The 54627-nt window shown below is 70.4% G+C and carries 58 protein-coding genes, 1 tRNA gene, 1 other RNA gene and 1 pseudogene (1 of these 61 only partly in view); 28 read left to right on the forward strand and 33 right to left on the reverse strand.

From position 1 onward, the window contains the following. Nucleotides 1-32: 32 nt before the first annotated feature. Both LCY71_RS00005 and LCY71_RS00010 read left to right on the forward strand, forming a co-directional pair. On the forward strand, nt 33-2165 hold the full coding sequence (locus LCY71_RS00005) for a CDC48 family AAA ATPase (RefSeq protein WP_225334317.1): 2133 nt from the start codon (nt 33-35) through the stop codon (nt 2163-2165). 115 nt (nt 2166-2280) lie between these two features. Continuing rightward, nucleotides 2281-3816: an aldehyde dehydrogenase family protein gene (locus LCY71_RS00010; RefSeq protein WP_225334318.1), complete on the forward strand. Its 1536-nt coding sequence runs from the start codon at nt 2281-2283 to the stop codon at nt 3814-3816. Between the two features lie 579 nt (nt 3817-4395). On the opposite strand, the gene LCY71_RS00015 is transcribed toward LCY71_RS00010, so the two are convergent. The 4 genes from LCY71_RS00015 to LCY71_RS00030 form a co-directional block, all read right to left on the reverse strand. Continuing rightward, on the reverse strand, nt 4396-5286 hold the full coding sequence (locus LCY71_RS00015) for a carbon-nitrogen family hydrolase (RefSeq protein ID WP_225334319.1): 891 nt from the start codon (nt 5284-5286) through the stop codon (nt 4396-4398). Then, a complete protein-coding gene (locus LCY71_RS00020) occupies nt 5283-5714 on the reverse strand; it encodes an SRPBCC family protein (RefSeq protein ID WP_225334320.1) in 432 nt (143 codons plus the stop codon). Before LCY71_RS00020 ends, LCY71_RS00015 begins: the two co-directional genes overlap by 4 nt. 169 nt (nt 5715-5883) lie before the next feature. Then, nucleotides 5884-6114, reverse strand: a complete 231-nt coding sequence (locus tag LCY71_RS00025; RefSeq protein WP_225334321.1) for a DUF7123 family protein — start codon at nt 6112-6114, stop codon at nt 5884-5886. A gap of 46 nt (nt 6115-6160) precedes the next feature. After that, entirely contained in the window at nt 6161-6388 is a 228-nt protein-coding gene (locus tag LCY71_RS00030) for a DUF7525 family protein (RefSeq protein WP_225334322.1), read from the reverse strand. A gap of 124 nt (nt 6389-6512) precedes the next feature. Here LCY71_RS00030 and LCY71_RS00035 point away from each other — a divergent pair, with 124 nt between their 5' ends. Continuing rightward, the gene (locus tag LCY71_RS00035) at nt 6513-7661 is read left to right on the forward strand and encodes an LEA/WHy family protein (RefSeq protein WP_225334323.1); all 1149 of its coding nucleotides are present in this window, start codon (nt 6513-6515) and stop codon (nt 7659-7661) included. A 143-nt stretch (nt 7662-7804) separates the two neighbouring features. Then, the gene (locus tag LCY71_RS00040; RefSeq protein ID WP_225334324.1) at nt 7805-7993 is read left to right on the forward strand and encodes an FmdB family zinc ribbon protein; all 189 of its coding nucleotides are present in this window, start codon (nt 7805-7807) and stop codon (nt 7991-7993) included. Between the two features lie 122 nt (nt 7994-8115). On the opposite strand, the gene LCY71_RS00045 is transcribed toward LCY71_RS00040, so the two are convergent. The 9 genes from LCY71_RS00045 to LCY71_RS00085 all read right to left on the reverse strand — a co-directional run bounded on the left by LCY71_RS00045 (nt 8116) and on the right by LCY71_RS00085 (nt 15078). After that, on the reverse strand, nt 8116-9150 hold the full coding sequence (locus LCY71_RS00045; protein WP_225334325.1) for a phosphate signaling complex PhoU family protein: 1035 nt from the start codon (nt 9148-9150) through the stop codon (nt 8116-8118). A 96-nt stretch (nt 9151-9246) separates the two neighbouring features. After that, complete coding sequence (locus LCY71_RS00050) at nt 9247-10317, reverse strand: ATP-NAD kinase family protein (protein ID WP_225334326.1); 1071 nt, start codon at nt 10315-10317, stop codon at nt 9247-9249. Between the two features lie 219 nt (nt 10318-10536). Next, nucleotides 10537-11214: a competence/damage-inducible protein A gene (locus tag LCY71_RS00055; RefSeq protein WP_225334327.1), complete on the reverse strand. Its 678-nt coding sequence runs from the start codon at nt 11212-11214 to the stop codon at nt 10537-10539. Between the two features lie 68 nt (nt 11215-11282). Beyond that, on the reverse strand, nt 11283-12056 hold the full coding sequence (locus LCY71_RS00060) for a DUF5803 family protein (RefSeq protein ID WP_225334328.1): 774 nt from the start codon (nt 12054-12056) through the stop codon (nt 11283-11285). Then, complete coding sequence (locus LCY71_RS00065) at nt 12053-12733, reverse strand: DUF2110 family protein (RefSeq protein WP_225334329.1); 681 nt, start codon at nt 12731-12733, stop codon at nt 12053-12055. Before LCY71_RS00065 ends, LCY71_RS00060 begins: the two co-directional genes overlap by 4 nt. Further along, a complete protein-coding gene (gene tfe, locus LCY71_RS00070; RefSeq protein ID WP_225334330.1) occupies nt 12733-13266 on the reverse strand; it encodes a transcription factor E in 534 nt (177 codons plus the stop codon). The genes LCY71_RS00065 and tfe overlap by 1 nt, the downstream gene beginning before the upstream one ends. Before the next feature lie 33 nt (nt 13267-13299). Then, nucleotides 13300-13854 carry a tRNA (cytidine(56)-2'-O)-methyltransferase gene (locus tag LCY71_RS00075; protein WP_225334331.1) on the reverse strand — a complete coding sequence of 185 codons (555 nt, stop codon included), beginning with the start codon at nt 13852-13854 and terminating at the stop codon, nt 13300-13302. A 73-nt stretch (nt 13855-13927) separates the two neighbouring features. Then, nucleotides 13928-14299 (reverse strand): cyclophilin-like fold protein, encoded by a 372-nt coding sequence (locus LCY71_RS00080; RefSeq protein WP_225334332.1) that lies wholly within the window; start codon nt 14297-14299, stop codon nt 13928-13930. A gap of 71 nt (nt 14300-14370) precedes the next feature. Continuing rightward, nucleotides 14371-15078, reverse strand: coding sequence for a DsbA family protein (locus tag LCY71_RS00085; RefSeq protein WP_225334333.1), 708 nt, complete (start codon nt 15076-15078; stop codon nt 14371-14373). 94 nt (nt 15079-15172) lie between these two features. Between LCY71_RS00085 and LCY71_RS00090 the strand changes: the two genes are divergently transcribed. After that, nucleotides 15173-16099: an NAD-dependent epimerase/dehydratase family protein gene (locus tag LCY71_RS00090; protein ID WP_225334334.1), complete on the forward strand. Its 927-nt coding sequence runs from the start codon at nt 15173-15175 to the stop codon at nt 16097-16099. A 19-nt stretch (nt 16100-16118) separates the two neighbouring features. Here LCY71_RS00090 and LCY71_RS00095 read toward each other — a convergent pair whose 3' ends face one another. After that, entirely contained in the window at nt 16119-16613 is a 495-nt protein-coding gene (locus LCY71_RS00095; RefSeq protein ID WP_225334335.1) for a YbhB/YbcL family Raf kinase inhibitor-like protein, read from the reverse strand. Between the two features lie 123 nt (nt 16614-16736). Here LCY71_RS00095 and LCY71_RS00100 point away from each other — a divergent pair, with 123 nt between their 5' ends. From LCY71_RS00100 to LCY71_RS00115, 4 genes are all read left to right on the forward strand, one after another. After that, nucleotides 16737-17492 (forward strand): DUF2797 domain-containing protein, encoded by a 756-nt coding sequence (locus LCY71_RS00100; RefSeq protein ID WP_225334336.1) that lies wholly within the window; start codon nt 16737-16739, stop codon nt 17490-17492. Nucleotides 17493-17579: 87 nt separating this feature from the next. Continuing rightward, nucleotides 17580-18620, forward strand: coding sequence for a DUF7490 domain-containing protein (locus LCY71_RS00105; RefSeq protein ID WP_225334337.1), 1041 nt, complete (start codon nt 17580-17582; stop codon nt 18618-18620). Next, nucleotides 18613-18945: a DUF8060 family membrane protein gene (locus LCY71_RS00110; RefSeq protein WP_225334338.1), complete on the forward strand. Its 333-nt coding sequence runs from the start codon at nt 18613-18615 to the stop codon at nt 18943-18945. Before LCY71_RS00105 ends, LCY71_RS00110 begins: the two co-directional genes overlap by 8 nt. A 39-nt stretch (nt 18946-18984) precedes the next feature. Continuing rightward, nucleotides 18985-19416 carry a hypothetical protein gene (locus LCY71_RS00115; RefSeq protein WP_225334339.1) on the forward strand — a complete coding sequence of 144 codons (432 nt, stop codon included), beginning with the start codon at nt 18985-18987 and terminating at the stop codon, nt 19414-19416. An 18-nt stretch (nt 19417-19434) separates the two neighbouring features. Here the strand turns inward: LCY71_RS00115 and LCY71_RS00120 are convergent, their stop codons facing one another. The 7 genes from LCY71_RS00120 to LCY71_RS00150 form a co-directional block, all read right to left on the reverse strand. Beyond that, entirely contained in the window at nt 19435-19911 is a 477-nt protein-coding gene (locus LCY71_RS00120) for a protein-tyrosine phosphatase family protein (protein WP_225334340.1), read from the reverse strand. Nucleotides 19912-19953: 42 nt separating this feature from the next. Continuing rightward, entirely contained in the window at nt 19954-20304 is a 351-nt protein-coding gene (locus tag LCY71_RS00125) for a helix-turn-helix transcriptional regulator (protein ID WP_225334341.1), read from the reverse strand. A 27-nt stretch (nt 20305-20331) separates the two neighbouring features. Beyond that, entirely contained in the window at nt 20332-21069 is a 738-nt protein-coding gene (locus tag LCY71_RS00130; protein WP_225334342.1) for an NRDE family protein, read from the reverse strand. 50 nt (nt 21070-21119) lie between these two features. Beyond that, nucleotides 21120-22616: a class I adenylate-forming enzyme family protein gene (locus tag LCY71_RS00135; RefSeq protein WP_225334343.1), complete on the reverse strand. Its 1497-nt coding sequence runs from the start codon at nt 22614-22616 to the stop codon at nt 21120-21122. Continuing rightward, a complete protein-coding gene (locus LCY71_RS00140) occupies nt 22613-23650 on the reverse strand; it encodes a mandelate racemase/muconate lactonizing enzyme family protein (RefSeq protein WP_225334344.1) in 1038 nt (345 codons plus the stop codon). The genes LCY71_RS00135 and LCY71_RS00140 overlap by 4 nt, the downstream gene beginning before the upstream one ends. Continuing rightward, entirely contained in the window at nt 23647-24597 is a 951-nt protein-coding gene (locus LCY71_RS00145; protein WP_225334345.1) for a 1,4-dihydroxy-2-naphthoate polyprenyltransferase, read from the reverse strand. The genes LCY71_RS00140 and LCY71_RS00145 overlap by 4 nt, the downstream gene beginning before the upstream one ends. 71 nt (nt 24598-24668) lie before the next feature. Continuing rightward, nucleotides 24669-25196 carry a hypothetical protein gene (locus LCY71_RS00150; protein ID WP_225334346.1) on the reverse strand — a complete coding sequence of 176 codons (528 nt, stop codon included), beginning with the start codon at nt 25194-25196 and terminating at the stop codon, nt 24669-24671. Between the two features lie 177 nt (nt 25197-25373). On the opposite strand from LCY71_RS00150, the gene LCY71_RS00155 reads away from it, so the two are divergent. Next, a complete protein-coding gene (locus tag LCY71_RS00155) occupies nt 25374-26738 on the forward strand; it encodes a cation:proton antiporter (RefSeq protein WP_225334347.1) in 1365 nt (454 codons plus the stop codon). A gap of 250 nt (nt 26739-26988) precedes the next feature. Here the strand turns inward: LCY71_RS00155 and ffs are convergent. Continuing rightward, nucleotides 26989-27300: signal recognition particle sRNA (gene ffs / locus LCY71_RS00160), an RNA gene on the reverse strand. Nucleotides 27301-27369: 69 nt separating this feature from the next. Further along, nucleotides 27370-27783, reverse strand: coding sequence for a DUF7548 family protein (locus LCY71_RS00165; RefSeq protein ID WP_225334348.1), 414 nt, complete (start codon nt 27781-27783; stop codon nt 27370-27372). A 154-nt stretch (nt 27784-27937) separates the two neighbouring features. On the opposite strand from LCY71_RS00165, the gene LCY71_RS00170 reads away from it, so the two are divergent. Next, a complete protein-coding gene (locus tag LCY71_RS00170) occupies nt 27938-28315 on the forward strand; it encodes a DUF5798 family protein (protein WP_225334349.1) in 378 nt (125 codons plus the stop codon). A 34-nt stretch (nt 28316-28349) separates the two neighbouring features. On the opposite strand, the gene LCY71_RS00175 is transcribed toward LCY71_RS00170, so the two are convergent. Both LCY71_RS00175 and LCY71_RS00180 read right to left on the reverse strand, forming a co-directional pair. After that, on the reverse strand, nt 28350-28766 hold the full coding sequence (locus tag LCY71_RS00175) for a CoA-binding protein (RefSeq protein WP_225334350.1): 417 nt from the start codon (nt 28764-28766) through the stop codon (nt 28350-28352). A gap of 53 nt (nt 28767-28819) precedes the next feature. After that, a complete protein-coding gene (locus tag LCY71_RS00180) occupies nt 28820-29419 on the reverse strand; it encodes an RAD55 family ATPase (RefSeq protein WP_225334351.1) in 600 nt (199 codons plus the stop codon). Nucleotides 29420-29555: 136 nt separating this feature from the next. Between LCY71_RS00180 and LCY71_RS00185 the strand changes: the two genes are divergently transcribed. Then, a tRNA-Arg gene (locus LCY71_RS00185) sits at nt 29556-29630 on the forward strand. Nucleotides 29631-29708: 78 nt separating this feature from the next. Here LCY71_RS00185 and LCY71_RS00190 read toward each other — a convergent pair. Beyond that, the gene (locus LCY71_RS00190) at nt 29709-30008 is read right to left on the reverse strand and encodes a hypothetical protein (RefSeq protein ID WP_225334352.1); all 300 of its coding nucleotides are present in this window, start codon (nt 30006-30008) and stop codon (nt 29709-29711) included. 228 nt (nt 30009-30236) lie between these two features. Further along, nucleotides 30237-30398 (reverse strand): hypothetical protein, encoded by a 162-nt coding sequence (locus LCY71_RS00195; protein WP_225334353.1) that lies wholly within the window; start codon nt 30396-30398, stop codon nt 30237-30239. 522 nt (nt 30399-30920) lie between these two features. Between LCY71_RS00195 and LCY71_RS00200 the strand changes: the two genes are divergently transcribed. The 9 genes from LCY71_RS00200 (at nt 30921) to LCY71_RS00240 (ending at nt 41880) form a co-directional block, all read left to right on the forward strand. Beyond that, nucleotides 30921-31772 (forward strand): glycosyltransferase family 2 protein, encoded by an 852-nt coding sequence (locus LCY71_RS00200; RefSeq protein ID WP_225334354.1) that lies wholly within the window; start codon nt 30921-30923, stop codon nt 31770-31772. Then, on the forward strand, nt 31769-32755 hold the full coding sequence (locus LCY71_RS00205) for an alkaline phosphatase family protein (RefSeq protein WP_225334355.1): 987 nt from the start codon (nt 31769-31771) through the stop codon (nt 32753-32755). Before LCY71_RS00200 ends, LCY71_RS00205 begins: the two co-directional genes overlap by 4 nt. Nucleotides 32756-32960: 205 nt before the next feature. Then, nucleotides 32961-36140: a molybdopterin-containing oxidoreductase family protein gene (locus LCY71_RS00210; protein WP_225334356.1), complete on the forward strand. Its 3180-nt coding sequence runs from the start codon at nt 32961-32963 to the stop codon at nt 36138-36140. A gap of 34 nt (nt 36141-36174) precedes the next feature. Next, on the forward strand, nt 36175-37350 hold the full coding sequence (locus LCY71_RS00215) for a 4Fe-4S dicluster domain-containing protein (protein ID WP_225334357.1): 1176 nt from the start codon (nt 36175-36177) through the stop codon (nt 37348-37350). A gap of 9 nt (nt 37351-37359) precedes the next feature. Then, nucleotides 37360-38073: a molecular chaperone TorD family protein gene (locus LCY71_RS00220; protein WP_225334358.1), complete on the forward strand. Its 714-nt coding sequence runs from the start codon at nt 37360-37362 to the stop codon at nt 38071-38073. Continuing rightward, complete coding sequence (locus LCY71_RS00225; RefSeq protein ID WP_225334359.1) at nt 38066-39076, forward strand: ethylbenzene dehydrogenase-related protein; 1011 nt, start codon at nt 38066-38068, stop codon at nt 39074-39076. Before LCY71_RS00220 ends, LCY71_RS00225 begins: the two co-directional genes overlap by 8 nt. Then, on the forward strand, nt 39073-39981 hold the full coding sequence (locus LCY71_RS00230; protein WP_225334360.1) for a HEAT repeat domain-containing protein: 909 nt from the start codon (nt 39073-39075) through the stop codon (nt 39979-39981). Before LCY71_RS00225 ends, LCY71_RS00230 begins: the two co-directional genes overlap by 4 nt. Further along, nucleotides 39978-40616 carry an aldehyde dehydrogenase family protein gene (locus tag LCY71_RS00235; protein WP_225334361.1) on the forward strand — a complete coding sequence of 213 codons (639 nt, stop codon included), beginning with the start codon at nt 39978-39980 and terminating at the stop codon, nt 40614-40616. Before LCY71_RS00230 ends, LCY71_RS00235 begins: the two co-directional genes overlap by 4 nt. Before the next feature lie 4 nt (nt 40617-40620). Next, nucleotides 40621-41880 carry a P-loop NTPase gene (locus tag LCY71_RS00240; protein ID WP_225334362.1) on the forward strand — a complete coding sequence of 420 codons (1260 nt, stop codon included), beginning with the start codon at nt 40621-40623 and terminating at the stop codon, nt 41878-41880. A 23-nt stretch (nt 41881-41903) separates the two neighbouring features. Here LCY71_RS00240 and LCY71_RS00245 read toward each other — a convergent pair whose 3' ends face one another. Further along, complete coding sequence (locus LCY71_RS00245) at nt 41904-43826, reverse strand: beta-CASP ribonuclease aCPSF1 (protein ID WP_225334363.1); 1923 nt, start codon at nt 43824-43826, stop codon at nt 41904-41906. 187 nt (nt 43827-44013) lie between these two features. Between LCY71_RS00245 and LCY71_RS00250 the strand changes: the two genes are divergently transcribed. Beyond that, complete coding sequence (locus LCY71_RS00250) at nt 44014-45195, forward strand: pyridoxal-phosphate-dependent aminotransferase family protein (RefSeq protein WP_225334364.1); 1182 nt, start codon at nt 44014-44016, stop codon at nt 45193-45195. Here LCY71_RS00250 and LCY71_RS00255 read toward each other — a convergent pair. Both LCY71_RS00255 and LCY71_RS00260 read right to left on the reverse strand, forming a co-directional pair. Then, a complete protein-coding gene (locus LCY71_RS00255) occupies nt 45192-46454 on the reverse strand; it encodes an ATP-binding protein (RefSeq protein ID WP_225334365.1) in 1263 nt (420 codons plus the stop codon). The genes LCY71_RS00250 and LCY71_RS00255 overlap by 4 nt on opposite strands. A 139-nt stretch (nt 46455-46593) precedes the next feature. Beyond that, a complete protein-coding gene (locus LCY71_RS00260) occupies nt 46594-47622 on the reverse strand; it encodes a threonine aldolase family protein (protein WP_225334366.1) in 1029 nt (342 codons plus the stop codon). 114 nt (nt 47623-47736) lie between these two features. Here LCY71_RS00260 and LCY71_RS00265 point away from each other — a divergent pair, with 114 nt between their 5' ends. Further along, nucleotides 47737-48138 carry a CBS domain-containing protein gene (locus tag LCY71_RS00265; RefSeq protein WP_225334367.1) on the forward strand — a complete coding sequence of 134 codons (402 nt, stop codon included), beginning with the start codon at nt 47737-47739 and terminating at the stop codon, nt 48136-48138. Here the strand turns inward: LCY71_RS00265 and LCY71_RS00270 are convergent, their stop codons facing one another. Further along, complete coding sequence (locus tag LCY71_RS00270; protein WP_225334368.1) at nt 48139-48486, reverse strand: winged helix-turn-helix transcriptional regulator; 348 nt, start codon at nt 48484-48486, stop codon at nt 48139-48141. A 130-nt stretch (nt 48487-48616) separates the two neighbouring features. After that, nucleotides 48617-49559: pseudogene (locus tag LCY71_RS00275) on the reverse strand (dehydroquinate synthase/iron-containing alcohol dehydrogenase family protein). A 33-nt stretch (nt 49560-49592) separates the two neighbouring features. Between LCY71_RS00275 and LCY71_RS00280 the strand changes: the two are divergent. After that, on the forward strand, nt 49593-50438 hold the full coding sequence (locus LCY71_RS00280) for a VOC family protein (RefSeq protein WP_225334370.1): 846 nt from the start codon (nt 49593-49595) through the stop codon (nt 50436-50438). A 122-nt stretch (nt 50439-50560) separates the two neighbouring features. After that, nucleotides 50561-51760, forward strand: a complete 1200-nt coding sequence (locus LCY71_RS00285; protein ID WP_225334371.1) for a carboxylate--amine ligase — start codon at nt 50561-50563, stop codon at nt 51758-51760. A 221-nt stretch (nt 51761-51981) separates the two neighbouring features. On the opposite strand, the gene LCY71_RS00290 is transcribed toward LCY71_RS00285, so the two are convergent. Then, entirely contained in the window at nt 51982-52782 is an 801-nt protein-coding gene (locus LCY71_RS00290) for a DUF7839 domain-containing protein (RefSeq protein ID WP_225334372.1), read from the reverse strand. Between the two features lie 150 nt (nt 52783-52932). On the opposite strand from LCY71_RS00290, the gene cbiT reads away from it, so the two are divergent. The 3 genes in view from cbiT to LCY71_RS00305 are tightly spaced (each overlapping or abutting the next) and all read left to right on the forward strand, a layout consistent with a single transcriptional unit that may run on beyond the window. Then, the gene (cbiT, locus tag LCY71_RS00295) at nt 52933-53523 is read left to right on the forward strand and encodes a precorrin-6Y C5,15-methyltransferase (decarboxylating) subunit CbiT (RefSeq protein WP_225334373.1); all 591 of its coding nucleotides are present in this window, start codon (nt 52933-52935) and stop codon (nt 53521-53523) included. Continuing rightward, complete coding sequence (locus tag LCY71_RS00300; protein ID WP_225334374.1) at nt 53520-54368, forward strand: cobalt-factor II C(20)-methyltransferase; 849 nt, start codon at nt 53520-53522, stop codon at nt 54366-54368. Before cbiT ends, LCY71_RS00300 begins: the two co-directional genes overlap by 4 nt. Further along, a protein-coding gene (locus tag LCY71_RS00305) for a cobalt-precorrin-4/precorrin-4 C(11)-methyltransferase (RefSeq protein ID WP_225334375.1) crosses the window boundary here: on the forward strand, nt 54365-54627 show its 5' portion. Its footprint extends 637 nt past the window's final position; 263 of the gene's 900 nt are visible here — the first part of the coding sequence; the start codon lies at nt 54365-54367; the stop codon falls past the right edge of the window. The genes LCY71_RS00300 and LCY71_RS00305 overlap by 4 nt, the downstream gene beginning before the upstream one ends.

Consider the following 54627-nt stretch of genomic DNA (forward strand, 5'->3'; position numbering starts at 1 on the left):
CCCTGAAGGCGTCCGCGGGCCAACGCGGTGACATGAGCGGTGGATCGACGGCGGGCGTCGAACTCGAGGTGGCGGGCGCGAACAAGCGCGACGCCGGGCGCGGCATCGCCCGCCTGCCCGAGCACGCGCGCAGCAGACTGGGGGTGCTCAGCGGTGACCCCGTCATCGTCGAGGGGGAACGGCGGACCGTCGTGAAGGTCTGGCCGGCCGACGAGGACGGCGGGTTCGTCCGCATCGACGCGGACACGCGGGCCAACGCGGGCGTCAACGTCGGCGACGGGGTCACCGTCCGCCCCGCCTCCGTCGACGCGGCGTCCAGCGTCACGGTCCAGCCCGCCAAGCCCCAGCCCGGCAGCGAGTCATACGAGCACACCGTCCGCGAGCGGCTGGTCGACCGGCTGGTTCAGGAGGACGAGCGCGTCCACGTCGAGGGACTGGGCACCTTCCTCGTGCGGACGACCACGCCCGGCGGCTCGGTCCGGGTGACCGAGGACACGCGGCTGACGGTGCTGCCCTACAGCGGGGACGAGGGGAACACCGCGACCGCCTCTGCCGGCGGGGGCGCGAGCGACGGCGAGGAAGCGACCGCGCCCGAGGAGTCGGAGCCGTCGGCCACCTACGAGGACATCGGCGGCCTGGACGAGGAGCTGGACCGCATCCGCGAGATGATCGAGTTGCCACTCGCGGAGCCAGAGCAGTTCCGCCGGCTGGGGATCGACCCGCCCTCCGGCGTCCTCCTGCACGGCCCGCCGGGAACGGGGAAGACGCTGATCGCCCGCGCGGTGGCCAACGAGGTCGACGCCTACTTCGACACCATCTCCGGGCCGGAGATCGTCTCCAAGTACAAGGGCGAGAGCGAGGAGCGCCTGCGCGAGGCGTTCGACCGCGCCGAGGAGAACGCGCCGTCGATCCTGTTCGTCGACGAGATCGACTCCATCGCGGGCTCCCGCGGCGACGAGGCCGACATGGAGAACCGCGTCGTCGCCCAGCTCCTGACGCTGATGGACGGGCTGGAGGACCGGGGCCGAGTCGTGGTGATCGGCGCGACCAACCGCGTCGACGCCATCGACGACGCGCTCCGGCGGGGCGGCCGCTTCGACCGCGAGATCGAGGTCGGCGTCCCCGACGAGACCGGCCGCCGGGAGATCCTGGAGGTCCACACCCGCGAGATGCCGCTGGCCGACGACGTGGACCTCGATCGGATCGCCAGCCAGACCCACGGGTTCGTCGGCGCCGACCTCGCCACGCTGACCACGGAGGCGGCGATGACCGCGCTCCGCCGGGAGGTCGAGGCCCCCGACGTGACCCGATCGGACTTCGACGCGGCGCTGGCGGCCGTCGAGCCATCGGCGATGCGCGAGCACGTCGCCGAGTCGCCGACGGTCACCTTCGACGACGTGGGCGGGCTGGCGGCGGCCAAGGAGACGCTGACCGAGGCCGTCGAGTGGCCGCTGGCCTACGGCCCGCTGTTCGACGCGGCCGACACCGACCCGCCCAGCGGCGTGCTGCTGTACGGCCCGCCCGGCACCGGGAAGACGCTGCTCGCCCGGGCCGTCGCGGGCGAGAGCGGGGTCAACTTCATCCACGTCAACGGCCCCGAACTGCTGGATCGGTACGTCGGCGAGTCCGAGAAGGCGGTCCGGGAGGTGTTCGAGCGGGCGCGCCAGACCGCGCCGACGATCATCTTCCTCGACGAGATCGACGCCATCGCCGGCGCCCGCGGCGGCAGCCACGAGGTCACCGAGCGGGTCGTCTCCCAGCTCCTGACCGAACTCGACGGCGTGACCGAGAACCCGAACCTGGTGGTGATCGCGGCGACCAACCGGCGGGACGCGCTGGACGACGCCCTGCTGCGGCCCGGTCGGCTGGAGAAGCACGTCGAGGTGCCCGACCCCGACGAGGCGGCCCGCCGCGAGATCCTCCGGGTCCACACCGACGGCAAGCCCGTCGGCGGCGACGTCGACCTGGACGAGCTGGCGGCCGTGACCGCCGGCTACAGCGGCGCCGACCTGGAGGCGCTCGTCCGCGAGGCGTCGATGCGGGCCATCCGCGAGGTGGCCGCCGACGCGACACCCGAGGAGGCCGACGAGCGGACCGACGAGGTCCTGATCGAGGACCGCCACTTCCGGGCGGCACTCGACGCGCTCCCGGACGGCGGCGACTGACACCGCCGGGCGGGCGACCTCTCCGCTCGCCCTCTCACCGCCTCGCCCCTTCGCCGCCCGCGGCCGTGGTGTTTCGTGACTCACATTTTTGTCGGTCCGGGGGGTACTCGGTGGCATGGCTCAGTCACCGAGCGACCCCGGCGGCCACTACGTCGACGGCGAGTGGATCGACGGGGTCGGCGACGAGACGTTCGAGAGCGAGGACCCGGCGACCAGAGAGTCGCTGGCGACGTTCCGGCGGGGGACCGAGGCCGACGTCGAGCGGGCGGTCGCGGCGGCTGAAGAGGCGGCCGACGAGTGGCGTGCCCTCTCCTATATCGACCGCGCGGAGTACCTCTGGGACGTCTACCACGAACTGCGCGACCGGACGGACGAGCTGGGCGAGGTCGTCACGAAGGAGTGCGGCAAGGAGATCAGCGAGGGGCGGGCCGACGTGGTCGAGGCCGCGCACATGGTCGAGTGGGCGGCGGGCAACGCCCGCCACGGCCACGGCGAGGTGATCCCCAGCGAGATTGCCAGCAAGGACTCTTACACCCGCCGGAAGCCCAAGGGCGTCGTCGGCTGCATCACGCCGTGGAACTTCCCGGTCGCCATCCCCTTCTGGCACATGGCGGTGTCGCTGGTCGAGGGCAACACGGTCGTCTGGAAGCCCGCCGAGCAGACGCCCTGGTGCGGCCAGATCGTTGCGGAGATGATGGTCGACGCGGGGATCCCCGACGGGGTGTTCAACATGGTGCAGGGGTTCGGCGACGCCGGCGCGGCCGTCGTCGACGACGAGCGGGTCGACACGGTCCTCTTTACCGGCTCAGCCGAGGTCGGCCACGCAATCGCCGACCAGATCGGCGGCCAGCCCGGCCGCAACGCCTGCTGCGAGATGGGCGGGAAGAACGCCATCGTGATCACCGAGAACGCGGACCTGGACCTGGCCGTCCACTCGGCGGTGATGTCCTCGTTCAAGACCACCGGCCAGCGCTGCGTCTCCTCGGAGCGCCTGATCGTCCACGAAGAGGTGTACGACACGTTCAAAGAGCGGTTCGTCGACCTCGCGGCGTCCGTCTCCGTGGGCGACCCCCTCTCCGAGGACGCCTTCATGGGGCCCGTCGTCAGCGAGGCCCAGGTCGAGAAGTTCGGGCAGTACAACGACCTCGCCCGGCAGGAGGGCGCGGAGGTGCTGGTCGACCGCGAGGAACTCGACGCCGAGGAGGTCCCCGAGGGCTTCGGGGACGGCTTCTGGGTCGGCCCGTTCGTCTACGAGATGGACTACGACCCCGACGTCCGGGTCCTGAAGGAGGAGGTGTTCTCGCCCCACGTCGCCCTGATCGAGTACGACGGTACGATCGAGGACGCCGTCGAGATACACAACGACGTGCCCTACGGGCTGGCCGGCGCGATCGTCTCGGAGGACTACCGGCAGATCAACTACTACCGCGACCACGCCGAGGTCGGGCTGGCGTACGCCAACCTGCCCTGCATCGGTGCCGAGGTCCAGCTGCCCTTCGGCGGCGTCAAGAAGTCCGGCATCGGCCCCGCTCACGCCGCCGGAGTCATCGACGCCGTCACCGAGCGGACGGCCTGGACGCTCAACAACGGCGAGGACATCGCACTGGCCCAGGGTCTGTCGGCGGACATCAAAACGGAGGACGACGAGTAACGAACGCCGTCCGTCGAAGGCGGTGGCGCAAGGCGAGTGGCGACCGATAGGCGGAGGACGCAAGGCGAGAGAGGCGCCGAGGATGGGCTGTCCGGACAGCCGTTGGCGCGCGTCGCCGTGGCCGAGCAGCGAGACGGGCGTTCGCCGACAGCGACGTGAAAAGCGCCGTGCCGGCAGACTTCTTTTGGGGGGTACTCGACCATAAAGGCACGGGTAGCGTCAGGCACGTGCAGCGTGGGCACGTACGACACGCCTGGAGCGGCTCCACCGGACTGGACGCGAACGGAAAGACGAACCCGGAAACGGGGTGGGGGGATGGCAGTTTCCGGGTCAATGGGGGGAAGGGGAGTCACCGGGGGATTCGATCTACCCGGCAGAACAACGTTATGTACCCGGTTGAAAATACATCGTGCCTAACTATGTAGGCAGCGCCTGGGTCAGGTCTGGAAGGAGGCAGTGCGCGTTGTGCCGTCCGTATCCAGGACGCCGGTTGCATCCCGCATCGTCTGACCACGGACCGGGCCACACGGGCGAAGCGAGCGCGAGCTCGAGAGATTCACCCCGTTCCGCTCCCGTTGATCAGTAGCGGCGGTCGTCGAGTGCGGGGAACTCCTCGCGGACCGCCGCGACCCGTTCTGGATCGGCCGCGGCGGTCACCAGCGCCGGCTCGTCGCCCCCCGCCGCGATCCGCGTCCCCCAGGGATCGTAGACGGCCGAGCGACCCAGCAACTCGGCGTTCTCGAAGGTACCGACGCCGTTGACCGCGGCGACGTACACGAGGTTCTCCACGGCCCGCGCCCGCGGGAACAGCTTCCAGTGCTCGATCCGCGGGTACGGCCAGGCGCTGGGCACCAGGACGAGCGTCACTCCGCGGTCGACGAGCCGGCGGTACAGCTCGGGGAACCGCAGGTCGTAGCAGGTCGTGACGGCGACGGTGAACCCGCCGACGTCGGCCGTCGTCAGGCGCTCGCCCGGCGTCAACCGGTCGGGGGCCTCGGACCCGTAGCCGAAGAGGTGGTGCTTGCGGTAGACCAGGCGGCGCTCGCCGTCGGCGTCGAACAGCACCGCGGTGTTGGCGTACCCCTCGTCTGCGGGCGTCTCGAACCCCGCCGCTGCGCTCCCCGCCAGGTCCTCCACGACGGTGCCCGCGAGCAGGGCGACGCCGCGCTCGGCGGCCACCTTTCGCAGGCGCGTCAGTCGCTCGCCGCCGAGCGGCTGGGCGGTCCGCACGTAGCTGTCGAACGCGAAGTAGCCGACGTCGAATAGTTCCGGGAGCACGACGAGGTCGGCGCCGCGGTCGGCGGCGCGCCCGATTGCGTCTTCCGCCCGCCCGACGTTGCCCGACAGGTCGGCCGGTTCGACCGCTATCTGCGCGAGCGCCAGGTCGAGCGGGCCGTCGGCAGCGTCGCCTTCGGTGCCGCCATCACCGGCGCTCTCGGCGGCCGCGTCGCCGGCTCCCTCGCGGCTCATGACTGGCTCTCGATGTCGGACCGGAGCGCGGCGTCAAGGGCGTCCAGTTCGCGGTCGAAGTTGCGCTTGAAGAACCGCTCGACGCCGGGCAGGCGCCCCTCCACGACGAACCGGTTCGTCAGCCGCGTCCCGCCCTCGCCGTCGGGCTCCAGTTCGTGCTCGCCCTGGACGTGCATCACGCGGGACGTGCCGGTGAAGCGGACGTACTCGGGGGCACGGCGCTCCTGGTCGCGCGTCTCGATGGCGATCCGGCTGTCGATCACCGGGATCGGAAGCGAGAGGTACCAGGTCGCCGATCCGTCGTCGTGGACCTCCCACTCGTCGATGACGCTGAGGGGCTCGGCCCGCCGGTCCGGGTCGGCGATGAACTCCCAGACGCGGTCGGGGGGTGCCGGTACCGTGATCTCCCGCTCGACCCGGACGGTCATGAGGGCTAGTCGCGGTCGGGAGACGAAAAAGGCGCCGAACTATCGCTGCGGTCCGTCGTCACTGCCAGCCCCGGTCGACGGTCGCAACGGGCGGTTGTTCGCTCCGTGTCGCTCCCTGCGGTCGCTCCCGCTCGCTGTTCCGAGGTTCCTCCCTGCGCTCGGAACCTCGCTACCCGCTGCTCGGTTCGACTCGCCACGTGGTCGAGCGCGACCGACCCCACTTCTCGATCTCGACCTCGTCGGCCTCCTCTGCGAGTCGTGGGAGCCTCGCGCCGACCTGCTTCGCGGAGAGCTCGAGCTGTTCCGCGATGTGCTTCGCCCTGAAGTAACTTTCGCCGCGGGCGACGCTGTCCCGGAGATAATCGAGGATGCGCCGATCCTCTTCGCTGAACTCACCCATGTGTCACTGTAGGTGATTGACGACCTTAACGGTTCCTTTCGACGCGTCAGCCCTCGTAGACGTGGATTGCGACGATGGCGAGGCCAGCAGCGAGTACGGCCGCGCCGAAGGCCAATCCGGCGTTGATCTGGACCGCGTGGGCCGCTTCCTCGGCGGCGTGCCTGATCGCGTACACGTAGCCGAAGTACGCCGTGGCCGCCGCAGCGGCCACGGATGCGATCGAGAACGCCAGCCCCAGCCCGATTCCCAGGTCCGAGGACGTTGCAGTTGCCATGGGAGAGGGTGTGGTGAGGGCACACTTAGTTCATGCGAAGGGGCGGCGAACACGTGACAGTCTAACTGAACAGTCGTCGACGGCCAAAGGGTACATACCGGCGCATTGCTATCCCCCGGATAGCATGGCCAGGATACTCTCGCTGCTAGCAGTGGCCGGCGTCGTGGTCGTCGGGACCGTCGGCGCCGGGTTCGCGGTCGGCGCGCTCGGCGCCCCGAGCGTGACCGGCATCCATAACCAGTTCGGCGACGTCAACGAGTCGACGACCGTGATCGAGTCGGAGCTGGGCATCCACAACCCCAACCCGATCGGCGTCTCCGTCGGCGACGTCGGCGTCGACTACACCGTCCGGATGAACGACGTTCCGATGGCCAACGGAACCAAGGAGGGCGTCTCGATCGGGACCGGCAACAGCAGCGTCTCGCTGACGACGCGGATGGCAAACGAGCGCATCCCGGCGTGGTGGTACGCGCACGTCCGCAACGGCGAGCGGACGGCGGTGTCGGTCGACGCGACCGTTTCCGCGCCGCTGGTGGGCGAACGCGACGTCTCACTCGACCAGGCCCGGGAGATCGAGACGGACCTCCTCTCCGGGTTCGACTCCGACGAGACGCGGCCGATCAACACGGACGGACCGATCCCCCGCGACCCGGCGCTGTACGTCAACAGCACGGACGGCGAGTGGGACCGCGAGAACCTCACCCGCGAGCGAACCCCCATGGACCTCCGGTTCGACGTCCACAACCCCAAGCCGTACCCCTACACCGTGAGCAAGATCGGCTACACGATCACGATGAACGACGTGACCGTCGGCGAGGGCGAGACCGACCGCGGACAGGTGATCGCGCCCGGCGAGACCACGACGATCCGGGCCGACACGGCCATCCAGAACGAGCGCCTCGACGAGTGGTGGGTGACCCACCTGGAGAACAATCAGGTGACCGAGATGCACGTCGACTTCTACCTGATCTTCGAGTTCCAGGGCGAGCAGTTCCGCGTCAACCCCGACGAACTGGGCTACACGACCACGATCGAGACGGACGTGTTCGGGACGAAAGAGAGCGATAGCGCCGACGCCGGAGCGAGGGGCGACGGTGCTGCGTCCGCGGAAGACGGCGACCAGACGGCCACCCCGTCGCCCGAAGCGGGCCAGACGGCCACCTCGACGCCGACGTCCAGCGGGGACGACGCGACGGCAACGCCGACTCCCACGCCGACTGGCGAGTCGACGCCCACGCCGACTGGCGGCGACGACGGCGGTATTCTGGGCTGACGACCGATCGCACTCGCGCCGGCCGTTTCACCCGCGAGACGGCCGCAAACCGGCTTGTCCACTGCCGGTCGACCTACTGATCGGATTACTACCAAAGTCTTTAGGCGCGCTCCTCAACCGTGTCCCATGTCTAGTGGAGAGTAATGCTGGACATCGTGAGTCTCCTCCAAACAAAGCTCGGTCGCCAGTCCGCGTCGGAACTCGAATCGGACGCCGCCGAGACGGAGCAGAGCTCCGACCTCTACGAGTGCTCGACGTGCGGGGAGGTCCTCATCGAACCGTCGTGTGAGACCTGTCCCAAGTGCGAGTCCGGCAGCCTCCAGAAGGTATAGCGGTCGGATCGGCGGCGCCGTCCGACCGAACGGGGGTCGTTCCGGGGAGTCACAGACGGGTCAGAGACGAGCCGACGGCCGTCGCTGGTCAGCGCCGAGGAGCGGCACAGCCGGTCTGCCCGTCACTTGATCGTCGTGTGCTCGGACTCCTCGTTGAGGGCGAGGTTGGTCGCGATCTCGGCGTTCCGGACGGCGTACTCGCCGGTGTGCTGGAGGCTGACGAGCACCTCGCGCACCTCGAGGAGGCTCTCGTTGGTCATCTCGTCGAGGTCGTGGAGGATGTCGTGCTCGCGGTCGCCGATCTCTTCGTACAGCTCCCGGACCTCGATCGCGGTGTCGTAGTCCCGATCGACGGCAGCGCCGACGGCCATCTCGGTGATCTCGTTGATCTGGTCGGTGAACTCCCGGATGCGCCGCATCGTGGACTCGTCGACGACCAGCGAGTGGTCGTCCGCTTCGAGGGCGATCTCCGCGATGTCCTCGGCGTTGTCCGCCGTCAGTTCGAGGTTCTTGGCGATCGATCGGTAGCCGATCAGCGGGAAGCCGTCCTCCAGGCCGACCGCGCGGGCGAGGTTCGGGTTCTGGAACGACGTGAAGATCAGCCGCAGCAGGAGGACGAAGATCTTGTTCGCCTGCCGCTCGCGGTTGAGCGCGCGCTGGGCCAGGTCGGGGTTGCCGTGCGCCAGCGCCTTGACCGCCTCGTTACGCATCGTGGAGCCGGTCGACTCCAGGCGCTCCAGGAGGTTGTCGAGCGTGAAGTCCTCCGGGTCGACGGAGCAGCGGATCGTGATCCGCTCGGGCGTCTCCTCGACGACGCCCAGCCCCATCAGCTGGGTCTCTGCGTTGTAGACGGCGTTGATGTGTGACGAGGTGAGCGACCCCTCCTCGCCGGCGTCGACGTGGATGATCCGTCGGCCGAGCACGTACTGCGCGACGATGGCGCGCTCGACGGACGACGCGTCGAGGTCGACGGCGTGGATGATCGCTTCCGATTCCTCGGACTGGACGGACTCGGGGAGGACGGTCAGGGTCCCCTTGCCACCCAGGCGTAGCGACACCTCGTCGCCCTTCTCGACGTCGTGTGCGGAGGCCCACTCCGCGGGCAGGGTCATCGCGAGAGTCGACGGCCCCAGTCGCTGGACTTTCCTCGTTTCCATATGTCCTTTGTTTGTCGCTCCAGACCTTAATCTTGTCTATACACACATTAATGACGAGAGCGATCTTAGAACCCGTCGGTAGCCGCCCCGCGGCGCTCACACGACTTCCATCAGCCGCCGCTCGAACGCGCCCACGCGGACGCGCAGCCACCCCCGCAGCCCCTCGTCGAGGGCCGGATCGCCGGTGTCGACCCGGAGCGCCCCGACGGTGTCGAGCTTTCGCCGGGAGGCCACCACCTCGACCTCGCACTGCCGGATCACGGCGGGCGAGAGCTGCTGGTTGCCGCGGCCGAACACGAACCCCTGCCCGCCGATGGGCGAGACGACGACGACGTTCTCGTCGCCCAGGGCGTCGAGAATCTCGGACTCGCTGGCGTCCGCGACGATCACCTCGCCGTCGCGCCAGACGTCCACGCCCAGCGTCGTCCCGTCGAAGCCCAGTTCCGCCTCGATCGCGCCGACGGTGCTGCCCGGCCCGAGGACGTACGTGACCCCCTCGCGGACGTCCTCGGCAACCGCCTCGGCCAGCGCCTCGACGGACCCGCCGCCGAGCTGCTTGGCCGACTGGCGCTGGTCGGCCGCCGGTACGGTGGCGACGCCCCGTAGCTCCGTCTCGACCTGGCCCGCCCGGAACTCGTCCTCGTCGACGTCGTTGACCTCGGCGCGCTCGACGTCCGCGAACGTCGCCGCCACCTGGCCGGCGGCCCGCGGCGAGACGCCGAACACCGACGAGTAGACCTTCACGCCCGCCGGGACGCCCAGCATCGGGACGTCGGCGTCGCCCAGCGCCTCGACCACGTCGACTGCAGTCCCGTCGCCCCCAACGAACAGGATCAGGTCGACGTCCCGCTCCAGAAAGGCACGGACCGCCGCTCGCGTGTCCTCGACGGTCGTGTCGCCGCCCGCGCCCGCGGCCGGTTCGCCCAGCACCTCGGGATCGAACCCGGCCTCGCGGGTTATCTCGGCGCCCATCGGGTCGCCCCAGGTCAGGAGTTTTACGTCGTCGCCGTAGTCGGCGAGCGCGTCCAGCGCCGCCCGCGCCCGGTCGGGGGCCCGCTGCTCGGCGCCCCGCTCGCGGGCCTCCTCGACCTTGCCGTCTGTACCCTTCAGCCCGACGCGACCGCCCATGCCGGCGACGGGGTTGACGACGAACCCGATGGTTCGCATAGCGGCGGATTGGACCGGCGGCGGCAAAAGCGGACCGGGAACGAATGCTTGAAGCCACAGGGCTCGAAACGCCCGCCCATGTTCGTCCTACTGCAGGAAGGGGTCAACGCGGGCGTGATCAGCGCAGCGGGCTGGATCGTCGGGCTCGGCGGCCTCCTGCTCACCGCCGTGTGGCTGCTGTACCTGTACCGCTGACGGGCAGTCGCTTCGAAAGTCCGGTCACTCGACTCGCTCGTCGAGCCACGCGGCCGCTTCCTCGACCGCCTCGGCGTCGGTCCCCTGAATCTTCACGCTGACCGAGTCGCCGGGGTAGCTCCCCACGGTCACGGGGAACCGCTCGCGCAGTTCGCGGAGCCGGTCGAGCAGCGCGCTCTCCGGCTCGTCGGCCTCGACGACGGCGACGTGACGGACCTCGCCGGCGAACTCCTCGTCCACGTCCTCGAACATCCGCTTCATCTCGTCTGGGACGCCCGGCAGGACGTAGCAGTCCTCGACGACGCAGCCCGGCGCGACCCCCTCTCGGTTCGGTAGGACGCGGGCCCCCTCGGGCACGTCGCCCGTGCCCTCGGTGAGGTCGTCCCGCGAGTAGCCGTCCTCCTCCAGCCAGCGCAGCGCCTCCTCGGACTCGACCACGTCGCGGTCGAACGCGGCCGCGACCCCCTCCATCGTGACGTCGTCGTGGGTCGGCCCGAGCCCGCCCGTGACGATCACCGCGTCGTAGCCGGTGTGGTAGTCCCGGACCACGCCGGCGATGTCCTCGACACGGTCGGGCACGACCGTCGTTCGCTCGACGTCGACGCCCCGCTCGGCGAGTTCCCGCCCCAGCCAGGCGGCGTTCGTGTTGACGGTGTCGCCGGCCAGAATCTCGTCTCCCACTGTTACCAGCGCGACCTGCATAGGCGGAGGTTAGCGCCCGGCGACAAAAAACTCCGCCGCCGACTGAAACAGCCTGTACCGTTCCCCGGTCAGCGCATCCCGGGCGGCGGTCCGCGGTCCCGGGGGTCGTCGTCGTCGCCGACGTCGATGCCGCTCTCCTCGCGGCGGCGCTTCAGCCGCTGGATCTGGCGGTAGTAGTACAGCGCGCCGCCGCTTCCGATGACGACGGCCGCGACGACCACGGCCCCGAAGATGAGCAGGTCGCGCTGGAGGTAGTAGCGCACCCGGAGCCGCTCGCCGGAGATCTCGTCCCAGCGGATCGTCATGCGCTCGCCGTCGACATCGGTCTCGTAGCCGCCGGGGTCGACCTGCGAGAGCAGCGGCACGCCCACGCGGGCGTTCGGCGGCAGCGTGACGGCGTGGGACCCGTCGACGAACACGGGCGTCACGAACTGCTTGCCGTGGCGGGGGGCGACGAAGGCGACCCGGCCGTCGCTGCCGTTGGGGACGTGGACGATGGTCCGCTGGCGCGTCTGCTCGGCCGACAGGCCGTCGTGTTCGGCCGGCGTCACGACGGTCCCGTTCGGGAAGCGGTACCGCAGCGACTCGATGGGGAGGTGACGGTCGCGTCCGAGGTCGTCGGTCCGGTAGGCCTCGAGGGTATCGTTGTCGGAGACGTCGTAGACGCCCTTGAACGACGACCGGTTGACGACGATGTACGTGTCGGCCTCGTCGCTCCAGTCGTAGGTGGCGTTCCTGTTGAGGTCCTCCGGGTCGGGGTCGCCCGGGCCGAGTATCGACCCGCAGCCCGCCAGCGCCGCGAGAACCGCCAGCAGCCCCAGGATCGCCAGCCGTCGCCTCATGGCACGACGCAGAGCAGCTCCGACGGGAGATATTGCCCGATGCTCGCGAGCAGTCCCGGCGGGTCCGTGTCCTCGCGGCAGACGATGGACTGCTCCAGCAGCCCCAGCCGCTCGACCGTGACGATGTCCTCGGCGTGGCCGGCGCGGTTGACCGTCGCCCGGACCTCCGAGCGGGTCGCGCTGTTGACATTCACGCGCCCGGTCCCCCGGGTCCACTCGTACAGTTCGTCCCGGGCGTCGTCGCTGAGGCGGGCCGGCTCGTCCCCGTCGCCCGCGACGAACTCCAGCGGGACGTGCTGGACGAGGCCGAAGCGCGTCCGGATCTGCTCGGGCGACCCCTGCCCGAGGCCGATCTCGTCGGTCGGCACCTGCACCTGATTCCCGAATCCGGCGTCGAGGACGAACCCGTCCTCGTCCCAGGCCTCGAGGGTACCCACGTAGGTCTCGCCGGCCTCGTGCTCGGGGACGACCTCGCCGAACTCCTCCCCGAGGAGGTTCCGGGCGGCCGTGGCGTCGTCGCCCTCGACGGTCACCGAGGGGAAGTCGTCCTCGCGCACCCCGACATCGACGTCGGCGTCGAGGTCCGCCAGCCGGTCGGCGACCAGCGACGTCAGCGAGTCCAGCGCCCGCTCGCGGGCGTCGCCTTCGACGTACAGCTTCGTCGCGAGTACGACCATCAGACCTCGGCTTCCTCGATGTCGACGTTCAGTTCGTCGCGCAGCTGCGCGATGCGGCCCTCCATCGCCTCGACGAGGCGCGTGTTCTCCATCGCCTCGACCTGGTTGCCGCACTCGGGGCACTCGAAGCCGAACTCCATGGCCTCGTCGAACTCGAAGCGGATGCCGCAGGTCTCACAGAGGTAGAACTCGTTCTCCTGCTCGTAGGCCTGGCGCGCCTCGAGCGCGTCGAGCAGGCGGTGCATCTCCTCCTCGAGCTTCTCCGGGATGTTCTCGTAGTGGAACGTCCAGAGGTAGGTGAGCCACCCGGAGTCCTCGTCGCGCAGGCGGCGGTAGGAGGCCAGGTCGTTCTCGTAGAGGATGAACAGCGCCCGGCGGACGTCGTTCAGCTCCAGTCCGAGCTCCTCGGCCAGTTCTTCGTCCGTCACTTCCCCGTCCGGCGGTGCCGCCGCCACGGGCATCCCCTTCGGGCCGACGAGTTCGTGGAGGTACTTCTGTATCACCGGGTCCTCCAGGAGATCCTCAAAAGCCATTGTGTGGGTTTCGGTCCGTCGCCCGGTTAAGTTTTAGCTTTCCCGCCGATGCTCGCGAGCGTCCTCGACGCGCTTGCCGCTCTCCTGCGGGACGACCACCTGGTCGGCGTCCGCCCACTCGCGGTCCAGTTCGCGGCCGTCGAAGAGCCGGTCGAGGAACACGGCCAGCGCGGCGATCTCGGAGTGGGGCTGGCTGGTCACGCCGACGTTCCAGTCGGCCCGCTCGTACACCTCGAAGGGCACCTTCTCGGCGCCGACGACGACCAGCAGCGGCTCGTCGTGGTGGGCCTCGCGAATCTCGCCCTCGACGTCCTGGACGGGCAGCCCGTACATGGTCAGGTGGACGACCCGACCGTCCCAGCCGCGGACCGTCCCCAGCGGCGAGTCGGTCACCTCGACGTCGAAGGGGCCGCCGAAGCGGTCGGTGATGTCGACGACTGTCTCCTCGCGGCCGGACGCGACGTCCTCGAGTACGACCCTGTCGGCGCCGAGCGCGCGGGCCGTCAGGCCGACGTGGGTCGTCGTGCGCTCGTCGCGGCCCGGCCGGTGACCCAGCCTGAGCACCGCGACCTCGGGTTCGTCCTGCATGGCCGGTGCGAGTGGGGCCAGCGGGGTACCCGTTTCGATCCGACCGGAGCCGGCGCGAGCGATTCGCCGGCGACTACCGCTCCTCGACGCGGACGGTCGCGCCGCCGTCCAGATCCTCCAGCGGCGAGACGTCCGCTACTTCCGCGACGACCGCCACGTCCTCTGCGGCCCGCGGTTCGTCGTCCACGCTGGCCGGCGTCGGCCCCCAGAACAGGCACAGGACGTCGCCCGCCGGCCAGTAGGCGACGGCGCCCTCGGGGACCTCGGTCCGGGTCGACGCGGGCGACGCGTCGAGCGACACCGAGAAGTACAGTTCGTCGCCCCAGCGCGTGGCGTTGCCGGCGGCGGGCAGGGCGTCGGCGAGGGCGTCGCTGACGGCGGGGTTCTCGTCGGTCCACTCCGCGGCGAGTTCGCGGCCGTCGACGGAGACGGTGAGGTCGGCCATACGCCGCGGTTCAGTTCCGTCTCACTCTGTCTTTGCGGTGTGGGCAGCGGCCGTATCGACGACCGGCCGCGCTACTCCGACGAACCCTCTCGACGCGCGGACTCGATGGCGGCACTGACCGTCTCGAAGTCGTTGCCCTCCGTGGCCTCGCCGTTCACCCAGACGGTCGGCGTCCCCTGGACGCCGTTGTCGATGCCGTGTTCGCGGTCGCGCTCGACGGTGGAATCGTACCGGCGCTCCTCGGCGGCCGAGCGCACCGTTTCGGCGTCGACGTCGAAGTCCTCGGCCAGCGAGGCGTAGGTGTCCGGCTCCAGCGAGCCCTGGTTCGCGAACAGGGCTTTGGCGTACTCGAAGAACGCCGCCTGGCCGACCTCGTCCTGGATCGCCCGGGCGGCGCTGGGCGCCTGCCAGGAGATCGTGTCGTCGACCGGGATGGGGAAGTCGCGGTGCTGGTAGGTGACGACACCCCCCGAGATGTACTCCTCCCGAATCTGCGGGAAGACGTCCTCGTTGAAGGTCCGACAGTGCGGGCAGGCGAAGTCCTCGAAGACGGTGACGGTCACCGACGCGCCCTCCTCGCTCAGCGCCGGGACGGGCAGCGTGGCCTGTCGGCCGCCGGCCCCGTCGCCGTCCGTGCCGTTCCCGCCGCCGGACTCATTCCCGTCCCCGCCGCCGTCCGGCTCGGCACCGCCGTCGCCACCCAGACAGCCGCTCCATCCCGCGAGAGCGCTCGTCCCCGCCGCTGCGAGCAGCGAGCGCCGTGACAGCCGTTCGTCCATGTCACGTGGTGGCCGCCGGAGGCCCATAACTGCGTTGAGTTGACGGCGAGCCGACACCGGAACGACCAACTGGGACCCCTGCGCACGACGCTCCATGGAACTGCGGAACAAGACGGTGGTGATCACGGGTGGCGCGGGGTTCGTCGGCTCTCACCTGGCCGACCGCCTCGTCGCCGACAACGAGGTGCGCGTCGCGGACGACTGCTCGAACGGCGACCCCGGCTGGGTCCCCGACGACGCCGAACTGCTGCGCGGCGACCTGACTGACCCCGACGTCGTCGGCGGTGCCATCACGTCCGACGTCGACGTCGTCTTCCACTTCGCCGCCGACAAGGACCCGGCGCGGGACGACGTCGAGCAGTACCGGTTCAACAACCGCCTCACCGAGAACGTCCTCGAACGGATGGACGAGGTCGGCGTCGAGAACGTCGCGTTCACGTCGTCCTCGACCGTGTACGGCGAGGCCCCGCGGCCCACGCCGGAGGACTACGCGCCCATGGAGCCGATCAGCATCTACGGCGCCAGCAAGCTCGGCGAGGAGTCGCTGCTGTCGGTGTACGCCAACACCCACGACTTCACGGCGTGGGTGTTCCGCTTCGCCAACATCGTCGGCCCGCGCCTCCAGAAGGGCGCCGTCATCCCGGACTTCATCCACAAGCTCCGCGCGGACCCCGAGACGCTGGAGATCCTCGGCGACGGCCGCCAGGAGAAGTCCTACATGCACATCTCCGAGTGCGTCGACGCGATGTGCCACGTCGTCGGACACGCCGACGCGCCGTTCAACGTCTACAACCTCGGGACGCGGACGACCACGTCGGTCAACGCCATCGCCGACATCGTGGCCGACGAGATGGGCGTCAACCCGGACTACGAGTACACCGGCGGCGACCGCGGCTGGACCGGCGACGTCCCGCGGATGCGCCTCTCCATCGAGAAGCTCTCGGCGCTGGGCTGGGAGCCCGAGCAGTCCAGCGACGACGCCGTCCGGCAGGCGACGCGGGAACTGCTCGAAGAGCACTGAAAGGGCACTCGGCGCCCGCTCAGGGCGCGTACGTGCCCTCGAGTTCCGCCTTCTCGACGAGGTGCCCCTCCGCGGCGTCGTAGAGGTCGTCCTTCTTCGCGCCGCGCTGGAGGTCCAGTTCGTCGTCCAGGGCGTAAACCAGGAACCGGTAGGCGTGTTCGCGGTCCGGCGGGTTCGGGCCGCCCCAGCCGACTTCCCCGAAGTCGTTCTGTCCCTCGACCGCGCCCTCGGCGTCCTGACGAGCCCGCGAGTCAGGGCTCGACGAGCCCCGCTCGTCGGCGTCCCAGCCTTCGGGGATCACCGTCCGGTCGGGGTCGACGTTCCAGACGACCCAGTGGTCCCACACCTTCCCCGCGGGATCGCGGGCGTCCGGGTCGTCGACGACGATGGCCAGCGTCTCCGCCTCGTCCGGCACGTCGGACACCTCCAGCGGCGGGTTCACGTCCTCCTCGGCGTATCCGTGGCGCTCGGGGATCGGCTCGCCGTCCTCGAACGCCGGGCTGGCGAGTTCCATGGCCGTTCGAAAGTGGTCGCGCCCGCGTCAAAAAATCGACCCCGGCGCGCGACCGCCGTCCAGACCGTCCCCGCCGGGAGGAGAACGACAGCGTATTTCCCCCCGGGTCGCTTACGCCGGGCCGTGCAGATAGTGGGCTATCGCTCCCGCGTCGAGGAGCCCGCGGCCCTCCTCGTCGCGGAGGACGGCAGCGTCCGTCGCGAGTCGCTGGCGCCCGGCGACGAACTCGCCTACACGCTGGAGCGACGCCACTGCGCGGGCGTCGTCAACGGCGACGACCACACGCCCTGCTCCAACGAGCGGGCGCCCTACTGCGACGTCCACACCGACCGGTGGCCCTGCGCCCGCTGTACCGGGAACTGCGACCTGCCGCTCGAGAGCTGTCGCGAGGAGCACGCCGTCTACCTGGCCGCGTTCGCACCCGACGAGTTCAAGGTCGGCGTGACCCGCTCGTGGCGACTGGAGACGCGCCTGCGCGAGCAGGGCGCCGACCGCGCCGCCCACCTCCGGACCGTGGCCGACGGGCGCGTCGCCCGGCAGATCGAGGCCGATATCGCGACCGAGATCGGCGACCGCGTGCGCGTCCCGACCAAGATAGCCGGCCTCGGAGCCGCCGTCGACGAGGACGCCTGGTCGGGCCTGCTGTCCGGGTTCGATCCGATCGAGACCTACGACTTCGACTACGGACTGGACCTAGCCGAGCGGCCCGTCAGCGAGACGCTCGCGACGGGCACCGTCGTCGGCGCGAAGGGCCGGATCCTCGTCCTGAAGAACGGGGGCAGCACGTACGCGGTGGACCTCCGGGACCTGGTGGGCCGGGAGGTCTCCGGCGGGGCGACCGACCGCGACCTCCAGTCGAGCCTCGGTGCCTTCGGGTGATTTCGACGACCACAGGCGGCATCAGCGGATATTTCGTCCGTTCTGTCGAGCACAAAATACTTGTAACACCGTGCGAGTCTCTCCGGCGTGCAGCGAGAGACAGCTTTCGCGGGTGGCGTGGTGGCGATCGTCGCCGTCATGTTGCTCAGCGCCGCCCTGGTCCCCGGCGTCGTCCCCGAGCAGGACGACGGGCCCGACGTCAGGGCGAGCCACCTCGACATCCGCGAGGACGACTCGACGATCCGTACCGCGGCGGTGCCCGGGGACACCGTCGTCTTCGGGCTAGACATCCGGCTGCGCCACCGCGGCGGGCCGGCGGAGAACGTCACGGTCGAGGGCCGGGCGTTCGACGAGGAGACGAACCTGCTGGCGACGAGCGAGCGCGTCGACGCCGGAACCATCAACGGCGACCGCGAGGTCTCTGTGCCCGTGAACCTGACCGTCGACCGCGAGGGCGGATACAGGTTCGAGACGATCGTCTACGAGAACGGGACTCGCGTGGCCCAGGCGTCGCAGTCCATCGGCGGCGTCGATGCGCTCACGCCCGACTACTCGCGCTCGCCGATCGGCTTCCAGCGGTTCGACGGCGGCGACGGAGCGCGGACCATCGCGCCGCGCGACCCGCGCGTCGAGGACGGCCGCGCCACGCTGAACGTGTCGACGTTCCTCACGAACTCCGGGTCGGCGTCGGCCGGCGACGTGACGCTGCTCGTGCAGGCCCGGCAGGCCGACTCCAACCTCATCGCCGACGAGATCCGTCGGTCGGTCGACTCGATCCGGCCGGGTCGCTCCGTCCAGACTAACGTCGAACTGACCGTCCCGGACGGCTACAACTACTGGCTCGACGCCATCCTGTTCAAGGACGGCGTCATCATCGACACGGCGCGCGGACCGGCGGCGCTCGACCCGCCGATGAACGAAAGCGAGGGCACCACCGACGGCGGCACCGAGTTCGAGGCGTCCGACTTCGAGGGCGACAGCGTCACGGACGAGCCCGAGCGGGACGCGGGCGCCGGTGACGGTGGCGAGCCCACGTACACCGAGGGACAGGGCCCCGGCTTCGGCCTCACCGCGGCGCTGGCCGGACTGCTCGCGACCGCACTCCTCATCGCACGCAATCATGACTGACACGGACGACACCACGGCGGTCGAATCGACGGTCGACGCCGACGACGGCGGCGTCGAGACGAACTACCCGGCCGGCGACCCGGGTATCGAAGCGGACGACGGAGACGACGACGCCGACCTCGTCGACTACGTCGAGTGGAGCCTGCTGGCCATCCTGCTGCTGGTGGCGCTGGTCGCGACCTTCCGGTTCTACTTCGCGATGTCCACAGCGATCGACAACTTCGTCACGCGGGAGTTCCGGCCGCTGTTCCAGGCCGCGTTCAACCTGGCCATCCTGCTGGCCTGCGGTGCCGGCCTCACGGCCCTGGTCCGCCGGATCAGGTAGACGACAATCCTTTTCCGGCGGCCATTCCAACCCCGAGCCATGGCAGACGACGACACTGACGAGACGGACGCACCCGAGGAAGCCACCGACGAGTCGGCCGAGAGCGGCGACGACGAGGAGAAGTCCTTCCGCGAGCGAGTCGAGGAGATTCGCCAGGAACGCGCCGAGGAGCGCGAGGAGGGCGAGGGCGGCATGAGCCGCGAGGAGCGCATGGAAGAGATGATGGGCGGCGAGGGCGGCCCCGGCGGCATGGGCGGCAACCCCTTCGCCCAGATGATGGGGGGCATGATGGGCGGCGGCCCCGGCGGCGGCATGGGCCCCGGCGGCGGTCCCGGCGGACCCGGCGGCCGCGGCCGCGAGGAGTCGGGCGGCGACAACGAGGAGCTCACCCGCGAGGTCCGCAAGCTCCGCGACGAGGTGCACGACGTCCGGCGGACGCTCGAACGCATCGCCGAGGCGCTCGAGGACTGAGATCCGGCGGCACAGCGACTATCTTCTCGCAGCGACGTAGCACGTCGCCTGCTCGTGTAGCTTCGGGTGTGGAACTGCAGGCGGCCGCGCCGCGCTCGCTATCGACAGCGCGTCGGCGAGCGACCGGTCCTCACTAACTGCGATGGCCGCTGCGGCCACGGCCGGGCTCCGGGAGATCCCGTGCGAGCAGTGGATCAGCAGCGAGCCCCCATCGCCAACGAGACGACAGGCCGCGTCGGCGGCCGCCTCGAAGTCCGCCCAGTCGTTCTCTGACCCGTCGACCAGCGGGCGGTGGTGGGTAGTCGCCGGCAGAGAACCGCACGTCAGCGACAGCACGGACTCGAACGAGCGGTCGCACCGCTCCGGATCGGCCGCGTGGACGTTCCCGACGAACAGGTCGCGGTCGCCGATCCGGCGGGTGATCGGTCCGTCGTGGCAGTGGCCGAACGGCCGGACGATAGCCGATCCGTGTCGACGCCAGTCGGGCCCAACCATGGCTGTGGGACCCGGAGAGAACGCGCGAAGCGAGAGAGCGGGCTACTCCTCGTAGGCGAGGTTCATGACCCACTGCGAGAAGGCGTCGCTGCGGGCGTCGATCTCCTCGTCGCCGATGAACGGGGAGAGCATGTCGCCGGCCATCAGCAGCGAGAAGTTCAGGTCGCGTGGCGCGGGGGTCAGGTAGTAGGTGTTGTGACCGTCGTAGACCGTCTCTTCGCGCTGGATCAGCCCCTGCTCGGCCAGCGAGTCGACGATGCGGCTGCCCTTCCGCGACGAGACGTCGAGCTCCTTCCAGAAGTCGCTCTGGTGGATGCCGCCCGTCTCGCGGATGAGTTCGAGCCCGGCGCGTTCGTCCTCCGAGAGGTTCTCCTCGGCGGCTGCCATGCTCATATACCCGTTAGTGGGACGGTCGGCGGTTTAAAGTTGGCCTTCGACCGGCCGGTAGGCCGTCTCGCACGGCGGCCCGTCGGCGAAGCGGTAGCGGCGCTCGTCGTCACCCAGGACGAAGAGCGAGGACGAACGAGTCCCGAAGCCGTCGCCGTGGACGCAGACGCCGTACTCGTGGTCGGCGACGACCGTCGCCGCGCGGTCGAGCCACTCGGCCGCCGACTCGCCGGGCTCCGGCTGGAGCGCCTCGTGGACCCGACCGGCGTTGTCGGCCTGCTCTTCCGCGGCCGCTTGCCGGAATCCGGGAATGCGGTAGTCGCCGTCGGCGCCGACGTTGACGACGACATGGACCCCGGGCTCCAGCGGCTTGAAAGACAGCTGGCCGTCCCACTCGAAGTACAGCGCGGCGTTCTCGTCGGCCACGACGAGGTTGAACCCCTGGTACTCGTCCTCTCGGACGGCCCGTTCGACTCGCCGGGCGGCGTCCTCGGCCGTCTCGGCGCCCAGCACGTCGCGGACCAGCAGGCCGCGCGAGCGGTCGCCGGCGAGGTCACTGTCCGTCCAGCGGTTCGTTATCGCGGCGAAGACGCCGTGCTCGTCGTACCCGACCCAGGTCCCGCCGGCCTCGCCGTCGACCGGGGCGACCGCGCGGGCGTCCCACTCGCGGACGGCGGGCGGTTCGGACGGCCGCTCGTCGCTCTCGTCGCGGTTGGCCGCCGCCACGAGGTACGGCTCGAAGACCTGCCAGGCGAACACCAGCGTACACACGTCACCTCGTACGCGCACCCGTGGATTAAAGGGCGCGCCTCGTCCCGGGATTACTTCGAGAGCTCCCGCGCGCGCTCGCGGTCGACGGTCCCAGAGGGCGTCCGGGGCAGCGTCTCGACCAGCCGAACCGTCTTCGGGACGGCGAAGGCGGGCAGTTCGTCGCGGGCGTGTGCACGGAGCGCGTCGACGGTCGGGTCGCCGTCGGGGACGACCAGCGCGGCGACGCGCTCGCCCCACTCCTCGTCCGGGACGCCGACGACGGCGGCGTCGTCGACGTCGGGATGCGCGCGCAGCGCTGCGGCCACGTTCGCCGGTCGGACGTTCTCCCCGCCGGTGACGATCACGTCGTCGGCCCGCCCCAGGACCCACAGCCGACCGCCCTCGTCGCGGTAGCCTCGATCGCCGGTGCGCAGGCCACGGTCGCCGAACGCCGCCGCGGTCGCCGCGTCGTCGAGGTAGCCCGGCGTCACCGTCGGCCCGTCGACGACGACCTCGCCGGTCTCGCCCGGCGGCTGGTCCACTCCGTCGGCGACGATGGAGACCGACGTGTCGCGGAGGGGTCGCCCGACGGTGCCCTCGTGGGCGAAGGCCTCCTCGGGCGTCGCGGTGGCGACCTGCGATGCCGTCTCCGTCAGCCCGTAAGTGGGGAAGACCGGCACGTCGCGGCGCTCGCAGCGCTCGATCAGACCCTCGGGCGCGGGACCGCCGCCTAGCAGGACGAAACGGAGAGCATCGGTCAGCGTCCACCCCGAATCGAGCAGGCGCGTCAGCGTCGTCGGGACGAGCGAGACGCCGGTGACGTCGTGTTCCCGGAGGACGCGGGCCGTCTCGTCGGCGTCGAACTCCCGCTGGAGGACGGCTCTCGTGCCGTACAGCGTCGACCGGACGAGCGGCGCCAGCCCGCCCATGTGGTACATCGGGAGGCAGATCAGCCATCGGTCGTCCGGGTCGACGCCCAGTCGCGCCGCGGACGCGCTGGCGCTGGCGACGAGGTTCGCCGTCGTCAGCCGCACCCCCTTCGGGCGGCCCGTCGTCCCCGAGGTGAACATGACGAGCCGCTCGGCGTCGGGGTCGCGCGGGTTGCTCGGCGCGCCGCTGTCGCCGGAGGAATCGTCGAGCGCGCCGACGTCGGTCACCGTCACGTCGTCGGACGCCACCGCGCGCGCCAGCTCCTCGGTGTCGTCGTCACAGAGCAGGGTATCGATCCCCGCTCGCTCGACCTGATCGGCCAGCGTCTCGCGGTCCAGCTGGACGTTCAGCGGGACGAGCGACCGTCCGAGTCGCGGGACGGCGAAGGCGACCTCGGCGAACGCGACGCCCGTGGGGAGCAGCGTCCCGACGCGGCCGTCGCCCGGGAGCGCGTCGATCCCGGCGGCCGCCCGCGCGACGCGCCGGTCGAACTCGGCCGCAGTCCACCGCTCGTCTTCGTCGGCGTCTATCAGGAGCGTGCGGTCCGGCGTGCGCTCGGCACGCGCCCGGAGGAGGTCGGTCACGGCGACCGAGCGGTCGGCGTCCACCGGCCACTCGTCGGGGCCGGGGAGCGTCACGGCGACACCTCCGCGGGATCGATCCCCAGTCCGGGGTCGTCGGGGACGCGAACGCGACCGTCCTCCACGGTCGCCGGATCCGGGCCCAGATCGTCCGCGAGCATGTCCGCCGTGGCCAGTCCGCAGGGCTCGATGCCGGGGACGGCGGCCGCGACGTGGACCGCCGCGGTCCGGGCGACGACGCCGTCGATGGTGGTCGATATCACGGGCTCGACTCCGGCCTCGCGGGCGCGTTCGGCGATGGCGTGCGCGTCGCCCGGCCCGCCCAGCGCCATGGGCTTGAGCACGAGGTACTCCGCGACGCCGGCGTCGAGGACGTCCGCCGCCGGGTGTTCGACCAGCGCCTCGTCAAGCGCGACGGCGGGCTCACCGGGCAGGTCGGCGTGGCCGTCGAGGTGGGCGGCGGCCAGCGGCTGCTCGACGTACTGGAGGTCGAACTCGGCCAGCGCGTCCATCGCGCGTTCGGCAGACTCGCGGTCCCAGGCGCCGTTGGCGTCCACCCGGATGGCCGCGTCGTCACCGACGGCCCGTCGGACCGCGGCGACCCGCTCGACGTCATCCTTGACGGGCCGGGCGCCGACCTTGAGCTTCAGGCAGTCGAAGCCGCGGTCGACGGCCGCCTGTGCGCGCTCCACCGTCGTCTCGCGGTCGGCGTCGCCGACGGTGGCGTTGACCGGGACCGACGACGCCGGGCGGTCCCCGCCGAGCCAGCGGGCGAGTGGGACGCCCTCGGCCCGCGCGTCGGCGTCGAGCAGCGCCGTGGAGAGCCCGTGGCGGGCGGCCGGAACGTCCTCGCCGGCGAGGTCGCGCAGCGCGGGGCGGTAGTCGCCCTCGTCGCGTCCCGTCTCCAGAGCGGAGTCGAGGGCCGTCCGGCACTCCTCGCCGGACTCCGTCCAGCCCGGCAGCGGCGTGGCTTCCCCGATTCCGGCGGTCCCGCGGTGGGACACCTGAATCAGGAACCCGTCGCGGCGCTCGATGGCGCCGTCGGCGGTCGACAGCGGTTCGGCCAGCGGGAGCGAGAACGCCTCGATCATAGCAGTGCGGGGACCGCCAGACCGGCGGCGAACAGAATCGAGTGGGCGAACAGCGTCTGGCCGACGCGCTCCAGCGCCGGGTTGAGCGCGTCGCCGTCGGTGCGCGTCAGGACCGTCCGGGAGACCGAGGCGGCCAGCGGCAGCGACGCCAGCGGCGCCAGCGCCCACGCGCCGTGGCCGGGGTCGAGGGCGAAGGCCACCGGGACGGCGTAGGCCAGCACGACCAGCGCGAGGAACTCGACGCGGCTCCAGCGGTAGCCCAACATCACGGCCAGGGTCCGCTTGCCGGTCGCGGCGTCGGTCTCCCGGTCGCGGACGTTGTTGACCACGAGGATGCACGTCGACAGGGCCGCCGGCGGGAGGCTCGCCAGGAGCGGTTCGACGACGGGGAGTCCCGACGGGAGCCCGAGCGGGAACGCACCGACGCCCGTCGCGGCCACCCACTGGACGTAGTAGGTGCCCGTCACGGCGACCAGGCCGAAGTAGACGAACACGAAGAGGTCGCCAAGGCCGCGGTAGCCGTAGGGGTACGGTCCGCCCGTGTAGAGGACGCCGGCGAGGATACTCGACAGGCCGACTGCGACGATCGGCACGCCGCCGACGGCCACGAGGTAGACCCCGACGGCCATCGCCAGCGCGTAGGTACCGATCATGGCGAGTTTGACCTGGCCGGGCGGGATCAGCCCGCCGGCAGTCACCCGCGTGAACCCCTCGCGGTCCTCGGTGTCGGCTCCGTTGACAAAGTCGTAGTAGTCGTTCGCGAAGTTCGTTCCCACCTGGATCAGCAGCGCGCCGACCAGCGCCGCCAGCCAGGGGAGCGGGGCGAAAACGGCGTCGTGGAGCGCCAGCCCCGCCCCGACGATCACCGGCGCGCTCCCGGCCGGTAGCGTCTGCGGACGCGCGGCCATCACCCAGGCGCGTCGCTTCGACACCTCGGCAGTGCTCATCGTCGAATAGTCGCGACCGGATCAGTGTCAAGGTTGGCATCCGTCGCCGCGGCGGCCCCGGCCGGGTCCGATCACAGGGGAAGCGACACGGAGAACCGCTCGTCGACCAGTTCGGCGAGGTGGGCGGCCTTCCGGTGGAGGATCGACTCGTGGTACGTGTCCCTGTCCATTCGGTCGAGGTGCCCCCGCATCCGGCGGCGTCCCTCCTCGTGGCGGATGTCCCGCTGGAGCGCGTGGGCGACCGGGTGCCGGAGCCAGTTGTACTCGTAGTGGGCGTACAGGTCGACCCGGTCCACGCTCTGGGCGAACAGCACGACGTGGAGCTGTCGGTCCGCCAGCGGCGACTCGCGGTACACCCAGCTCCCGTCCGTGCTCGTCCCCATGGGCGTGTAGTGATACAGGCTGAGCGGGTCCCAGTCGAACCCCGCCGCCGACAGCTCCGCCTCCAGGTCGTCGATCCGACAGCGGACCGTGCCCGCGTACTCCGACGCCCGGATGTGAGTGACCGGCTGTCCCACGGCGCGCGCCGCGCGGTCGATCCACGGGCCGACGGCGCTCCGGACTCGGTGTGTGATACGGCGCTGGACGTCGATCGGCATCCTGGTCGACCTAGGTTCTCGCGACGGGATAGCGTTTCGTCGCCGCGGGCCGACGGCTCGACGGTCCGGCTACGCCTCGAGCTCGAACCGGTAGCATTCCGGACCCTGGCCAACTGACGGCCGGATATCGCCGCCCAGACGAGCCGTTACGACAGCTCCCGCCGTAGCGGCCGGCAGATGGTCGAGACCTACCACCTCGCCTACGTCATCCTGGGGCTCGCGATCTTCGGCGCCGCCGTCCTCCCGCGGCTGCTGACCCACCGGCCGCTCTCGCTGCCGATCATCTACGTCGCAGGGGGATACGTGCTGTTCTCCCTCCCCCACGGCGTGGGCCCGCCGGACATGGTCGGCAACTCCGAAGTCGTGGAGATCCTGACCGAGCTCGTCGTCATCATCGCCCTGATGGGCGCGGGCCTGAAGATCGACCGTCCCTTCTCCTGGCGCGGCTGGAGCGTGACGTGGCGGCTCCTGGCGGTCGTGATGCCGCTGACCATCGCCGTCGTCGTCCTGCTCGGGTACTGGATCATCGGGCTCCAGATAGCGACGGCTGTCCTGCTGGGGGCCGTCGTCGCGCCCACCGACCCCGTTCTGGCTGCGGACATCGAATCAGGCCCGCCGCTGACGGAGCTCGAGGAAGACGAGGCGTCCGGCGAGGAGCCCGAGGACGTCCAAGAACACACCGTCAGGTTCGCACTCAGCTCCGAGGCCGGGCTCAACGACGGCCTGGCTTTCCCGTTCACGCATCTGGCCATCCTCCTGGCCGCGGCGTCGGCGCCGGCCAGTTTCGCCTGGCTGACCGAGTGGACGCTGTACTACGTCCTCTACAAGATCGTCGTCGGCGTCGTCGCCGGCATCGTCCTCGGCTACCTCGGCGGCGTCGTCATCTTCAGGCTGCCCGCCTCCTCGCGGGTCGCCCAGGCGATGGCCGGCGCGGAGGCGCTCTCGGGCACGCTGATCATCTACGGCCTCACGGAGGCAGTGGGTGGGTACGGGTTCATCGCCGTCTTCGTCGGCGCGCTCGTCGTCCGCCAGTTCGAGTGGGAGCACCACTACTATCGGACGCTCAACGACTTCGCCGTCATGGTCGAGCGCCTGCTGATGGCCGTCGTCCTCGTGCTGTTCGGCGGCGCCGTCGCCGGCGGCCTCCTGCGGCCGCTGACCCCGGCCGGGATCGGCATCGGCCTGGCGATCCTGCTGCTCGTGCGCCCGCTGGCCGGCGTCGTCGGCCTGTGGGGCACCGGCCTCGCGTGGCCCTCGCGACTCGTCATCGGCTCCTACGGGATCCGCGGGATCGGCTCGTTCTACTACCTCTCGTACGCCCTCAACGAGGCGACCTTCGAGGAGTTCGAACTGGTGATCGCCGCCGACCGGCTGTGGGCGCTGCTTGGGTTCGTCGTCCTCGCCTCGGTCGTTCTCCACGGGATCACCGCCAGCCCCGTGATGGACGCCTTCGATCGGTGGGAGGACCGACGGCAGGCGCGCACGACGGCCGACGCGGCGAGCGCCAACCCCACGCCCGAAGGACCAGAGGAAGGGGAGTGAGAGGGACGCCTGTCGAATCCCGGAGCGTGAGCAGAGGGGTGCCGGTGTCGGTAGAGGCGGGCCGGCATCCGCGCGAGCGAAGCGAGGCGCGGTTCACTCGCGAGGTCGTTTTTCGCCCACGTTTTTACGAGGAGCCTTCCAGCAGCGTCGTTCGAAAGACTTTCGTGATGACGAGAGAGCTTCGCTCTCTCGGACCAAGCCGAAGGCTCGCGAGGGAAGGCGACGAAGTAAAATGGTGGTAATGAATGGGAAACGGACACCGGGATTGCCCGGCGTTCGGGCGCGGGTAGTCCCGTTTGCCTCCTCCACCCCGCGGCCCGACGAGCGACGGGTGTCCGAGGGTCCGCTGCTCGCTTCCGCGCCTGACGGACTGCCCTCGATCAACCGCGTGAGAGCACCCCTGCAGGTGCGCTCACGCGGACCGCCGTCCCCGGCGGACGAGGCTTCGACGTTGGCTCACGGGGTCCGCGTCCGTCTGACCGGACGCCCCCGGGTTCGGTCCCCGCTGAAGGCCATACTGCGGGCGAGGGAGGGGGGCCTAACCCCCCGACCTAGTCCGTGTGAATCTGGGCGGGCACCCCTTAAGGACCTTACGGACCGGGCACCTCGATGCGGGACGGCGACACGGCGGTCAGAGCAGACGCTGGGCGCGCGCGTACCATCCAGCGGCGACGGGGATAACGATAGTCAGCGCCACGACGAGCCACCGGTGGCTGTTGAGCCAGGTGGCCGTCGTGAGCTGCGTCACCAGGCTCTGGGGGACAGTGAACGCCCACAGCAGTCCCATGACGGCGGCGAACAGGCCCAGCACGATGGTCACGCCGGCGATGGTGTCTGGCGCGGAACGGCCCTCGCGGCCGGCGGCGAAGGCCACGAGCGCAACGGCGGCGAACAGCCCCACGGAGAGGCCGTTGACGGCGCCGGCGCCGTAGTAGGTGCCGACGGCGCTGCCCTGTTCGACCGCGAGGAACGGGGCCAGGAGCGCGACGAGGACGGCCAGCGAGGCGACGATTCCGACGGTCGGGGCGAGCCGCAGGGCGTCCATGCGGCCGTCTGCGACCGGCCGCGCCTTAACGACGGCGTTCTCCTGAGCGTCAGCGAAGGAGAGCTCGTCGAGCTGTGCTCGACGGCGGTCCAGCAGGGCGGTAACTCACCAGCGAGCCGAAAAGTCCACGTGCACGTGTGCCGAACGCGATGACATGGGATTCGGCAGCACCGCGAAGAAGGTCCAGAAGCTGGCCGACGTGGCGGACAAAACCTACGACAAGATCAACGAACTGCGCGACCAGCTGACGGAGCTTCGGGGGACGGTCGAGGAGACCGGCGACAGGGTGGAACAGCTCGAGCGGGAACTGGAGGACCAGCGCGCGCTCCTGGAAGCCATCGCCGAGGAGCACGACGTCGACGTCGACGGGGCCGTCGCGGACGCCGTCATCGAGGACGCAGAAGGGGGGTCCATCGCCGGTGAGCGAAGCTCATCGAGCCCTCGTTCGGCGTCGCCTCACGAGGACGCCGCCGACGCCGAGGAGTCGGGCGGCGCGAGCAGCGCGGGCGACGCGCAGTCCGCCGGGGAGTAACGGGAGACGCGATGCTGCGGCCGATCGACGGGCCTCAGCTACCGCCGACGAGCCGCTGGTGTTCGACCTTCATGCACCTGTCCTGGACCACGTCGAGGCCGGCCTCCTCCGCGCGGCCGGCAGCGTCGTCGTGGCGGATACCCTGCTGAAGCCAGATGGCCGCCACGTCGTCACGTTCCAGCGTCTCGTCGACGATGTCGGGCACTTCCTCGCTCGGCCGGAACACGTCCACCACGTCCACCTCGTCTGGGACGTCCGTGATCGAGTCGTAGGACTGCTCGCCCAGCACCTCGTCGGCGAAGGGGTTGACGGGGATGACGCGGTATCCCTGCTGCTGGAGGTACTTCGGGATCTCGTGGGCGGCCTTCCCCTCCGTCGTCGAGCTCCCGACCACGGCGACGGTGTCGTAGTCGAGAATCTCGCGGAGTTCGTCGTCGGAGTCGACTGGCATACGTGAACGAACGCCCGGCGCGGAGAAAAGCGTGCTGCCGGCCGGTGGGGTGTTCAGGCCTCCGGTAGCGACGCCTCGACGCTGCCGTCGACGTCGGTCTCGATCACGCCGTCGAAGAGCCCGCGCAGCGTGGACAGCGTCTCCTCGTCGTGGGCCGTCGACTCGGCGACGTGGATCCCGACGCCGCCGATGCACTCCACGCGGGACGTGATCGACGACTCGATCTCGTAGGTCCGGCGCAGGTTCGAGTACAGCAACAGCGTCGTCACCGAGTCGACGACGATGCGCGTCCGGTCGATCCCGTGGTCGCGGTAGAAGTGATCCAGCAGCTCGGACAGCCCCTGTCGGATCCCCCGGACGTCGGTGGGCCCGGACGGATATTTGACGGTCTCCGTGTCGGTGGCCGAGCCGCCGATGTGGCTCGTGACGCAGTCGACGACGCCGAGCAGTCCGGGACCGTCCGCGTACGTCGCCCGAACCTGCTCGGCGCAGTCCCGCGTCGACAGGACGACGCCAGCCTCCCCGTCGGCGATCCCCCGGTCCACGATGGATCGCGCGATGCGTTGCTTGCCAGTCAGCGGCGGCCCCACCACGAGGACGTTCGTCCCCGGCGAAACCCTCCCGTCACCGAACTGCGCCCCAAGTTCGTACATCACTCAGTGTCCCCCGTCTCGGCCTGACCCCCGTCGGTACCTGCCGCCTTCGTCGGGTTCCTATTTCGCCTTTGGGGTCTCACGCCTGTCCGGAACCGGGGAGTTTAAACCCGAACGTCGAATTAGAAATGCCTGAGGGCGCTTAGCTCAGCCTGGACAGAGTGCGTGGCTTCGGACCACGTTGCCGGGGGTTCAAATCCCTCAGCGCTCGTTTCTGCGGGGTCCTCGCGAACGGAGTGACCGGCTCGAGGAAGGCCAGTACCGACCACGCCGCTCGGGTAACAGCGGACTAGTCCGCACCCCGAGTGCCGCGTTCGGCGCGGGCCTCGATCCCGCGCATCATCCCGCGTTCCATGACGAAGTGCGGGAGTTCGTAGGACAGGTATCGGACGGCGTATCCGAGGGTCGTTCGGGCCGCCGGTTTCCGCCCGCGGACGATAAAGCGGGTCGTCGCGTCGTCGATCCGGTCGAGGTGGAACGTCCACGTCCCGCCGTCGTGGCCCCGGAGGACCAGCGTGCGGTCGAGTTCGATCCGGGCGACGGTCATCGACGTGACCGGGCTCTGCGACCAGTAGTCCTCGCAGACCATCCGGATCGTGTCGCCCTCCGTCAGGTCCTGATACTCCGGGACGACGCGGTCGACGTTGTTGATGCCCGCGCCGGCGAGGTTCTCGAGCTAGGCGTAACTATAGAAACCGCCGCGTCCCTGGCCGAGCTGGACGAGCCACGGCCAGACCTGCTCGCGAGGGGCGTGGACCGGGATCGCCCGGGTGGTTTCGTCGACCGGGTCCGCGACGGGTTCGTCGCCGGGTAGCCGTCAGGCGACCTCCTCGCCCGTGGCTCCCCACGTCCGGTGCAACGGGCGGAGAACGAGGTGATACGTCGCGATGACGGCGACGACGAAGACGGCGAGCCAGCCCCGCGTACGCCGACGGACCGATGCGGGGTGCGATTCCGATTCGAGGCCGTTACGTTCCATGTCGAGTAGTACGCCGTCGGGGGCTATAGTAGAAATTGAACGCACTGACACACTCGAAGGGCACCCGTAATGCCCTTCGATGTGTAAATAGTTTCAATTTCTACTATAGCTGGGAGGGCCGCTGGACGGCCTCGACGAGCGAGAGGGCGGCCCCAGCGAGGAAGGCGAGTCCGAGGAGGACGAGTGCCAGGCGGACCACCGGGCAGAACACGCCGAACGCCGCGCCGACGGCGGCGAGCGCGACGAGACCGGCGACGGCCGCGACGGTCGCGCCCGCGAGTCGCTACATCGTACGGGATGCCTGCGGGGGCTGGCTTGTGGCTTCTGGCCGGGGGAACAGCGACCGGCACCTCCGGCGCGGACGTTACTCGCTAGCTTCCGACCTCAACGCCGAAGGTAAACGGACCCTATCCGGACGCCTTACTGTAAATCAGTTAACCTGTTTCCTCGCCCAACCCGTGACACGGCAAGACGGTCCCCGCGCCGGTCTCCCGGCGCGGACAACGCTTCCCAGATCTACCTATGGAGATAGACATCGCAATGCCGACAAAGGAGTCGGCCGACGTCATCGAGCAGACACTGGAACGAGCAGCGGCGGCGATCGACCGGTCGGCGGCGTCGGTGAACCAGTTGATCGTCGTCGACGACGAGAGCGTGGACGAGACTCGCGAGCTGGCCCGCGAGGCCGCCGAGACGCACGGCTGGGACGCGACCGTCGTCTCGGAGTCGATGCCGCTCCCCGCGGCGCGCAGGCGGGCGATCGACCTCGTCGAGACGGAGTGGTTCTGGTTCCTCGACGACGACGTGCGCGTCCGGGCGGACTACGTCGAGCGGTTGCTGGACGCGGTCGCGCCCGCGGTCGGCGCCGTCCAGGGGCGGAAGGCGTCCCGTTCCGAGCACCCCAGCGACTGGGTCCACAGCCGCTCCCGGCGCGGGGGGACCCACGCGACGCTGATTCGTCGCGAGGCCGTGGCCGACGTCCAGATCCCGTCGGACGTCGCCGTCCTCGAGGACGAGTACCTCCGGCGGTGGATCGAGTCCGGCGGGTACGCGTGGTTCTTCCACGCGCACGCCCGGTTCGTCCACGACTGCCAGGAGCGCCACCAGATCGGGTGGACCGAGGGGTACGTCGGCGGGAAGTACGGGCTCCAGTCGTTCCAGACAGTCGCGATGAACGTCCCGTACGCCGCCGCGACGGGCCGGGATCCGATGCCGCACCTGAAGCGCGCCGCCGGGTGGATAGCCGGATCGATCGTCGGGGACGGCGAGCGGCCGGAACCGTCCGGTGAGATCGTCGACGTGACCGAGCGGACCGCGGAGCAGTCGGACGAGACCGCCGAGCCGTCCGGGCGGACGGCGGAGGTGGCGGAATGACGACCGTCGTGCTGGGCTGGGACGGCCTCGACCACGAGGTCGCCACGTCGATGGGCCTCGCCGACCGGTTCGTCCCCCACCACCGCGAGATCGAGACGATCGACAACCCGGTGCTCGGCGTGCCCCACACCCAGGAGCTGTGGCCCTCGATCATCACGGGCGCCCACCCGTCAGAGACCGGGATTCGGTCGGCGACGGAGGAGGGCGGCGCCGACTGGGGCGACCCGCGAATCGACAGGCTGTCGTCCGCCGCGGCCGGCATCGTCCCCGAGGAGGTGCGGACGCGCATCGGCCGGTGGCTCCGGAACCGCGGGGCCGAACTGGACGCCTACGAGCCGGCCGACTACGAGGAGCGCGGGCTGTCGACCATCTTCGACGGCCGCTCGGCGCTCCCGATCGCCGTCCCGAACTACCGGACGGAGACCGACGCCGAACTGGACATCGTGTACGACCGCGGCGCCCAGCTCGCCGACTACCTGAACGTCGAGGAGGGCGAGGACGGCGAGTTGCACCACAATCCGTCGGTGCCGCTGCCGGTGCTCGAGCAGCGGATCGCGTCGGAGGCGGCGTCGAAGATCGGCGTGGTCGAGACGGCGCTGCACCGCGAGTACGACCTCGTGTTCGTCTGGCTCGGCTACCTCGACACGGTCGGTCACCTCGCGCCGACCGTCGGCGACGACGAGTGGCGGCGCCGCCACTACGAGCAGGCCGCCCGGTGGACGGAGGGCGTCCGGGACCAGCTCGGGCCCGACGACGCGCTCGTCGTCGCCGCGGACCACGGCCTCCAGGCGGGCGAACACAGCCACTCGACGTTCTACGGCGCGACCGAGCCCGAGGCGGTCGAGGGCGTCGAGTCGGTGCTCGACGTCGCAGCCGCCGTCGAAGCGCTCACCGAGCAGTCCTCGGGCGCCGACGTCGAGGAGCGACGGGCGGGCGAGGTCGAGTCGGTGCGGTCGAACCTCGAGGACCTCGGGTACATCTGATCGGCGGAGGGGTTCCGGCGCGGCGACCGTGCCGGACGACCGCTAGACTGCACCGAGCCGAACTGCCATAAAAAAGGTCGGTGAATATCTTCGCTTCGGTTCTCAGCGGACAGGAATCAACGGGTGCTTGAGGGTGGCAGGGGGTCGACTCGTCGGGTATGCATCGACAGCATACCGCGTTGTCAGGTCTCCGGAGGGGTGTACCGTGACGCTGACGCGGCGCGACTTCCTGACTGCGGCGGGGACTGGCGCCGTCGGGGCGATGGTCGGCGGTGCCTGGGGCGCCACGCAGGCGACGGAGCCGATCACGAGCGTCGAGAACCCGCTCCGGTCGTACCCCAACCGTGACTGGGAGGAGGTGTATCACGAGATATACGCGTACGACGAGGTGGACTGGACGGTCTGTCACCCGAACTGCACCCAGTCGTGCGCGCTGAACTTCTACATGAAAAACGGGGTACCGATCCGGGCCGAGCAGATCTACCACGAGGAGGAGGGGAGTCCCGGACCGGGGAGTCCGGGCGGCTACGAGCAGGCCGACGTCACCCAGCACTGGAACCCGCGCGGGTGCATGAAAGGGCTGTCGCTGCACCGCCGGACGTTCGAGCCCTCGCGGATCAAGTACCCGATGGTCCGCAAGGGCTGGGACCCCGAGGACCCGAACCAGGAGGGCCGCGGCGAGGACGAGTTCGAGCGCGTCTCCTGGGCGGAGGCGTTCGACCTGATCGCCGAGAAGATGGCGAACCTGGAGGACAACAAGCGGTTCCACATCTTCAACGCGATCAAGTCCGACGGGCTGATCACCCGCCACGGCGCGGGGCGTCGGCTGGCGTCCATCTTCGGCGGCTGCGAGTGGACGGAGTACGACTGGTACGCCGACCTGCCGCCGGGACACGTCATCACGACGGGCTACCAGACCAGCGACGCCGACGCGTCGGCCTGGCGACAGGCCGACTACACGATCATGCAGGGGAAGAACCTGATCCACAACAAGCTCGCGGACAACCACTTCCTGCAGGAGACCCGCGAGCGGGGCGGCAAGATGGTCGGCGTCTATCCCGACTACTCGCCGACGGTCCAGAAGTGCGACCGCTGGCTCCCCGTCCGCCCCGGCTCCGACCCGGCGTTCGCGCTGGGCGTGGCCCACGTGATCATCGACGAGGAGCTGTACGACGCCGACTTCATGCGGCAGTTCACGAGCCTGCCGCTGCTCGTGCGCGAGGACGACGGGAAATACCTCCGCGCACACGAAGTCTTCGAGGACTACGAGGCCCCGCCCGAGGACGTCGACCACCAGAACGAGGAGCGCGACTGGGGCGACTTCGTGGCGCTCGGCCGGGACGGCGACCTCGTGGCGGTCGACCGGGAGTCGGTCGGCTCGGAGACGCCCGACGAGCCCCGGCTGGACGTCGATCGCGAGGTCGAACTGGCCGACGGGTCGACGGTGGCCGTCCGGTCGGACTTCGCGCGCCAGCGCGACAACGTCGTGGAGAACTACGACCCGGAGACGGTCGAGGACATCACGACCATCCCGGCCAACAAGCTCCGCCAGACCGCCCGGGAGTTCGCCGACGCCGAGAAGGGCCAGTGGTTCACCGGCGAGGGGATCAACCACTGGTTCCACTCCAACGACTCGCTCCAGCGGACCATCTTCTTCGTCCAGTCGATGCTGGGCAACATCGGCGAACGGGGCGCGGGCTACTACAACTACTCCGGCCAGTACAAGATCGAGCTGCTGGACGGCTACCCGGAGTACGTCAACCCCGACGGCCACTCCGCCCACGGGATGTACCCCGGCTACGCCTTCGCCTTCTTCGGCGGCGAGTCGCTGGACCCCCACGAGCTCCGGGGCGACTTCGACGAGGAACTGGACCTCACTCCCCAGGAGGACGCCGAGGAGCCGGTCGTGCCGGAGGGCGCGGACACCTACACGATGTCCAAGCCCCGGATCCTCTGGACGATGAACTGCAACCTCCTGAACCAGACCAAACACCAGCAGCACGTCGTCGAGAACTTCGTCAAGCACCCCGAGACGGAAAACGAGCTGTTCGTCGTCTCGGACATGCACATGACCTACTCGGCGCGCCACGCCGACATCGTGCTGCCGGTCCCCTCCTGGCTGGAATGTGAGTACCCCGACATCACGGTCGGACCGGAGAACCCCTTCCTGCAGATGGACAGCGGGGTGATGGACCCCATCTACGACACCATGCAGGACGGGGAGGCCGTGGCCAGGGTCGCCGAGAAGCTCGACGAGAAGACCGACCCCGCGGAGCGCAACGTCGACTCCTACCGGGAGTACTTCGCGGAGTTCCTCGACGAGGACGGCGACCCGAAGGAGTACATCCAGCAGGCGCTCGACGCCGGCATGACGACCCGGGACATCGACGTCGAGGACCTGGAGGACGGCCCCGAGCGCCTCCAGCTCAAGACCTACCCGCGGGTCCCCTTCTGGGGGCAGATCCACGAGGATCGACCGTTCTACACCAAGACCGGCCGGATGGAGTTCCACAAGGAGGAGGACCGCTTCCTCGAACTGGGCCGCTCTGACCTGGATCACATCGAGAGCGTCGAGGGGACGCCCTACGGCCGGAACAAGACGTGGGACGAGGCCAAGGACGAGGAGAACCCGATCTACCACGACCAGGAGTACCAGTTCTACTACAACACGCCGCACCCGAAGTACCGGACCCACTCCTCGTGGGGGATGACCGACTGGAACCTCGTCTGGTCGGCCCGGGACTTCGGCAGCGTCAGCGCCGACCCCGAGGGGACCGACCGGCTGGTCGACGACTTCTCGTTCCCGACCGGCGACGGCGAGAGCGAGGACGCCGCGCCGCTGGGCGAGGCGTTCGTCGAGATCCACCCCGAGGACGCCGCGGACATGGACGTCGATAACGGCGACTACGTCCGGATCGGGAACGACCGCGGGAGCCTCGTCGTGCGCGCGATGATCAGCGAGCGCCAGCGCCCGCGCTCGGCCGGCGACATGGGCCAGCTGACCATCTGGCACGGCTGGTGGCCCCAGCACTTCCCGGAGGACGAGGAGGCCGACGAGGACGCCGAACGCGGCTACAACGTGACGACGAACCTGTGGCTGGACCCGCTGCAGGAGACCGACGACCTCGTCCACAAGGCCGTCTTCGGCGACCCCAACATCTCCGAGGCGGTCGAGGAGGAGATCGCCTGGCACGGGGCGGAACTCGAACACGGCTACGAGGAGACCGTCTGGGCCCCGACCGGGACGAACCGCGACGACCTCGTCGAGGTCGAGAAGTACGAGGAGGCGGACTGGTGGCCCGGCGACGCCCGCCGGGACGACCTGATCGAGGACTACATCGGCGGATCGCTGCAGCCCGGTTCCCCGACCGGAGGTGACGACTGATGAGCAACTGCGAGACCGGAGGAGGTGACGACTGATGGCAAATGTCTACAACCCGCAACTCGGCCGCGATCACAGCTACCCTTATGAGCACCGCGAGGAGGAGCGGGACTACCACTGGGGGATGGTCGTCAATATCAACCGCTGTATCAACTGCAACACCTGCTCGTTCGCCTGCAAGTCTACCTGGACCAGCGGCGAGGGCGAGGAGTACATGTGGTGGATGAACGTCGAGACCGAGCCCTACGGCGGCTACCCGCTGGGCTGGGACATGCGCCTGCTGGAGGACCTCGGCTCCGACGAGACCATCTTCGACGCCGCCGGGGACGGCGAGCAGGTCCGCGGTTACATCGCCGAGAAGGGCGCATGGGAGTACCCCGCGCTGGGCGACGATCAGGTCCACGGCGAGTACCCCGAGGGCGACGTCGTCGAGTCCGACGTCGAGGAAGGCGAGTACCACGACATGTGGCAGTTCTACCTGCCGCGCCTGTGCAACCACTGCAAGAACCCCGCCTGCCTCGCGGCCTGTCCGCGCCAGGCCATCTACAAGCGCGAGGAGGACGGCATCGTCCTGCTCGACCAGGAGCGCTGCCGCGGCTACCGCCGCTGCGTCAAGGGGTGTCCCTACCACAAGCCGATGTACAACCCGGAGACGGGCATCACCGAGAAGCCCGTCGGCTGTTACCCACGCATCGAGGAGGGTAACGTCCCCCGCTGCGTCTCCTCCTGCATCGGGAAGACACGCCTGCACGGCAACATCAACCGCGGGCCCGACGCGCCCTCGCCCGGCGGCGACGCTCCCGGCGGTCGCTCGCCGATCAACTACCTCGTCCACTCCGACGAGAAGGTGGCGCTGCCGCTGTACCCGCAGTTCGGCACGCGGCCGCAGGTGTTCTACATGCCGCCGTACCACGTGCCCCCGGAGTTCCTGACCCAGATGTTCACGCCCAACGAGGAGGAAAAGCGCAACGACTGGCCGGGCGACACCTACGAGGAGTCCGTCCGCATCGTCCAGAAGCGGGTCCGGAACCCCAGCCACGAGGTGCTGGGCATCCTCCAGCTGTTCGGCGCGACGACGCGGCTCATCGAGACCTACGAGGTCACCGAGGACCGCGCGAGGGGCTGGGACCGCACCGGCGAGAAAGTCGCGGACGTCCCCATCGAGGAGCCCATGGAGGTCCGCGAGGGCGAACAGTGGACCAACCAGCCCTGAGGTGATACCATGGAGGATCAACAGTTCCACGCGCGCCGCGCCGCACTGTACGGCTACGCCGCCGCGGCGCTCCAGTTCCCGGACGAGACGACCGTCGCCGACCTCACCGACGGCGAGGTGCAGTCGGCCGTCCGGGCGGCCGGCGACGCCGTCGGCCCCCGCGAGGAGGTCGACCGGCTCATCGAGGCCCTCGACGGCGTCGACAGAGACGGGCTCGAATCGGCGTACAACGACCTGTTCGGCGTCCCCGGCGCGGACGGCACCTACCCCGTCGTTCCCTACGAGGCCGAGCACACCGTCGAGGGCGACGTCGGCGAGAAGCAGCGCCGGATCGCCACCGTCGTCGGCCTGCTGGAGCAGTTCGGCCTCGAACCCGGCTCCGAGTTCGACGAGCGCCACGACCACGTCGCGGTCGAGCTCGAACTGCTGCAGGTGCTGGCCGCCCAGCGAGCCGCGGCGCTGGCCGACAGCGACGAGGAGGCGGCCGACCGGCTGGCGCGGGCCACCGCGACGGCCGTCGACGAGCACCTCGTCGCCTTCGTCCCCGACCTCGCCCACGCCGTGACGGCGGAGGTGGGCAACGGCCCGGATGATTCGGACGCCGCTGACGGCGCGCACGAGGTCTACGCACGCGCGGCCGAACTGGCCGCCGCGCTGGTCGAGCGCGACGCGGCGAGTCACCCCGACCCGGCGTCGACCCAGGGGGTGACGACCGATGCCTGAGTTCGACCGCGGGGCCGCCCGGCGAGCCACCGCGGCGGCCGCCGTCGTCGCCGCCCTGCTCGTCGTGGCCCAGGGAGCCGTGACGGCCGCTGTCACGGGCGGCCAGCAGCCGATAGTCGCGACCGATCAGGTGCCCCAGGCCGCGGCCAGCCAGCAGTGGAGCGACGCGCCCTCGCGGACCGTCTCGCTGTCGAAACAGCAGATGGCCCTGCCCTACGGCGGCGGGAGCGTCGACGAGATGGAGGTGCAGGCGATGACTAACGACTCCCACGTCGCCTTCCGGCTGACCTGGGACGACCCGACGAACGACACCAGCCTCGCCTCGCCCGAGAGTTACAGCGACGCCGCGGCGATCATGTTCCGCAGCGGCGAGCAGCCGCCGATCACGATGGGCGCGGCCGGCACCCCGGTCAACATCTGGTACTGGCGTGCCCAGTGGCAGTACGGCGCCGACGACCACGCGGAGTGGACCGGCGACATGTACGCGTACCCCAATCCCGACCGGGAGACGAAGCCCGGTCTGGCCGCCGGGAACCCCCTCTCGCAGGGCGAGTACGACGACTACGGGCAGAACTACTACGCAGCCGGCTTCGGCTCGCTGTCCCACGCGCCCGCCCAGAACGTCGACGCCACCGCGACGCGCGACGGCGACCAGTGGTCGGTCGCGTTCGTTCGCGAGCACGCCACGGACGGGACCCACGACGCCGTCTTCCGCGCCAACGAGTCGATGTACCTCGCCTTCGCCGCCTGGAACGGTAGCGCCGACGAGGTCAACGGGAAGAAGTCGATCACGCTGCAGTTCAGCACGCTCGACACCGAGACGGGCGAACTGTCGGCGGCGAACCCCGGTGGCAGCGACGGCGACGGCGGCGACGGCAGCGGCGAGGGAAGCGGCGGTGGCGGCGGCAGCGGCGGCCTCCCCCAGCCCTTCGGCTACCTCGGCGGCCTCGTCGCGGCCGTGATCGTCAGCTGGGCGGCCGTCTACTGGAGGGCCGTGGAATGAGCCACGAGAACTGGAGCGCGCTGGGTCGCGCCCCCGCGGAGACGGAGGACGGCCTCCGCGAGGTCCTGTCCGGCGACGCGGCCCGGACGCGCCGGGAGGCCGCGCTCGCGCTGGTCGACGGCGCCGAGGAGAGCCTCGACGACGCGACGGTCGCGGCGCTGACAGAGCGCGTCCGCGGTGACGACGACGCCGACGTCCGGCAGTTCGCCGTCGAGGCGCTGGGCGTCGCCGGCACGGGGAGGGAGGCCATCGAGACCGCGCTCGACGACCCCGAGCCGTGGGTGCGGGCCGAGGCCGTCGTCGCCCTCTCCAGGGCCGGCGGCGACGCCGACCGCCTCCGCGAGGCGCTGGGAGACGACAGCGGCTGGGTCCGTCGCAACGCCGTCATCGCGCTGGGCAAGCTCGACGCGGCCGATCAGGACCTGCTCGTCGAGCGCGTCAAGTCCGATCCCCATCCGGCCGTCCGCGAGTACGCCGCGCAGTTCCTCGGGCGCGACCCGACCGACCGCGAGGAGGCCGAGCGGATCCTCGCGGCGCTGCTGGCCCGCGAGGCCAACGCCTTCGCCCGGGCGAAGGCCGCCGAGGGGCTGGGCCGGATCGGCACCGACCGCGCCGAGGAGGCGCTGGAGACCCACGGCCTGACCGACCGCAGCGAGGACGTCGCGCGGACGGCCAGGCACGCGCTGGCCGACGCCCGCGGCGTCGAACCCGATCGGCTCGACGCCGACGTCGACCCGCCGACCGCGCCCGGGAGCGGTCCGGACACGCCCGGTGACCAGGCGGTCGAGGGCTTCCGGCCGGACCCGTCGGACCCCACCGGCTGGTCGGAGGAGTCGACCGCGCCGGGCGGGGCTCCCGGGTTCGACCCGCGGCGCGACCTCGACTCCGACATGACCGACCGATGACCTACGAACTCGACGCCACGGACGACCGCGAGGCACCGGACGCGAACGACAGCGGCGACGGCGACGACGGAGCGAGCGACCCGGGCGGCTCCGGCGGGACGCTCGACTCGTCGCTCGGCGTGACCGTCCCCGACGAACACGTCGGCGCGTTCGTCGCGCAGGCGCTGGAGGACCCCGAGCGCGCGACGACGTGGGACGACGTGGTCGACGCGATGGTCGCGCCGGCCGCCCGCGACGCGTGGGCGAACCTCTCCCGCGTCGAGCGGGCCGCCGAGATCCTCTCGAAGGCCGCCGACTACGACGAGCGCGCCATCGAGCGGTTCGAGGCCGTGCCACTGGACGCCGGCGAGGCCGACGTCCGGGACGGCGTCGACGAGGGGCTGCGCTGCCGGCGCAACGCCGACACGTTCCGCGACGGCGTCGCCGCGGCCTACGGCGACGGTCTACTGGACGACGAGGCGATCGTCGCCGCCCTGAAGCAGTCGGCGTTCGAGACGGACCTCGTCGGCCGCCGCGAGGACCTGCTGGAGCGGATCGACGAGGTGTACGACGTCGAGTACTGCCCCTACGGCGGGACGCTGATGGACGCCGAGGAGGGGCCGGAGCCGGAGACCGACCACGGGGAGACCTGGTGACAGCATGAGCGAGCACGAGAGCGGCGACGCGGAACCGACCCCCGACGACGTCCGGGCGGCGCTGCGCGAGGTGACGGACCCGGCGAGCGGGACGGACGTGGTCGACGCGGGCGCCGTCGGCGGAATCGACGTGACCGGCGGGGCCGTCGCCGTCGACGCCGCCCTCGACGGGCGCGACCCCGAGACGGCCGACCTGCTGGCCGACCGGATGCGCTCCGCCGCGCTGGAGCTACCCGGCGTCGAGGACGTCCGCGTCGACGCCGACGCGGCGGGGCCGGACCACGGGATCACGCTCGACGGCGTCGACCGAGTGGTCGCCGTCGCCAGCGCGAAGGGCGGCGTCGGCAAGACCACCGTCGCGACGCAACTGGCCCGCGGGCTGGCCGCCGAGGGCGAGTCCGTCGGACTGTTCGACGCCGACGTGTACGGCCCGAACGTCCCCGACCTCCTCGACCTGGAGGGGCCGCTGGAGACGACCGCCGACGGCGCCGCGAAGCCGGTCGAACGGGACGGGGTGCAGGCAGTCAGCGTCGGCCTGATCGCCAACGACGAGCCGCTGGCCTGGCGCGGCTCGATGGCCCACGAGGCCGTCGAGGAGCTGCTGACCGACGCGGCGTGGGACGTCGACACGCTCGTCGTCGACCTGCCGCCGGGGACGGGCGACGTCGTCCTCACGGCGCTGCAGTCGTTCCCGATCGACGGCGTCGTGCTGGTGTCGACGCCGTTCCCGACCGCGGCCGGGGACACCGGCCGGTCGGAGACGCTGTTCCGCGAGCAGGGCGTGCCCGTCCTCGGGGCCGTCTTCAACATGGCCGGCTACACCTGCCCCAGTTGCGGCGACGAGCACGCCCCCTTCGGCGAGCCGCCCGAGGTCCGGGCGGAGGTCCTGGCGGAGCTGCCCGTCGACGAGGACCTGCGGTCGACCGACGGCGACGTGCCCGACCCGTTCCGGTCGATCGCGGGCGCGGTCCGTGAGACGCTGGACGAGGCCGACCGCATCGCCGCCGGGCCCGACGCGCTGGACCTTCGCGGCGTCCCGGAACGGGCCCGCCGCGATCAGGTCCGGACCGAGTACGACGCACTCGACCCGGGCGAGTCGCTGGACGTGCTCGTCGATCAGCCCCCGGCGCCGCTGCGCTCGGCCGTGGCGGACGCCGTCGACGACGAACCCGAGACCGCGACGGCTCGACGCGATGGGAGCACGTGGGCGGTGCGGTTCTCGAAGCCCGCGCGCGGCCGGGCTGGCGAGGCAGCGGCAGAATAGAGGAGGGGCGGAGCCGCGACGGCTCAGACGAGTCGGAACGTCTCCAGGTTCTTCGGGTTGAACGTCCGCATGTTGAAGTTCTGGTAGAGCGCCGAGGAGAGCTGGTTGGTCGAGGACTCGTCGCCGTGGACGCAGAGGACCTTCTCGGGGCGGGGGTGCATGGTCTCGACGAACGTCTCCAGCCCCTGGCGGTCGGCGTGGCCGGAGAAGCCGTCGACCGTCTCGACGTTCAGCTTCAGGGAGACGCGCTCGGCGCGGGGGCCGGTGCGGTCCGAGAGAGTGATCTCGTCCTGGCCGCGCTGGATCTGCCGGCCGAGCGTCCCCTCGGCCTGGTAGCCGACGAATGCCATCGTGTTGTCCGGGTCGCTACCGAGCAGGCGGAGCCACGACATGACGGGCCCGCCGGTGACCATACCGGACGTGGTCAGGACGATGCAGGGCCCCTCGTCGGCGATGTCCTGGCGCATCTCGTCGCCGCCGTCGACCTGCTGGAACTGCTCGGCGAGGAAGGGGTTGTCGTCCTCGTAGAGGATGCGCTGGCGCAGCGACTCCCGGAGGTACTCGGGGTAGGCGGTGTGGATCGCCGTCGCCTCGCGGATCATCCCGTCGAGGTAGACGGGCATCTCCGGGATCTCGCCGGAGCTCATGGCCTCCTCGAGGACGAGCATCAGCTCCTGGGAGCGGCCGACCGCGAAGGCGGGGATGAGGACCTTGCCGTCGCGCTCGTGGGCCTCGTTGATGACGCGCTTGAGGACGCGCTCGGAGTCCTCCTGGTCGGTCTGGTAGTCGTTGCGACCGCCGTAGGTCGACTCCAGCACGAGCGTCTCGACGCGCGGGAAGTCGTTGACCGCGCCGTCCAGCAGCCGGGTGTCCTTGTAGTGGATGTCGCCGGAGAAGGCGACGTTGTACAGCCCCTCGCCGACGTGGAAGTGACACACCGCGGAGCCGAGGATGTGGCCGGCGTTGTGCATGGTGAGCTTCACGTCCGGCGCGATGTCGGTGACGTTGCCGAACTCGACGGGGATGGTGTGCTTCAGCGCGTCACGGACCTGCTGGCTCTCGTAGGGCGGGGTGCGGCCCTCCTTGGCGGCGACGTCGAGGTAGTCGAGCTGGAGCAGACCCATCAGGTCGCGGGTCGGCTCGGTGGTGTAGATGGGGCCGTCGTAGCCGTACTTGAACAGGATGGGGATCAGGGCGGAGTGGTCGAGGTGGGCGTGGGTCAGGACGACGGCGTCGATGGAGTTCGGACCCGCAGCGAGCGCCTCGGGCGCCTGGAGGTAGGGCACCTCGTCGGCGGCGCCGGGCTTGTCGCCGCAGTCGATGAGGATGCGCGACTCGGGCGTCTGGAGGAGGAACGAGGCGCGGCCGACCTCGCGACAGCAGCCCAGCGTCGTCAGGCGGACCCAGTCCTCGCCGTCGGAGACGGGGCGGTTGATCTGACGACCGACCCGTTCCAGGATGTCGCGGCGTTCGTCGCGCTCCTGCTTGAGGAAGTTCCGGACGTTCGAGACGGTCGAGGACTCCATCGGCGGCGTCCGGACGACCTCGGCGGTCCAGCCGACGGCGGCCGAGATCTCGTCCAGCGTCTCGCCGTGGCGGCCGATCACGAGGCCGGGCTTCTCGGCCTCGATGAACACCTCGCCGGTCTCGCTGTCGAAGTCGAGGTTCTGCACCCCGGCGTCCTCGGGGATCAGGCTGCGGATCGTGTCGCGGGCCTCGCGCTGCGGGACCAGCGCGTCCGGCGTCGGCCGGACGGTGATCCGCTTCTGGAGGCGCTGCGCCAGGTCGCGCACGATGCCGTTCCTGTCGGCGACTTTGCGCGCGTCGGGCGTGTAGACCACCAGTTCGGGCCCCTCGAAGGTGACCGACGCGATCTCGACGTCGTCTGGCGTCTCGTCCTCGACCTGTGTCCGTATCGTCTCTAGGGTCTCGTCTGCGGAACTCATGTATGGAAACGTCTGCACCTGTCAGCGCCGTCGCGAAAATCACGAGTGACGGCTGACTATGTCTGAAGCCAGACCGACGTCGCTTAAGAATCTTTGCTTCTGGTCGCCGGACAGTCACGTCCGTCCCGGGGCCGGCCCGGGTGCCGGACGCAAATGCTTTCCGTGAGCGCGTCACACACCCAGCCCCATGACGTCGGCACCCGAGACCGAGGAGTTGACGCCGCCGGATCGGACGCTGATGGGCCCTGGCCCCAGCGACGTACATCCGCGCGTGCTGCGAGCGATGAGCACGCCGCTGGTCGGCCACCTGGACCCCTCGTTCATCGAGATCATGGACGAGGTCCAGGAGCTGCTCCGGTACACGTTCCGGACCGACAACCAGTGGACGATTCCCGTCAGCGGGACCGGATCCGCGGCGATGGAGGCCGCCATCGGCAACCTCGTGGAACCGGGCGACACGATGCTGGTCCCGACGAACGGTTACTTCGGCGGCCGGATGGAGAGCATGGCCGAGCGCGCGGGCGGCGAGGTCGTCCACGTCGACGCGCCCTGGGGCGAGCCGCTGGACCCCGCCGCCGTCGAGGAGGCCTTCGCCACCCACCAGCCAGACGTGTTCGGCTTCGTCCACGCGGAGACGTCGACGGGGGTCCTCCAGCCCGACGTGCCCGAACTGACCTCGATCGCCCACGAGCACGACGCCTACGTGATCGCCGACACCGTGACCTCGCTGGGCGGCGTCGAGCTCCGGGTCGACGACTGGGGCGTCGACGTCGCCTACGCCGGGCCCCAGAAGTGCCTCTCCTGTCCGCCCGGCGCCAGCCCGCTGACGCTGAACGACCGCGCGATGGACAAGGTGCTCTCCCGCGACGAGCCGGCCCGGTCGTGGTACCTCGACCTCAGCCTGCTGGAGGGGTACTGGGGCGAGGACCGCTCGTACCACCACACCGCGCCGATCACGGCCGTCTACGGTCTCCGCGAGGCGCTCCGGCTGGTCGCGGAGGAGGGCATCGAGGAGCGCTGGGACCGCCACCGCCGCGTCGCCGGCGCGCTGAAGGCCGGCGTCGAGGCGATGGGGCTGGAGATGAACGCGCCGGACGAGTACTGGCTGCCCAGCCTCAACGCCGTCCGCGTGCCCGACAGCGTCGACGACGGGCAGGTCATGGAGTATCTGCTGGAGACGTACGACCTCGAGATCGCCAGCGGCCTCGGCGACCTCGAGGGCGACATCTTCCGCATCGGTTGCATGGGTCACTCCGCACGGGCGAAGAACGTGTCTTACCTCCTGTCCTCGCTGGGCGACGCGCTCGACCGCCAGGGAGCCGCCGTCGACCCCGACGCCGGCGTGGCGGCGATGCGTGACTCGCTCTAGGGGGCACGCGGTAGCTCCACTGTGAACACGGCACCCCGCGGGTCGTTGTCGGAGACGCTGATCGACCCGTCGAAGCGCTCGACCAGCGTCGCGGCGAGGTGGAGGCCGCCGCCGTGCGCCTCGTCGCCGCGGGGCTCGAACAGCGATGCCTTGCGCTCGTCCGGGACGCCGACGCCGTCGTCCGCGACGCGCAGCGTGACGACGTCGCCGTCGACCGCCACCGAGACGTCGACGGTGAGGTCTCCCACGCCGGCGCGTCGCGCTGCGACCCGACTCGCCCCCGTCTCGTGACTCGCAGAGCGCCCGTCCGGACTGCGGACCGAAGCGTCGACGGCGGCGGGTTCGCCGGGCCCGTCTTCGAGAGCCTGCGAGCCGGGGCTCGTGGAACCGTGCTCGACGGCGTCCTCGCGAGGCGAAGCCGAGCGAGGGCTCGTCGAGCCGTGCTCGACGGCGTTCTCGACGAGGTTGCTGACGACCGACTGGAGCGACTCGTTGCCACGGACCATCGCGGAGTCTGGTAGATCGCAGTCGACGGTCGCCCGGTAGCGCTCGTCGGCGCGCTCGCAGACGGCGGCCGCGACGGCGGCGAGGTCGACGGCGTCGCCCTCGGTGTCCCCGAGGAGCGTCTCGGCCATGGTGCCCGTCGAATCGATGAGGGTCTCGGACTGGTCGACGGTCTCGGACACGTCCGCGGCCCACTCGCGGATACGGGCCGGGTCAGTCGACCCGGCCGCGTCCTCGATGACGTCGGCTCGGCCCCTGACGACAGTCAACTGGTTGCCGAGGTCGTGGCGGAGCGCACGGTTGACGAATCCGAGTGCCTGCCGTGCCCGTCGGCTCTGCCGTGCGTCACGCCTGGCGCGAGCGTTGTAGAACCCGGCGACGAAGCCGGCCAGGGCACCCACCTCGACGGTGACCAGCGCGACGAAGACCGGTTCAGAGAGCTCCCGGTGCTCGATCAGCCGCACTGCGACGGTCGCGCTGTGGGCCAGTGAGAGCAGCGCGCCGCCCGCGACCGTCCACGCGACCACGCGCCACTCGTCCGCCGGTCGCAGGTCGGCGTCCGCCAGCACCGACCCCGCGAACGCGAGGATCAGCGCCAGCAGGCCGTCGACCGCCAGAGCGAGGAGGGGACCACCGCTCGCGTCGAGCGCACGGCGCTCTACCCGGAGGTGATAGAGGAGGGAGATCACGAGGAGCGCACTGCCGAGGGCGACGAGTACCGACGGCCCGGCGCTCCGGACCCGCTGGTGAGACATAGGTCGATTAGTCCCCTGTCTTATTTATCTTCCATACCAAATACATGTAGTCTGTCTGAAATCTGCGCCCGTTCCTCGCTGACGTGGCGCGAAAACCTCGAGTCGTTCCGCGATACCCGGCCCGTCCGCCGGCGATCGGTCACTCGGTCAGCGCATCGCGGATCCGCTCGATCGCTTCCTCGACGTCCGACCGCGAGACGTCCCTGTGGGTGCAAAAGCGGGTTCTGTGCTCGTCGAACGCTCCCGCGCGCACGCCGTCGTCCTCACACGCGGCCACGAATTCCTCCGCGGTGAGCCCCCGCTCCGACGTGTCGGCGACCACGACGTTCGTGTCCGGTTCGGGCGCTCTGACGCCCGCCAGTTCGTCCAGCGCGTCGGCCAGCAGGGCGGCGTTGTCGTGGTCCTCGGCGAGTCGGTCGACCGAGTCGAGGGCTTTGAGCCCGGGGGCCGCGATCAGCCCGGCCTGGCGCATCCCGCCGCCGAACAGCTTTCGGACGCGGCGGGCCTCCTCGACGAACGCCTCGGGCCCGGCGAGGACTGAGCCGACCGGCGCGCCCAGGCCCTTCGAGAGGCAGAACATCACGCTGTCGACGGGGGCAGTCAGTTCGCTCGCGGGGACGTCCAGCGCCACGGCGGCGTTGAACAGCCGCGCCCCGTCGAGGTGGACCGGTACGTCCAGGCCGTGGGCCGCCTCGGCCGCAGCGGCGATGCGCTCCGGCGGGACGGCGACGCCGCCCCGGTAGTTGTGCGTGTTCTCCAGCGCCAGCAGCCCGGTCCCGGGACGGTGGAGGCTCTCGGGGACGTGCGCCTCGCGGACCTGCTCGGGCGTGGGGACGCAGCGCTCCCCGGCGTCGATCGGTCGGGACTGGACGCCCGATAGCTGCGCCGGGCCGCCGAGTTCCCACCGGTAGACGTGGGACTCCCGGTCGAGGATCACCTCGTCACCGCGCTCGGTGTGAGTGCGGACGGCGATCTGGTTGCCCATCGTGCCGCTGGGAACGTACAGCGCGGCCTCCGTGCCGACGGCCTCGGCGGCGCGCCGCTCGAGCTCGTTCACGGTGGGGTCCTCGCCGTAGACGTCGTCGCCCACTTCGGCGTCGCGGGCGGCCTCACGCATCCGTTCAGTCGGGCGCGTCACCGTGTCCGATCGGAGGTCGATGGCGTCCATGGCCTCCGGAACGGGGTCGTAGCTGTTAGACTCTGGGGTCGCGGGCCGACTCCGGAGCGATCGGGGGTGTGTGGAGAGGTAACAAATAAATGGGGGCCACTCCACTACCCGTCTATGAACGACATCTTCGTCAGTCGCATCATGACGGCTGCCCCGGTAACCGTCTCGACGGACACGTTCGTCGAAGCGGCCGCGAACCGCATGCTGGACGGTGACATCGGCTCCCTGCTCGTCACCGACGAGGACGGCCTCGCGGGTATCCTCACCACGACGGACTTCGTCGCTATCGTCGCCGCGAGCAAGCCCAAGGCGGAGACCACCGTCAAGCGGTACATGTCCACGGACCTGGTGACCGCGACCGCCCAGACCACTGTCGCCGAGGCCGCGGAGACGATGGTGGAGGAGAACATCCACCACCTGCCGGTCGTCGACGACGACGGCAGCGTCATCGGCATCGTGACGACGACCGACCTCGCCGGCTACGTCTCGAGCCCGGAACTGCAGTCGACCGCGTAGCTACTCCTCGTCGCCGAGCCACTCCTCCGCCCAGTCCTCGATCTCGTCGAAGACGGGACACAGCGAGCGGCCCTTGTCGGTGAGAGCGTAGAAGGTAGCGACGGGGGCGTCCTCCTCGAGGCGGCGAGTGACGAAACCCGTCTCCCGAAGGTCGTCCAGCACCCGCGAGAGGGTGCGCGAACTGGCTCCCGTCGAGCGCTTGAGTTCGTTGAACCGCTTCTCGCCCTCCTGGAGGTCGTGGAGGACGACCAGCCGCCAGCGCGAGCCGATCTGTTCCAGCGAGTCGACGACGTAGCAGGTCTCCTCGCTGTGCTGGTCCGACGCCTGCTGCCGCTCTTCCACTGCCATACCCGTCCGTACTGCGCCGCCCCTGAAGTAGGTTCGTATTCGAACCGGGTATCGCGACGCAACCAGATGTATCCGCGACAGCCAGGTGGGCGGACGCCGCCGGAGTGCCAGCGGTCCCCCGGGAGCCCGCCTACCAGGCCGCTTCGAGCACCTCGCGGACCTCCGCGGGCGTGGGGTCGAGCCCCGCGGGAGCGTCGGCCGTCATCGCGTCGTCGACGACGGCGCGGGCCACGTCGTCGAGCTCGCCGGGTTCGGGACCGTCGACGTCCCGGAGCCGGTCGGGCAGGCCCAGCGCGTCGGCCACCTCGCGGACGGCGTCGACGACCGCCGCCGCGGGGTCGTCGGCGTCGCCGACGCCCAGGGCCTCCGCGAGCAGGGCCCGGCGGCCGTCGACCGCGTCGAAGACGTACTCGAGGACGTAGGGCGCGAGGACGCCGTGGGCGCGACCCTGCTGGACGGGATAGGGACGCGAGACGCCGTGGCCGAAGGCGTGGATCACCGAGAGCGTACCGGCGTCGGGGCGCGAGACGCCGTACTGGACGAGCGCCAGGCCCTCGACGGCCCGGTCGAGGTCCTCGGGTCCGGGGTCGCCGTCGGCGAACCCCAGCAGGCCCGCCCGGAACTGCCGGAGGCCGCGCCGGGCCGTCGCGTCCGTGATCGGCGTCGACGCCCGCGCGTACAGCGTCTCGATCCCCTTGTCGAAGCCGTTCATCGCCGACGCGGCGAGGACGCTCCGCGGGGTCGTCTCGATCAGTTCGGGGTCGTAGACGACCGCCGCCGGCATCAGAGCCGGATCGGAGACGCCGCCGTCGACCGGCCGGTCGACGAGCCCCCCGTCCGGCGTCGCGGTGATCCCCGCCGCATCGGTGTGGTCGGCGCCGGCCATCGTGGTGGGGACGGCCACCACGGGCGTCGGTCGAGCCGACCGTCCCGCCGGTCACCACGAGCGCCCGCTCGTGGCCCAGCGCGTCCAGTTCCGCGCCGAGGTCCGCGACGGCGCCGCGGCCGCACCGGAGCACCGCGGGGTCGTACTCGAATCGAAAGGCGGCCATGGACGACGTTGGATCGAGCATAGCATATATCTGGGGCGTGAGCGAACGAACAACATGGACGAACTACCGCCGTCGACGCGCGTCGGACGGGTCGCGCTCCGGGTCGGCGACGTCGAGGGAGCCGCGGACTTCTACGAGCGGGTCGTCGGGCTCCGCGTCCACGAGCGGACTACCGACCGGGTCGTTCTCGGTGCGGACGAGCCACTGCTGGTACTGGAATCCGCGCCGGACGTGCCCGAACGACGGGCCGACGAGGCCGGGCTCTACCACGTCGCGTTCAGGGTGCCGACGCGCGCTGCGCTCGGCGACGCCCTGCGCCGCGTCGAGGCCGAGTGGGAACTGACGGGCGCCTCCGATCACCTCGTGAGCGAGGCGCTGTATCTCACCGACCCGGCCGGCAACGGGGTCGAGATATACGTCGACAAGCCCCGCGAGGAGTGGCCGGTGACGGCCGACGGGCGCGTCCGGATGGAGACCCGCCCGCTGACGCTCGACGACCTCCGCGACGCGGCCGGCGACGGCGAGGCGATGCCCGACGGGACCGACGTCGGGCACGTCCACCTGGCGATCACGGACGTCGACCGGTCCCGCCGGTTCTACGTCGACGAGATCGGACTCCGCGTCCGGCAGGAGTTCGGTACCGCGGCGCTGTTCGTCGCCGCCGACGACTACCATCACCACGTCGGGCTGAACACGTGGGAGAACCGGTCGAGACCGGCGAGCGACCGCGGGCTCGCGTGGTTCGAGCTGGTGGTGCCCGACGCCGACGCGCTGGCGGGCGTTCGCGAGGTCGCGAGCGAGGGGCGGGACCTCGAAGACGCGAGCGGGAGCGAACGGGACGGCGGCCTCGAGGTGACGGATCCGGACGGTATCAAACTCCGCTTGCGCACCCCGGAATGACCGGACGCGGGCGTGGTGAAGCGAGCGACGCGACCGGTCCGGCGCCGTAGTCGACGCCTACCGACCCCCCGAGCGAGTTTTACTGGTCTATACTGATTACCGTCGTGCGGGAACGCCGTAGCATGACGCAGTCCAGGGGGGCCGACGAACGCGTGTTGATTCCGACGGGGCACGACGCTGCGAGCTACGTCTGCGTGCGGTCGCTGGCGGACCGGGGCGTCGGGGCCGTCGTGGCCTCGGACAAGGACGGCGTCCCGGCAGGTGCGTCCCGGTACTGCGCCGAGTCCGTCTCGCTCCCGCCCCCGCGGGACGATCTGATCGCCTACCGCGACGCGCTGCTGTCGCTCGCCGAGCGGCCGTCGATCCGGACCGTGATCCCGGTGCGGCCGGAGGACTGCTACGTGCTCTCCAGGTATCGCGACGAGTTCGAGGAGCACGTCTCGCTGCCCGTCCCCTCGCTGGACCAGCTCCGGGCCGTTCAGGACCGGCTTCAGCTGGCGGCGGTCGCGGAGTCCGCGGGCGTCCCCGTCCCCGAGACGCAGCGGCTCTCGGCGGTCGACGACTGGGAGGGGCAGCGGATCGTCAAGTCCAGGTACAACGTCCTCGCCGACGCCTTCGTGGAGGGGATGAGCCCCTCGGAGGTGGACGTGGTCAAGGACGTCCACCACGTCGAACCGGGCGACGTCCCCGACGCCGACGCGCTCCGCGAGGAGATGGACCACGACCCGATCGTTCAGGAGTTCGTTCCCTACGACGACGAGTACATGTTCGCCGGCATCTACGACCACGGCGAGCCGCTGGCGACCTTCCAGCACCGCCAGATCCGTGGCACCTCCTACACCGGCGGGGGCGGCGTGTATCGGCGGTCGGTGTACGTCCCCGAACTGGAACAGGTCGCCCGCGCGCTGCTGTCGGAACTGGACTGGCACGGCCTCGCCTGCATCGAGTACATGCACGACGCCGATACGGGCGAGTTCGTCCTCACGGAGATCAACCCCCGGATGTGGCAGTCGCTGCCGTCGACGGTCCGGGCCGGCGTCGACTTCCCCTATCACTACTGGCTGCTCGCGACCGGTCGGGCGGACGAGATCAATCCGGACTACGAGCTTGGCGTCGGGAGCCACTTCCTCCACGGCGAACTGGCGTATCTCACCAGCGTCCTGAACGAGGACTCCCCGCTGGTCGAGCGGCCGTCGGTCGCCGGGTCGCTGTGGGCCGTCGCGATCTCCATCCTGACCGAGCCGCACTTCGACTACTTCGCGATCGACGACCCCGGGCCGTTCCTCCGGGGCGTGCTGAACACCCTCCCCGTCGAGGTCTGAATCCGCCGGACACCGGTTGTTCCCGGTCGCTGTGGCCGTCTCGCTCGGCGCGTTCGACGGCATCGACGGCGTGAAGCGCACCGCGCCGAACGCCGACGTCGAGTCGGGCCGAGACGGACTGTCGTCGGTCGATACCGGGACGACTGCCCGACGGCGGGCGGTCCGACTGAGACGGGGCTACGACGGTCCGCGTGACGCGGTCGAGCGGATCGTGGCGCTTCTCAGGTCAGGTCGACGACCTCGTAGGCCACGTTCTGATTCCTGAGGCCGTCCGTGTGCGCGGCGAGCCGGTCGCCCACGGCCAGCAGGAGGACGTCCAGACCGCGCGTGGCGGCCTCCGTGACGGCCTCGTCGGTGGCGAAGCGGACGTCGGGATCGAGACCGGCCGCGTCCGCGAGCGCTACCGCCTCGTTGCCGGCGACGGCCACGAGGTCGTGGTCGGACGCTCGCTCCGCGACCGCGTCGGCGTCCACCTCCGCGCTGCCGCCGTCGCGGATGGGCGGGACCGTCACCACGGTCACCGCGCCGTAGTCGTAGTCGACGACGCCGTCGAAGTCGGTGATGCCGACGTCGCGGCCGGCCTCGGCGTCGGAGACGGCGACGGCCGTCGCGCCTCCGGTCTCGCCGGGCGTGGCGCGGAGCACGCCGTCCCGCATCGTCAGCGACACCGTGGCGCCCTCCGAGACGTCCGCGGTCGCGATGGCGGTGTCGACCTCGACCTGGCCGATCACCTCCTCGGAGACGTGGGAGACGAACTCGCGGAGGCCGTCCGTCTGTGAGATGAGCCAGTCGACGCCCTCCTTGGTCACCTCGTAGCGCCCGCGTCCGTGCTTGCGGACGTACTCCCGCTCGACGAGGTCCTGTAGGTAGTTAGAGACCGCTTGCGAGGTGATGCCGATCTCGTCGGCGATCTCCCGCTGGCTGACCGCCGGCTGGCGCTCCGCGATCTCCACCAGGATCTGGTACTGGGTCGCGTTGCGCTTGCTCCGGAGGACGCTCGCGTCGTCGGCGTCGTCGGCCATTGGCCGTGGCTCGGGAGTCCTCGTGCAAATATCTTTGCCTTACTGACGACGTAGTTGCCGAGTTACCGGCAATTCGGAGCATAACCATCAATCAGGATTTCCCTAATACAACCAAAATTGTTTTAGGGCTCACGAGAGTTGTCCTGGTCGATGAGCCGCGTTGCACTCCCCTACGACGCGAAGGCCGGTCCGACCAAGCCGGAGGTCCGGGCCGTCCTCCTGCAGAAACTGGGCCTCGGTCCCGACGACCACTTCGTCGAGGTCGGCTCCTGCACCGGCGCGGTCACCGTCGGGGCCGCTCGCCGGGCCGGCCGCGTGACGGCGCTGGAGCGCGACCCCGACCGCCTGGAGACGACCGAGCGGAACCTCTCCGCCAACGACGTCGACGCCGACGTCGACCTGCGCGCGGCGGAGGCGCCCGACGGCCTCCCCGACGACGCCGACGCCCTGTTCCTGGGCGGCAGCCGCAACTACGAGGCCGTCCTCGACCACGCCGTCGAGACCGGCGTCGACCGCGTGCTCATGAACGTCTCCCGGCTCGAGGTCGCCGGCGCCGCGACGGAGACGTTCCGAGAGCGCGACCTGCTGGACGAGGTCGTCCAGTTCCAGGTCAGCCGCGGCTACGAGCTGGCCGGTGCGACGAGCTTCGACTCGGACAACCCCGTCTACATGCTGGTTGGCGGCGTCAAAAGCGGCGAGGCGGTCGCCGCTGACGGCGGAACTCGGGGTGAGCCCCGATGACGCTCTACGGCGTCGGGCTCGGTCCGGGCGACGCGGACCTCGTGACCGTCCGCGGGAAGCGGGTTCTGGCGGAGGCCGACGTCGTCTTCTCGCCCGGTCGCCTGTCGCGCTCCGTCGCGACCGAGCACGTCCCGGAGGAGCGCATCGGCGACCTCGACTTCCCGATGACCCGCGACGAGGAGCGGCTCCGGGCCGCCTGGAAGGAGGCGGCCGCGGAGATCGCGCCACGCGCCCGCGGCGGCGACGCCGCCTTCGTGACGCTGGGCGACCCGAACGTCTACTCCACGTTCGGCCACCTCCGGCGGACGATGCGCGCGTTCCACCCCGACGTCGACCTCGAGATCGTCCCCGGCGTCAGCGCGGTGACGGCCTTCGCCACCGCGCTGGGCGTCGAGATCCCTGCCGGCGCCGGCATCGCGCTCCGGGAGGCCGACAAGGGGGCCTCGCCCACCGGTCCCGACCGGATGGTCCTGTTCAAGGTGACCGACGCGCCGGCGACCCACGGGGGCCTCGTGGAGGCCGGCTACGACGTGGTCTACGGCCGCCGGCTCTACATGGAGCAGGGCGAGACAGTGGTGACGGACGACCCGACCGACGTCGCCGAGCGAGACTACTACACGCTGGCCTACGCCGAACGCCCCGACGCCCGCGTCGAGAAGGCGACCGACGCGTTCCTCGAGGGCGCGGACGAGGCCGGCGTCGTGACGGACGGGGGTGAGCACTCCGAAGGAGTGCGATCCTCGTCAGACCGCAGATCTGACGGCGGGGACCACAGACCAGTCAGCGCCCGCGCCCGTCAGGAGCGCTCCGAGAGCGAACTCTGCGGCGACGAGGTGCGGCGATGAGCGACGCGCCCGACGACGCGGGAGCCGCCGAAGACCCGCAGGCCGCCATCGACGAGGCAGCGGGCGATCGAGACCGGCGCGTCGACGAACACAGCGCCGGCGACGAGCAGGAGGGGATTCCGTTCGTGGGTGCGGGTCCCGGCGATCCGCGCCTGCTGACCGTCGCCGGCCGCGAGCTGCTCGCCGACGCCGACCTCGTGGTCCACGCGGGCTCGCTGGTCAACAGCGAGCTCCTGGAGGAGTACTGCGCCGACGCGGA

This window comes from Halomicrobium urmianum, assembly GCF_020217425.1.
Classification (GTDB): domain Archaea; phylum Halobacteriota; class Halobacteria; order Halobacteriales; family Haloarculaceae; genus Halomicrobium; species Halomicrobium urmianum.

Coding starts and splice junctions, on each gene's coding strand:
- LCY71_RS00225 (WP_225334359.1), top strand. CDS start 38,066: ATGCCTGAGTTCGACCGCGGGGCCGCCCGGCGAGCCACCGCGGCGGCC.
- LCY71_RS00280 (WP_225334370.1), top strand. CDS start 49,593: ATGGACGAACTACCGCCGTCGACGCGCGTCGGACGGGTCGCGCTCCGG.
- LCY71_RS00060 (WP_225334328.1), bottom strand. CDS start 12,056: ATGAGGCGACGGCTGGCGATCCTGGGGCTGCTGGCGGTTCTCGCGGCG.
- LCY71_RS00260 (WP_225334366.1), bottom strand. CDS start 47,622: ATGGACGCCATCGACCTCCGATCGGACACGGTGACGCGCCCGACTGAA.
- LCY71_RS00245 (WP_225334363.1), bottom strand. CDS start 43,826: ATGAGTTCCGCAGACGAGACCCTAGAGACGATACGGACACAGGTCGAG.
- LCY71_RS00065 (WP_225334329.1), bottom strand. CDS start 12,733: ATGGTCGTACTCGCGACGAAGCTGTACGTCGAAGGCGACGCCCGCGAG.
- LCY71_RS00125 (WP_225334341.1), bottom strand. CDS start 20,304: ATGAGCATGGCAGCCGCCGAGGAGAACCTCTCGGAGGACGAACGCGCC.
- LCY71_RS00015 (WP_225334319.1), bottom strand. CDS start 5,286: ATGAGCCGCGAGGGAGCCGGCGACGCGGCCGCCGAGAGCGCCGGTGAT.
- LCY71_RS00300 (WP_225334374.1), top strand. CDS start 53,520: ATGACGCTCTACGGCGTCGGGCTCGGTCCGGGCGACGCGGACCTCGTG.
- LCY71_RS00175 (WP_225334350.1), bottom strand. CDS start 28,766: ATGCCAGTCGACTCCGACGACGAACTCCGCGAGATTCTCGACTACGAC.
- LCY71_RS00090 (WP_225334334.1), top strand. CDS start 15,173: ATGGAACTGCGGAACAAGACGGTGGTGATCACGGGTGGCGCGGGGTTC.
- LCY71_RS00265 (WP_225334367.1), top strand. CDS start 47,737: ATGAACGACATCTTCGTCAGTCGCATCATGACGGCTGCCCCGGTAACC.
- LCY71_RS00110 (WP_225334338.1), top strand. CDS start 18,613: ATGACTGACACGGACGACACCACGGCGGTCGAATCGACGGTCGACGCC.
- LCY71_RS00115 (WP_225334339.1), top strand. CDS start 18,985: ATGGCAGACGACGACACTGACGAGACGGACGCACCCGAGGAAGCCACC.
- LCY71_RS00120 (WP_225334340.1), bottom strand. CDS start 19,911: ATGGTTGGGCCCGACTGGCGTCGACACGGATCGGCTATCGTCCGGCCG.
- LCY71_RS00240 (WP_225334362.1), top strand. CDS start 40,621: ATGAGCGAGCACGAGAGCGGCGACGCGGAACCGACCCCCGACGACGTC.
- LCY71_RS00195 (WP_225334353.1), bottom strand. CDS start 30,398: ATGGAACGTAACGGCCTCGAATCGGAATCGCACCCCGCATCGGTCCGT.
- LCY71_RS00200 (WP_225334354.1), top strand. CDS start 30,921: ATGGAGATAGACATCGCAATGCCGACAAAGGAGTCGGCCGACGTCATC.
- LCY71_RS00045 (WP_225334325.1), bottom strand. CDS start 9,150: ATGGAAACGAGGAAAGTCCAGCGACTGGGGCCGTCGACTCTCGCGATG.
- LCY71_RS00250 (WP_225334364.1), top strand. CDS start 44,014: ATGACGTCGGCACCCGAGACCGAGGAGTTGACGCCGCCGGATCGGACG.
- LCY71_RS00285 (WP_225334371.1), top strand. CDS start 50,561: ATGACGCAGTCCAGGGGGGCCGACGAACGCGTGTTGATTCCGACGGGG.
- LCY71_RS00055 (WP_225334327.1), bottom strand. CDS start 11,214: ATGCAGGTCGCGCTGGTAACAGTGGGAGACGAGATTCTGGCCGGCGAC.
- LCY71_RS00270 (WP_225334368.1), bottom strand. CDS start 48,486: ATGGCAGTGGAAGAGCGGCAGCAGGCGTCGGACCAGCACAGCGAGGAG.
- LCY71_RS00235 (WP_225334361.1), top strand. CDS start 39,978: ATGACCTACGAACTCGACGCCACGGACGACCGCGAGGCACCGGACGCG.
- LCY71_RS00180 (WP_225334351.1), bottom strand. CDS start 29,419: ATGTACGAACTTGGGGCGCAGTTCGGTGACGGGAGGGTTTCGCCGGGG.
- LCY71_RS00255 (WP_225334365.1), bottom strand. CDS start 46,454: ATGTCTCACCAGCGGGTCCGGAGCGCCGGGCCGTCGGTACTCGTCGCC.
- LCY71_RS00025 (WP_225334321.1), bottom strand. CDS start 6,114: ATGGGTGAGTTCAGCGAAGAGGATCGGCGCATCCTCGATTATCTCCGG.
- LCY71_RS00205 (WP_225334355.1), top strand. CDS start 31,769: ATGACGACCGTCGTGCTGGGCTGGGACGGCCTCGACCACGAGGTCGCC.
- LCY71_RS00230 (WP_225334360.1), top strand. CDS start 39,073: ATGAGCCACGAGAACTGGAGCGCGCTGGGTCGCGCCCCCGCGGAGACG.
- LCY71_RS00050 (WP_225334326.1), bottom strand. CDS start 10,317: ATGCGAACCATCGGGTTCGTCGTCAACCCCGTCGCCGGCATGGGCGGT.
- LCY71_RS00095 (WP_225334335.1), bottom strand. CDS start 16,613: ATGGAACTCGCCAGCCCGGCGTTCGAGGACGGCGAGCCGATCCCCGAG.
- LCY71_RS00020 (WP_225334320.1), bottom strand. CDS start 5,714: ATGACCGTCCGGGTCGAGCGGGAGATCACGGTACCGGCACCCCCCGAC.
- LCY71_RS00035 (WP_225334323.1), top strand. CDS start 6,513: ATGGCCAGGATACTCTCGCTGCTAGCAGTGGCCGGCGTCGTGGTCGTC.
- cbiT (WP_225334373.1), top strand. CDS start 52,933: ATGAGCCGCGTTGCACTCCCCTACGACGCGAAGGCCGGTCCGACCAAG.
- LCY71_RS00170 (WP_225334349.1), top strand. CDS start 27,938: ATGGGATTCGGCAGCACCGCGAAGAAGGTCCAGAAGCTGGCCGACGTG.
- LCY71_RS00085 (WP_225334333.1), bottom strand. CDS start 15,078: ATGGACGAACGGCTGTCACGGCGCTCGCTGCTCGCAGCGGCGGGGACG.
- LCY71_RS00290 (WP_225334372.1), bottom strand. CDS start 52,782: ATGGCCGACGACGCCGACGACGCGAGCGTCCTCCGGAGCAAGCGCAAC.
- LCY71_RS00005 (WP_225334317.1), top strand. CDS start 33: ATGAGCGGTGGATCGACGGCGGGCGTCGAACTCGAGGTGGCGGGCGCG.
- LCY71_RS00155 (WP_225334347.1), top strand. CDS start 25,374: ATGGTCGAGACCTACCACCTCGCCTACGTCATCCTGGGGCTCGCGATC.
- LCY71_RS00150 (WP_225334346.1), bottom strand. CDS start 25,196: ATGCCGATCGACGTCCAGCGCCGTATCACACACCGAGTCCGGAGCGCC.
- LCY71_RS00145 (WP_225334345.1), bottom strand. CDS start 24,597: ATGAGCACTGCCGAGGTGTCGAAGCGACGCGCCTGGGTGATGGCCGCG.
- LCY71_RS00140 (WP_225334344.1), bottom strand. CDS start 23,650: ATGATCGAGGCGTTCTCGCTCCCGCTGGCCGAACCGCTGTCGACCGCC.
- LCY71_RS00075 (WP_225334331.1), bottom strand. CDS start 13,854: ATGCAGGACGAACCCGAGGTCGCGGTGCTCAGGCTGGGTCACCGGCCG.
- LCY71_RS00220 (WP_225334358.1), top strand. CDS start 37,360: ATGGAGGATCAACAGTTCCACGCGCGCCGCGCCGCACTGTACGGCTAC.
- LCY71_RS00190 (WP_225334352.1), bottom strand. CDS start 30,008: ATGGTCTGCGAGGACTACTGGTCGCAGAGCCCGGTCACGTCGATGACC.
- LCY71_RS00010 (WP_225334318.1), top strand. CDS start 2,281: ATGGCTCAGTCACCGAGCGACCCCGGCGGCCACTACGTCGACGGCGAG.
- LCY71_RS00030 (WP_225334322.1), bottom strand. CDS start 6,388: ATGGCAACTGCAACGTCCTCGGACCTGGGAATCGGGCTGGGGCTGGCG.
- LCY71_RS00165 (WP_225334348.1), bottom strand. CDS start 27,783: ATGGACGCCCTGCGGCTCGCCCCGACCGTCGGAATCGTCGCCTCGCTG.
- LCY71_RS00080 (WP_225334332.1), bottom strand. CDS start 14,299: ATGGCCGACCTCACCGTCTCCGTCGACGGCCGCGAACTCGCCGCGGAG.
- LCY71_RS00215 (WP_225334357.1), top strand. CDS start 36,175: ATGGCAAATGTCTACAACCCGCAACTCGGCCGCGATCACAGCTACCCT.
- LCY71_RS00040 (WP_225334324.1), top strand. CDS start 7,805: ATGCTGGACATCGTGAGTCTCCTCCAAACAAAGCTCGGTCGCCAGTCC.
- tfe (WP_225334330.1), bottom strand. CDS start 13,266: ATGGCTTTTGAGGATCTCCTGGAGGACCCGGTGATACAGAAGTACCTC.